Source organism: Streptomyces xylophagus (genome assembly GCF_000716435.1).
In the GTDB taxonomy this organism is placed as follows: Bacteria; Actinomycetota; Actinomycetes; order Streptomycetales; family Streptomycetaceae; genus Streptomyces; species Streptomyces xylophagus.
This window is the reverse complement of the sequence record NZ_JNWO01000044.1, coordinates 1-54,796: the sequence shown is the minus strand read 5'-3', so window position 1 is coordinate 54,796 and position 54,796 is coordinate 1. Positions and strand designations below refer to the sequence as shown.

Genomic DNA, 54,796 nt, shown 5'->3' with positions numbered 1-54,796 from the left:
ACCCACGGTCCGGACCGGGGGGCGACGGGGTCGGCGGGACCGGCTGTCGGTCGGAGGGGTGGTGCCCGCCCGGTACCATGGTCGACACGGCAGACGAGCCGGGCGGACGGCCGCGTGGAGTGCCCCTAGCGGGAACTCCCCGAGGAACGTCCGGGCTCCACAGGGCAGGGTGATGGCTAACGGCCACCCGGGGTGACCCGCGGGACAGTGCCACAGAAAACAGACCGCCCGGCGCTTCGGCGCCGGGTAAGGGTGAAACGGTGGTGTAAGAGACCACCAGTGCCCAGGGTGACCTGGGCAGCTAGGTAAACCCCACCCGGAGCAAGGTCAAAAGGAGCCGCCGCTTCGAAAGAGGCGTGGCTCTGCGCGGACGTTCGAGGGCTGCCCGCCCGAGTCCGCGGGTAGACCGCACGAGGCCGGTGGCAACACCGGTCCTAGATGGATGGCCGTCGCCGGGGGGTTCGCGAGGACCCCTCGGGACAGAACCCGGCGTACAGCCCGGCTCGTCTGTCGGCAGGGCTCTGACCTGGTCTTATGGGCCGGTCGGGGCCCTTTCCTCTGCCTGGGGGCTTCCCGCTTATACCTGCGAGTTCCCGGGAGTTCCCGTGGAAGTGTGCACGCGTTGTGCGCTGGGATGGCGTCCTGGCGGTGGGTCTGATGAGTGATGTGACCGACCTCCGAGAGGGAGTCACCGGGAGCCGAGGCTTCGCTCTCGATGCGTGGATCCGTCCTCTGTGTGCTCTCGTGGTAGCCGGGGTCGCGGCCTATGCCTCGTACATTCACCAGCGGGAGTTCGCGTTGCAGGGCGGGGCGTACACGGTCAGCGCCTCGTGGTGGCCGCTGTCCGTGGACGGGCTTCTGCTTCTGGCCACGGTCGGCTTGCTGAAGCCTTCAGGGCTCTACACGCGCCAGGTACGAGGTGCGATCTGGTCGGCGTTTTCGCTGGGGATCGCGGTGTCGCTGGCCGTAAATATCGCGGCAGCGCCAGTGCTGGAGTGGAAGCCGGTGCTGGTAGCGGGATGGCCTCCGGTCGCGCTGCTGCTGTCGGTGGAACTCCTGGTGCACCGTCCGGTTGATCGGATCGTCGATGTTGCTGAGGCTATGGGAGAAGGGCGTGGCGCGGCGCAACGTAGGCGTCGGCAAGCAGGTGAGGATTCATTGCTGGCGAGGGCTCGGGCGCTTGATGCCCGGCACCGTGAACGGCATCAGCGACCTGCGTCAGTCGAGACTCTGCGGAAGGAATTACACGTCGGTGCACGTCGATCGAGGCAGTCGACCGCGCTCGTGCGGGAGGGCCGGAGCGACTCTTAGATCATGTAGGAAACGGCTAAGTCTCGGCACTCCAGAGGATCAGTACTTGACTGGATCCCGCCGACATGGGGTGGTCGGCTCCGAGGATGCGTTCAAAGTCGGCGGCCACCTGCTATTGCCAACGGATGGCCGGCAAGGGACCTCATACCGCACCTCGTCGAGCCGGCGACTGACGTCAACCTGCCCCAGGTCCTGGCCACCCTCTGACCGATCGAGAGTAGACGCGGGCGAGTGTGGTGTTCGAGACGCACTACGCCCGCCGACAGTCGGCCAGCCTCGTACCTGGGACCGAGGATCTCCTAGTCCGGCTATCCGCAGCGGGTGCAGTCATTCCGTGCTCTTAGACGTCATTTCACTTGATCAGTCTGCGGTGACATATGAGGGTCGGGGCAATGGCGGTGAAGGCGAGGAAGTGTTCCGGCTTGCGCTCGTAGCGGCGGTGAAGGCGTCGACACCTGGACAGCCACGACACCGTCCGCTCCACGACCCAGCGATGTCGGCCCACGCGTCGGGATGACTCGACGCCTTTTCGGGCGAGGCGGTGCCGGATGCCTCGGGAAGCGAGCCATCGCCGCAGGTGGCGGTAGTCGTAGCCTTTGTCGCCGTGCAGCTTGCCGGGCCGCCGACGTCGCGGTCCGCGACGGGAACGGATGGGCGGGATGCCGCGGACCAGCGGGATGAGGGCCTGGCTGTCGTGGAGGTTGGAGGCGGAGATGCCGACGGACAGGGGCAGGCCCTGGCGGTCGACGATGAGGTGGATTCTCGATCCCTTCTTGCCCCGGTCGGTCGGATTCGGTCCTGTCAGTTGCCCCCTTTGAGGGCCCGAACGCTGACGGAGTCGATCGCGCACCGCGACCAGTTCAGCTCGCCCCGGGCACCGAGTTCGTCCAGGACCAGGCGGTGGAGTTTGGCCCACACCCTGGCCTCGGTCCACTCGGTGAACCGCCGGAAGGCGGTGACTCCCGACAGTCCGAAACCCGGAGGGAGTTGGTTCCAGGTGCAGCCCGAGGTGGCCACGAAGATGATCGCCGCCAGCACTTCGCGGTCCCCTCGCCAGCGGTGCCCTCCACCCTGCGGGCGAACCGGTGCGGGCGGCACCACCCGCTGGAACAACGTCCACAGCTCTTCGGGCGCCATCCGCTCGGCAAGCGCATCACTCATCACCTCGGACTGCCGCAAGATCACGCCAACTGAAATGGCGTCTAAGAGGAGCTAACAGAAAGCTTTGACGCGGCGGTAGGTGATCAGGCAGCAGGCCAGTTTGAGGAGGGCTTCGTGGATGTCGTCGCGGATCTCCCAGCGGATCCGTAGGCGGCGGAAGCCGTGGATCCAGGCGTTCGTGCGCTCCACCACCCAGCGGACGGCGCCGAGTCCGGAGCCGTGCGGGGTGCCGCGTCGAGCGATCACCGGCTTGATGCCGCGCTTCCACAGCAGGCGGCGGTACTTGCGAAGTCGTAGCCACGGTCAGCGAACAGCTGCTGTGGCCGGTGACGGGACCTGCCAGTGCGGCCCTTGATGTGGGGTATCGCGTCGAGCAGGGGCAGCAGCTGGGTGACGTCGTTCCGGTTTCCTCCGGTCAGTGTGATGGCCAGCGGGGTGCCGTGCGCGTCGGTGATCACGTGGTGTTTCGAGCCCGGTCTGGCACGGTCGAGCGGGCTCGGCCCGGTTTTGGGCCGCTCCGGCGGGCCTGGTGGTGGGAGCCGTCGATCACCGCCCGGGACCGGTCCAGCCTCCCGGCCTGGTGCAGCTCGGTCAGCAACACCTGGTGCAACCGGTCCTACACACCAGCCTCGTTCCAGTCCCGCAGCCGACGCCAGCACGTCATCCCGGACCCGAACCCGAGCTCCTGCGGCAGCCACTCCCACTGGATGCCGGTATGCAGCACGAAGAAGATCCCTTGCAGGCACTTGCGGTCATCCAGCGGCAGCCGGCCCGGCTTCCGCACCCGCCGGGACCGCACCGGGAGCAACGGTTCGATCCGCACCCGCAAATCGTCCGTCACCAGCCACGGCGGGCGCTTCCCCTTCCCCATGGCCTGTCCAACGAGGCCACACGGAACGGGACATGGGCCCCCGAGCGCTTTCTGTTAGCTCCTCTAAGTCTCCCGGAGCACAGCGAGCGGGCGCGAGGGTCGGACGGCCGCGAGGAGCATCAGGGCGAGGGTGGTGGCTCCGAACGCACCGTGGGCGGTGACCACGGGCACGGACAGGTGGTGCATCAAGGCCCCCTGACTTCCCAGAACGGGAGAACGAGCCAGATGCGGCAACCACAGCATCGTCCGTACCCGGCCGGGGCGGGAGGCCCGCCCCTACATCGCATCAGGGATGAACAGCTGCCTGCCGGCCATTGTTTCGCAGGCCTGTCGGAAGGTCCATTTTGGGGCCCTGACAGTCGTCAGCGCGTGCCGTAAGGTTCTGACTACTGTGTGCCACAGTAGGGGGACATTGGGGGGCTTTCGTGCTCGATGCGAAGCAGCATCAGGGCAAGTTCGGCGAAGACTACGTCCGTGTGCTGGCCTCTGCGGCAGGCCTGATCGTCCTGCAAGGCGATCTCGACGCGGACGGGGTCGACCTCGGGTTCCGCGCCACCGGCCGCTACGGACGGACGCTGTCACCCACTGTCGAGGCTCAGATCAAGACATGGTCGGCGCCGTCCGTGTCGTCCGGCCACCTGAACTACCGCGGGCTCAACGAGTGGCAGTTCAACAGGCTCGCCGGTCCCGACTTCACCGTGCCCCGGTTTCTGTTCGTCATCTGCGTCCCCGCCGACAACCAGGCGTACGCGGCCATGAGCACCGACGGTGTGATACTCCGTCACCTCGGCTACTTCGTCTCGCTTCGCGGCGAGGAGCCGATCAAGGACCCCGACCGTCACCGAAAGCGTCCGGTCAGAGTTCCGACAGCGAACGTGCTCACCGCCGCCTCACTGCGCCGGCTCGCCGAGACGCAGTCCGACTGGTAGGGGAACCGATGACGATTCCGCTGAAGGTCGACGACATCGCCAGCTATCTGGCGGAAACGGGCTGGGAGCGGGATCCACAAGGCTGGCGCGGAGCGAGTGTGTGGCAACACCCGGGCGACTACGAGGTGTTGGTACCCGCTCGCGACGGCATGGGCGACAGCGACCGCCGATTACGGGAGATCCTGCGCTGTCTGTGCGCGCTGGAAGACCGGCCGGCGAGCGACATCGCCCTGGAGATCGCCAGACCGCAGCTGGACAAGCAGTCCTTCCGCACGTTTCCCACCGGCCACGACCCCGGCTACACCTCGCTGCTTCTGGGTACGCAGACGGTGCTGGGTGTCCGCAACCTCCTGACGGCGGCGGCGCGCACCGTCGTGCAGGGTCCGCACTTCGCCTTCGCCGGCCGGCAACCGGGCGTGGTGGGCGACCTCTTGCGCGCAGCCGAACTCGGCCCCTCCCGCGCCGGGAGCTACGTCGTCGAGATCCGAGTGGCGGCGGACGCGACGGCCCGAACCCCGAGCGGGGAGCAGGTCACCGGTCGGGCCGTGCTGGTCCAGATGCTCGAGGCGGTGAGCGCGGCCCAGGCAGCCGTAGCGGCGGACGCGCCCGCGGCCTTCGACGAGACCGTCACGGCCGGCGTCTCCGCGGATCTGTGCAAGGCGCTCAGTGAGCTCTCCGGCCACGAACAGAGCGAGCCCTTCGAGATCGGCTTCCGGTGGGCGCGCTCGCAGCCACTCGATGTGGCGTCACACGTTGTCGCGTTCCCGGAGACCTCCGGATCGCTTCTGCACGCCGCGTCCGTGCGGCTTCGCAGCGGCCTCAACGCCACCGGTGCCGCAACGGTCTCCGGTGTGGTCGAGGGGCTGCATGACGACTCCTCCGGCAACGACCGGTGGCGGATCAAGGTCCGCGGTGAGTTGCGCACCGAGCACGCCGAACTCGTCCGGCGGGCCGTCTGGGTGCGGCTCCCGGACCAGGCGTCGTACGACCGTGCGATCACCGCGCATCGGGAACGGCAGGTGATCACCGTCATGGGCGAGTTGTCCAGCATGACCGGCCGGGTGGAACTGGTGCCCAGGCGGGGGTTCGACATCTGACCGGATTTCGGCTCATCGAGGAGGGGTACTGTGCCGACGGAGTTGACTGTACGGGATCATGCATCGCTGTTCGCCCTGATGGTGGTCGCACGGCCGGTGACCAACCGTGAACTGCGCGAACTCGCCGGCCTGGAGATCACCGCGGCGGTACGACGGCGAGTGAACGAGGATGCCGAGCGGATCGTGACCAGGAAGCACGGTGCGGTCAACACGCACCAGCTCACGTCCGCGGGCCGGACCTGGTGCGAGGCCGCTCTGGTGGCCGGACGCCCGGACGGAGCGAAGTTTCCGGCCGGGGTGCTCTACGCGGTGCTGGACAACGTCGGACAGTACCTGGCCCGCTCCGGCACCAAGTTCGGCGAGTTCTTCCAGCCCGACGTCGAGGACTGGATCCGCGCGGTCTACACGGAACTCACCGTCCGCCGGAAACCGGGCAGCTGGGTCAGACTGTCGGCGCTGCGCCCATGGCTCGAGAACCTGCCGCGAGGGGCCGTCGACGCCGAACTCGACCGGATGATCGAGCAGCCCGACGTACAGCTGATGGGCGAGCTCAACCAGCGCACGCTCAGCGACGAGGACCGCGGAGCCGCCGTTGACATCGGCGGCGAACCTCGCCACCTGCTGCGGATCGGACCGGCGTGAACGGGGAACTCGCCGCCCTGGAGACGCTGTACATCAACACCGCGCTGACCCAGGAAGAGATCTGGACACCGGTGACCTCGTACCACGTCGACGGCCTTCATCCTGAGGTCTTCCGGCGGCTGGGGAGGGCAATGAGCGCCGTCGAGCGCGCCCACTCGCCGGTTGCGACCGTGGTGCGTGGCGAGACCGGTTCGGGCAAGACGCATCTGCTCGGCTGGACCCGCCACGAGATCCAGCAGCGCGGCGGCTCCTTCTTCTACATCAAGCTTGTCACCGGCCGGAACTTCTGGGAGAGCGCCGCCGACAGTCTCGTCGACAGTCTCTACCGGGAGGACGAGGGTGGCCAGGAACAACTGATTCGCCTGCTCGACGAGCTTTCGCGCCAGGCTCGCCTCGACACGGATACCCGTAACGCCGTCACTGGCCGGCGCGAGTTGACGCGAGCCCATGTCGATGCGTTCGTTCGGGGGATCCGGACCATCGACCGACAGGTGGGCAACGAGGCCGCGGACACGGCCCGCGCGCTGGCGCTCATAGCCTCCACCGGCGATCCCGTGGAGATCGGCAGGGCCTACTTCGCGCTCAACGACGACGACGGGGACAAGCGCGCCGCCTGGGGGATGTCGCCGGGCGGGCGACAGGCTCAACTCGTCCTCCGCGATCTGACGCGCCTGTTCGCCCTGGTCGGACCGCTGGTGTTCGCCTTCGACCAGCTCGACACCCTGGTGTCCGCCACGGAGACGTCGTCGCTGACATCGGCCCCTTCCGGCGAGGGCCGGGCCGCGAAGAGGCTGAGCAGCGAGATCGCCACCGGCCTGATGGAACTGCGGGAGGAAGCCCGCCGGACCCTGATGGTCGTGGCGTGCCACGAGGACACCTGGGAGCAGATTTCCCGGGCGGCAGTCCGGTCCGCCCTGGACCGGTTCGAGGTTCTGCCGACGCTCGGCGCGATTCCCGACGAGGCCACCGCCGCCGCCATCGTCAGCAGCCGCTTTCGGGCCTACTACGAGTCGGTGGGGTTCACTCCGCGGTATCCCACCTGGCCGGTCACCTCGACGGCGCTGGCCGAAGCCCCACACCGTTACACCGCACGGCGGCTGCTCATCCGGGTCCAGAAGCACATCGAGGCGTGTCTGCAGACCGGCACGGTGGCCGAACTGACCTCCCTGGCAGGCGCAGAGCCCACGGCAGCCGCACCGCCCGCACCGGCGAGGGCCGTCAACCTGAGCACCCTCACGGAGCCCTTCAACAAGCTCCGTGCCGAGGCGGACGACCTCGGGCCGCTCGACCCCACGACCGAGGACGGGTTGATGCCCGCTCTGCTGGGCGCGGGGCTGCGGAGTCTGGTCAGGGAACTGGGCGCCGACGAGACGCGGTTCTCCATCGAGACCGACTTCGGCCGCAAGGCGGCGTTGCACGCCCGGTTGCGCTATGTCGTGGACGAGGCCAGCGAGAACGAATTCCACTGGTCCTTCCGGGCGATCGCCGCGAACAACGCCATCGCCGCCCAGAACCGGATCCGTAATGCGGCGGTGGAGGCCGGCCTGACGGCCGACCTGGCGAGCCGCCGGCTGATCCTGCTGCGGAACATGCCGTACCCGAGCGGCCCCAAGACCAAGGGCATCAAGGACGACTTCGAGGCGCGGGGCGGCGTGTCGTTACCGATCGGCGCCGCCGACCTCCGGACCCTGGCCGCCCTCCGGGCCATGCTCGACGACCGTACGTCAGGCCTGGACGCATGGCTGCGACAGGAGCGCCCCGCTTCCCGCATCGAGGTCTTCGCGCCGGTGCTGGGAGACTTACGGCAGCTTCTCGGCATCGCGACCACGGAAGTCGGCTCCAGGGTGGCGGCGGATGTGGCGGGCATACCGGAGGACCCCGAGCCCGCTCGTACCGAAATCGTCGTCGGAGCCACGGTCCGGGGCGGCCGTTCGTTTGCGGTACCCATGGAACGACTGCGGATGCACACCGCGGTGGTGGGCGCGGCGGGATCGGGCAAGACGGTCCTGATCAAGCGACTTGTGGAGCAGTGCGCTCTGTGCGGCGTCTCGGCGATCGTGCTGGATCCGAACGACGATCTCGCACGGCTCGGCGACCCCTGGTCGAGCCCGCCGAAGGGTTGGACGGACGACCATGAGCGCGAGGCCCGACGCTATTTCGCGGATGTCGAAGTGGTGGTGTGGACACCGGGTCTGAACCGGGGACGTCCGATCTCCTTCTACCCGCTTCCCGATTTCGGTCCCGTCCTTGACGACGAGGACGACTTCCCCCGTCTGGTCAGGTCGACGGTGACCTCACTTGCGCCACATGCCGGTGTACGCGGCAGCAGTGCTCGCGCGACCCAGCAGCTGGGGGTCCTCAAACGTGCCCTCGAACGGTACGCGCGCGACGGCGGCAAGACCCTGGCCGGCTTCGTCGAGCTGCTCGCCGAGCCCCCGAGCGACATCGTGAACAGCAGGACCAGTCGCTTCGCGGTTCAGATGGCGGACACGCTGGAAGCCGCGATGGAGACCGACCCGCTGTTCGGGGAATCCGGCGCACCCGCCGATCCCGGCATGCTCCTGATCCCGTCGCTGGGAAAGGCCGCCCGTATCTCGGTGATCAGCTTCATCGGCCTGTCCGGCGACGGACCGGCCCAATTCGTCAGCCGCCTCCAGGCGACCTTGTTCTCATGGTTCAGGGCACACCCGGTCGGTGACCGTGCCCTGGGCGGGCTGCTGGTGATGGACGAGGCGCAGAACTTCGTGCCCTCCGGTACATCGAATCCGAGTACGGAAAGCACCGTCGAACTCATCCGCCAGATACGCAAGTACGGACTCGGGATAGTCCTCGCCTCACAGCTCCCCAGGGGGATCCACAACCAGGCGCTGGGCAACACCGTGAACCAGTTCATCGGCCGACTCACAGGAGTCGCCCACATCGAGGCGGCCAGGACCATGGCTCAGGCGCGGAACGCAGTCCTCGACAACCTCGCCGGTCTCAAGGCCGGCATGTTCAACGCCGCGAGCGAGGGGACCGGATTCAGCAAGATCGAGGTGCCGATCTGCCTCAGTCACCACGATGTGCCGCTCAAGGAGGACGAGATCGTCGAGCGAGCCCGCCGGGGTACCTGAGCGGTCGTGAGGTGGTGAGCGCGTCCTGGCCCGTGCCGAAACCTTGACCTGCACGGACAGCGTCGCCAGGGCGCTTGAGCCGTCCTGTCCCGGCGGTCACCCCCTTGGCGGTGGGTGAACTGCTCACCGCTCATTTGGCCGGCGTAGTCCAGTCCCCCGACGGACCACGCCGTTTCCGACCGCACGATGTCATCCGGGGGAGCACACCCAGCAGGTGTCGAGGGACATCCCGGAGGCCGAAAGCCGCGCAGTTCTGCGGGCCGTGGCCGACCTGATTTCCGTCGGCGGCGGTTCAGCGGCGTGGCTCGGACGACGCGCCGGATCGCCTCAGCCGACGCTGCCCGGCGCGGGAGGACTTCACTCTGGTTCAGCTGCGATCTTGGTCGGATTCGGGCTGGGTGAGTCGTTGTTGCCAGTCGTTGAACTGCTGGCGGAGCGCGGCGGCTGCCTGGGGGTCGAGGCCGTAGGCGGCGTATTGCTTGTCGGTGTAGCGCTGCACACGGCGGAGGGCGTCGGCGAACATCCGTCGGTCGAATCCGGCGTCGTTCTGTGTGGCGAGTTCGATCAGCCGCTCACGGCTGTAGCCGGTCTTGACAGGCCGTCGACATCGATGGAGTCGCGGACCTCGGCCCGGGTGAACAGGGCGCCGGTTTTGCCGGCGGCGACGTCGTCACGGTGGAGCACAGGACCGAGTTCGGAGGGGACGGGCGCATGGCGGAGGAATTCTGCGACGAGTTCCACCTTGGTTGTGATCCGGTGGACGGATCGATGACGTTCAACCGGCTGTAGGTAGGGGTTTGTTGGGCCGTCTCCACCGTGTATCCAGCCGCCGAATACGCCTTGATGAGCCGGGCGACCGCCTCGGGCATCTCGTCGGCGGCGCGATCGATGGGCGCGAACAGGTCGACGTCATCGCTCATTTGACGATGCGGTGCGCCTGGATGGCATAGCCGCTCGCGAGTGCGTAGCCGTAGTCCTCGGCGAGCGTGTCGAGCCCGATCCTGATCAGCCGCCGATGCAGTTCCTCCACTATGCCGCGGCCGCCTTCGCAGCGAGCTCGGTGAACCGGGACTGCCAGGCCGTACGGACCGGCAGCGGGAGGAACAGGTCGGCCCACAGCCGCCGCAGAAGCGGGCCGTTCAGGTAGGTCTCGAGGTCGGCCGGGGTCTGGGCCTCACGGATGACCCGTTCGTACATCAACACGACATCAGCATGGTCGGCCAGGTCGTAGACCTATCGGGGCCCCCAGCCGAGGTGACGGGGCAGAGTGACTGCACCCGTCGTCGGCCCGTCCAGCTCGGCCAGCGCCGTCGGCAGGGTGTAGGGCTTGGCTGCCGCGTACCTGTTCATGACCCCGGCATGCCGCAATCGGCCTGTCCGGTGGTATCCACGGCGCGTTTGTCGCGGGATGGGCCACGTGGCAGGGAGCAGCCTGATCGAGGATGACGGGGTCCGGTCGAGCGCGTTCCCCCACAGCTACCCGTACGTCCTCGCTGCCCGCGAACAAGCTCTGGAGCAGTCGATCTTCGGCTCGGCGCAGGAGGAGGCATCGGTATGTCCCCTCGGTTCAGAAAGCTGCGCAGCCGAGCGTTGGCTTACAGCCGGGTGTCAGAAGTCCGCCGTCCCTGCGATTTCTGGCGCGGAGTCCTCGAGGATCGACGAGAGGCCTCGTCGCAGAGCGTGACGAATGCTTGCTGGAGTTCACCCCTCCGGTACGAACCTGCGGGACGTCCGGAAGCGCTGAAATTGCATCTGCCTGCGACGTTGCTTCACAGAGCGTCAGAAGCCGTCTACGGCGCAGCGAGCAACGCGCCACGAGAGGAAGTGCCATCGGTAAGCCCTACAGCCGACCTGACCTGCGGAAACACGAGGTGTAGCGAAGCGCCCCCGGCGGGACTCGAACCTGCGGCCAAGGCTGGTAGAAGGCGCTCGTCCAACGGACGCTGGTACTGGCCGCCGTGAGACCTGTCTTTGCTCCCGTTCTTTACTAAACCGGCGGCGCGGAACGGTGGGAAGTGTGCATCGCGCAGGCCGACTCGATACGTCCGCGCAGGGCAGCGTGCAGATTCGTGCGAGAGGGTTTTCCCGAAGACCTGTTGCACCTGTACGCGCGCTGGACACGTGGGGGCAGACGCCAGGGAAGGAAGCACATGCCCATTGCCAGCGAAGCCCAGTTCACCGAGGTGTACCGGGCGCACTACGAGGACGTGCTGCGGTTCGTCCGCCGGCGCGCGCATCCCATGAACGTCGATGACGTCGTCGGTGAGACGTTCCTCGCCGCGTGGCGCCGGCGGCGCGAACTGCCCGAGGACGCGCGGCCGTGGCTGTTCGGCACCGCCCGCAACCTGATGCTGAACGCGAACCGGGGCATGCGCCGGCAGTCCGCGCTCGTCGTGCACATCGGCCGGACCGCGACCGTCGACGCCCATGACCCGACGGCCGGTGTGGACAGCCGGCTGGAGCTGGTCGAGGCCTGGCAGGCGCTCGCCGCCGCCGACCAGGAAGTCCTCGCGCTGCATGTCTGGGAGGACCTCACCGCCAAGGAGGCGGCACGGGTACTGGGCTGCACCCGGGCCTCGTACTCCATGCGCCTCACCCGTGCGAAACGGCGCCTGGCCGACCGGTTGGGCCAGACCGCCGCCACCGCGTCGTCCGCGCTCTCCCTCTCCACGCGCTGAGCCCACGCACCGTCCACGTGCCACCCACGTACTGAACAGGAAGCCAGGAATTCTCATGACCAACGACCTGCTCGCCCGCCTCGCCGACCTCGACGCCGCGCCGCGCCGCACACCGACCGCCCAGGAGATCGACCGCGAGGAGACGCTGTTGCGGAGCATCCTCGACGACAGCGAGCGCCCCGGCCGCTCGCTCGGCGCCGCGTTGCGCCGCCCGCTGGTACGGCGGCTCTCCTTCACTGCGGCCGGGGCCCTCGCGGCCGGCCTCGCGCTGGTCGCGGTGAACGGCGGTCTGCCCGGCCTGGGCGGTTCGGGCCCGCTGTCCTCCTCGGAACTGGCCAGTTGGACCGGTACCCCCAAGAACGTGGACGTCGCCGCCGCGCGCGCCTCCGCCGCCGGAAAGTGGTGCCTGGACGCGACGGACGTGAACGGCACCGGCACCGAGCCGGTGATCAGCAACGCGGACCTGCGCGGGAAGGTCGCCTCGATGATCGTCACGCGCGGCGACCAGTCGGCCTACTGCCTGGCCGGTTCGGACGGCGGCACGTCGATGGGCATCTCCGCGGTGCGCGAACAGCCCGACGGGCACATCAAGGTGGACACGCTGGGTGCCCGAGGGAGTGGTGACCAGGAGCTCAACTACGTGGTCGGCTGGGCGGGTTCGGACGTCAGGGGCATCACCGTACGGGACCACGGGCACACGACCGAGGCCATGATCCAGGGCGGCCGCTTCACGGCCTGGTGGCCCCACGGCAACCCGGACGGCCTGCTCACCGGCACCCTCACCCTGCACCTCGCCGACGGCTCGACGCGCACGGTGGAGGGCGACAGCCTGCTCGACTGACCGGACCGAGCGAGCCGTTGCCAGCGGTGCACGCAGCGGTCGGCGGGGGCAGCGGCCTGTTCGGCAACTGACGCACAGGCTCCGGTCGTTCTCCTCGAGGGCTCCTGAAGTACCCCCGAGGAGAACGACCGGCAGGAGAGAATGAGGGAGTGACGAAGAACCTTGAGCGCATCGCCCCCTGGTGGGACCGGCGGGTCATGGGCGGCCTTCTTGTCGCGGTCCTTCCCGTGACGACGGTCGGCGCGGCCGTCCGGTCGATGCCCGAAGTGAGCGTGGTGAGGATCTCGCTGCTCGTCGCCCTGCTGTGTCTGCTCGTCTGGGGTGCGCGCTTTCAGATCGTGCCGTCCGTGTCCGTCAGCGCCACCACGCTGGTGATCCACAATGTGTACAGCCGGTACCGGATCCCCTGGCGGATGGTGTCGGGCATCGACTGGTCGCGCGAAGGTCTCCTCTCCCTCGACCTGACGGACGGCCGGCAGGTGCGCGTCGAGGCGTTCAGCCGCTGGCCGTCCTTCGGTCGCCACAGGAAGGTGATCGAGACACTGGAAGAGGGCCGTCGCCTGGCGGCGGCGGGCCGGAGTGACACCGGTGCGGGTTCGACGGAGGACGAGGTGCGCGTCACCGAGGCCTCCGGAATCACCGAATTCGTCCTGGCGCTCTGCTTCGGCGGCACCCTGGTGGCACTCGCGATCGAGGGCGTCATCGCGCTCCTGGACTGATGCCCGGTGGCGTACGACAAGGGACCCGATCGCCCCGCGGGCCCGCCACCACCACGGGTGGCGTCCGGAACCGACCCCCCATGGGTGCCGGCGAAGCCCCCCGTGACCGTCATCACGACCGCATCCCGAACGACCACATGACGTCCGATCAGCGCAGAACCTATGTTGATCGCCAGCGACTGAGGCTGGTGTCGGTGGTGCGGGGCATGGCAACTCCAGGGCGTGGTGGGGGAGTTCGGGGCCGCCCTGCGTGATCTGCCCGCCCCAGTTGCCGCTGCTGTCGTCCGTGCGGCGGTCGTAGACGTACGTCAGGTTCGTGTAGCAGTGGCCCGCGGGCGTCATGTACAGGTTGTCGGTGGCCCGCTCCTTGACGGTGAAGCCGGCCGTGCACTTGTACGCGTTGCTGTTCTCACTGGCGACCAGCGCGACTCCGCCCCGGAACGGCTGGGCGTCACCGAACCGGTTGTTCTCCTGGGTGGACTGAGTGGACTGCGCCGACGTGGTGGTAGGCGAAGAGGCCGCCCACGCGGGAGTGGGCACCGAAAGCGGCGCCGTGACAGCGGCGAGTCGGTGCCGTCGGGATGATCCGGGGTCCGGAGCGCCCCCCGCGCGCCCCGGACCGTGGACCCCCCTGTCCCCCGTCGTCGTTCAGCTCGTCGGTGCCCCCGTGGATCACGGCGGCGGGTACCGGATGTGCTGCGATCGAGTGCCCCCGGCATATCGACCGCAGCACGCGCCCCGGGTTCGTCCGAAGGCATGACCAGTGCGCCCGTTCCCCCATGGGACGCGCCCCCGTGCCCGTAGGCTCCGGCACAGACAGCTTCGCCGGTAATCGTGCCGGGCCGGAGGGGTCGGGTGTTGCCAGCGGGTATTTGGCAACACCGGTCGGGCGGTGCGTTGTTGGGGGGATGGTCATCGAGCACGACGGATTCGGTGCCGAGTTACGCCGGCGCCGCATCGCGGCCGGTATGTCGCTGAGCGAGCTGGCCGGCAAGGTGTACTGCAGCCGCAGCTTCCTGAGCCGCGTGGAGAACGGGCGCCGCAGGGCGTCCCTGGAACTGGCCCAGCTGTGCGACGAAGTGCTGGGTGCCAAGGGTGCGTTGGTCGGGCTGGCGCCGTTGCCCGGCTCCGAGGCTGTGCCGAAGGCGGTCGGGGGAGGGGCGGGCGAACTGGTCAAGTCGCCCGGGCGGGGCGGGCGTTCGGCCGCCGGGCAGGACCGTGCCGAGTTCCGGCGGCTGCTCCGGCGCGGTGACCTCAGCCATGCCGCGGGTGAGATGCGGGACGCCGAACGGCACTACACGGCCGCGTACCGCAGCGCCGAGGGCGATCCGCGGGCGCAGGCCGAGGCCGTGATCAGGATGGCCCGCCGCTGGTCCGATCCCGGGCAGGTCGACCGTGAGCTGCTGCAGTCGCTCCGGGGTTGCCTGGCCGCGCTGGAGGGCGATCAGAGTCCCGAGACCGTAGGTCTGCGGTTGCGTCTCGAAGCCCATCTGGCGAAGAAGATGGCCCTGGCGGTCAGTCAGGACACCGCGGCGGGGCTCGCCGGCCCCGCCGAGGGTGCGCGGCTCGCCGAGGACACCCTGCGCCGATTACCCGTCGACGGCGACGACGAGGTGCGCTGCGAGGTCCTCACCGAATGCCGTTGGGCACGCTACGACTTCATGACCGCACCCGAGTCACTGACGCTCTCCGAGCAGCTGCGCGAGGCCGCGGCCCGGCACGACTCGGCGTACTTCCGCGGTGAGGCGCTCATGGCCACCGCCATCGACCAGTTGCGCAACGGCAGGATCTACAGCGCCCTCGCCACCGCGAACCAGTACCGCAAGCACGCCGCGGATACCCACAGCGCCCTCGCCCGCTGGCAGCGGCACACACTCGACGCCCTGCTCGACATGTGGCACGGCCGGTTCGACGCCGCCGCCGAGTGGATCTTCGTGGAGTCCCTGAAGTTCATCGAACTGCTCCGCGCCGACTACGCCGTGCCCGCGGACAACCTCACCCAGACCCGTCTCGGCCAGGCCTACTGGCTGCTGAGGCAACAGGGGCGGCTGGCCGACCTGTTCACCTCCGATCTGGCCGGCGACGTCGAGCGGCACGCCTACTTCCCGGTCTGGCGGGCGGGGTTGGCCCTCGCGCTGTGCGAGACCGGGCAGTACGCCGAGGGGGCGGACCTGTTCCTCGGCTGTGTCGCCGACGTCGACCGGTTCCCGCCGTCGGGCTGGGCGGTGCCCGCGCTCGTCCTGCTGGCGGAGGTGTGCGCGGCGCTGGACCTCCAGGGCGGATTCGAGGCCGAGTTGGCACCGGTGCTGCCCGTGCTCCGCGCCCGCCTCGCGCCGCACGACGGTGAGCAGATCGCCCTCGGCGGCTGGCCCAGCGTCCTCGTCGGCCCGACCGCCCGCGCCTGCGGCCTGCTGGCCCTGGCCGCCGGTGAGCCGGAGACCGCCCTCGAACACTTCCGGCAGGCGGCCGTCCCGGCCCGCTCCTCACAGCCCGAACTCGCCCGCCTCCGCCTGGCCCAGGCCCGCGCCCTGCGCCGCCTTGGCGGCCCGGGCAGCGAGCCGCACGCGGTCCGGCTGCTGCGGGAGACGGCACGCGGGGCGGAGACGTACGGCATGACGTGGCTCGGGGGACAGAGCCAGGCGTTGCTGGAGGCACCGGGGCGGGCGTGAGCGCGGAGCGGTTCCTACGGCGCTCTCGCAACGGCCCCGGGGGCTGGTGGTGTTGGTGTGCTCGGACGGTGTTCATGCTGTGAACTCAGTCACATGCCCCTCGGTATGGTGCCGCTCGTCCCGCCACCCTCCCGGTGCCCCCGGCGTCACCCGCACCACCCTCTGCCCCGCACCTCACCGTGGGTAGTCAGCCAAAACGTCTCCGTGGGTGGGGGGTTGGGGGTGAGGGGCATTGGATTGTCTACGCGCATAGTGCGTCGAGTGGCCTGAACCTCTGCGCCTGGCGCGTTTGTGGCGTCCCTTGACCAGGGTGGAACGGCTCGGTTTCATACCTAACCAACTGCGCGGGGGCTCGGGCGCCCGTTGTGCAATCCGCAGGGTGTCCTTGGCGTTCCTGGCGTGCTGCGCCGTCAACTCCCCAGTGTCTGCAGGCGTGTTGACGTGTCTGCGTGCCCGTGTCGACGCGTCGCGCCACCCCGGAAAGGAAATCGCCGGTGTCGCAGTTCCTCACCGCAGCTCCACTTCTCTGCCGTGCCGCGGGATGCCGGTGGGCGAGGTGAGCAGACATCGCGGCGCATCCGTGCAGGCGGGAGCGGGTGCCGGTCGGGGGCGCAGTATCCGTGCCTCGCTCATCACGCTCGCGGTGGTACCGGCGACGGCGATGGTGCTGCTGTGGGTCAGTGGCTCGTTCGCGCTGTTCGACCAGTGGCACAAGTCCAACACCGTCGGGCAGGCGGCGAAGACCACGTACGCCCTGCAGCCCGCGGTCGGCGAGTTCCAGAAGGAACGGCAGCTGACGGTCAGCCTGTTGGCCTCGCACGGCAGTTCTGCCGCCCTGGACGCGCAGCGGCGCCGGACGGACGCCCTGCTCGCCGGATTCCGCACGGCGGACGCCGCCTCCGCCGGGGTCGGAACGGCCCAGTACCAGGCCCAGTTGGCCACCGTACGGAAGCGGCTCACCGGGCTGACCACCGAACGGACCGCGGTCGACGACGGGAAGACCACCCGGCAGCAGGCCTACACCGTCTACTCCGACGCCGTCTCGTCGGCGCTGAACCTCTTCGGGATGCTCAGCACCGACAGCGGCGACGCGGCCACCGCGGCCGACGCCGGCCACGCCCTGGCGTTCCTGCGCGGGGCGGAGGCCCTGTCCCAGGAGGAGGCGATCCTCAACGGGGTCGCCGCGTCAGGGAAGTTGAGCGTCCAGGAGCGGTCCGCACTGGCGGCCGCCCAGGCGATCCGGGTCTCCGTGCTGTCCAACGAGGTGGAGCCCTACCTGCCCACGGAGTTGGGCGCGGAACTGGGCAAGGCCATGGGCGGTCGGGACTGGGCCGCCATGGCGGCCTTCGAGAAGACCGTCGGTGCGGCGTCCGCCGCGCACGACGGCACGATCAGCGTGCCCAAGATCGCGGCCGACCGTGCCGCCGCCCCGGGGCGGGTGTCCGGCGCTGTGCAGGCCGTGGAGGGTCAGTACCTGCTCAAGGTCACGAAGGACTCCGCGGACCGGACCCACCAGGTGCTCGTCAAGGCGCTGTTGGGCAGCGCCCTCGCGCTCGTCGCCGTACTCGCCGTGGCGATTCTGTCCTGGCGCATCACCCGGTCCCTCATCGGCCGGATGTCCGGGCTGCGCGCGGCCACGCTGGAGCTGGCCGAGGAACGGCTGCCCGAACTCATCACCCGGCTGCGCACCCAGGGCAAACGCGCCGAGATCGACGACCTGCCCGAACTCGACTACGGCACCGACGAGTTGGGCAAGGTCGCGGACGCCTTCAACAGCGCCCAGCGGACCGCGGTGAGCGTCGCGTTGGAGCAGGCCGCGCTGCGGGAGGGGGCGCGACTGGTCTTCCACAACATGTCGCGCCGTATCCAGCTGCTGGTGCACCGTCAGCTCACGGTGATCGACTCCATGGAACGCAAGGAGCAGGACCCGCAACTCCTCTCCGACCTCTACCGGGTCGACCACCTCGCCACCCGGATGCGGCGCAACGCGGAGAGCCTGACCGTGCTGTCCGGCGCGGCACCCCGGCGCCGCTGGAAGCACGCGGTGCCGCTCGCGGACCTGCTGCGCAGCGCGGTGTCCGAGATCGAGGGCTACACCCGGGTCGTGGTCGAACCCCTGCCTCCCATAGCGGTGTTGGGCCCCGCCGTCGGCGACACGATCCACCTCATGGCCGAACTCATCGAGAACGGCGTGACGTTCTCCCCTCCGCACACCGAAGTACGGGTACGCGCACTGCCGGTGGCGCAGGGATACGCCGTCGAGGTCGAGGACCGGGGGCTGGGCCTGACGGCCGACGAGTACGCGGCGGCGAACGAACTCCTGCACCACCCCAAGGACTTCAGCTTCACCACCCTCGGCGAGGACCCCCGCCTCGGCCTCTTCACCGTCGGCCACCTCGCCCAACGCCACGGCGTCACCGCCAGCCTCCAGGCCTCGTCCTACGGCGGCTCGCTGGCCGTCGTCGTCCTCCCGCACGCCCTCACCGAGCAGGCCGCCGACGCCGCACCGCCGCCGCTGGACGCCCGCGCGGAACGCCATCTGGCCTCGGTCACCGGCTCGGCCACCGGCCCGGTCAACGCTCCGCCACGCGGCGGGGCGACGGTAGGCGGGATGCCGATGCGCACCCGCACCACACCGGCACGACACCCCCAGGCGGCACCCGCCCAGGCGTCCCCGGAAGCCTCGACGGCGCCCACTGTCCCCGGCACCGATGCCGGTTCCGATCCCGGCGCCGCGCGCTCCCGCGAGACCACGCGCTCCGCGGGCTTCCGTGACGAGCCCGTGCCGTTCGCGAGCTTCCGTGACGAGGCAGCGCCTTCCACGGGTTTCCGTGACGGGACCGCGCCGTTCGCGGGCCACCGTGACGGGGCTGTGCCCTCCGCGGGCCGCGGTGACGACACCACGTCCTCCGCCGGCCTCCGCGACGGGGCCGGGCCCTCGGCGGGCCTCCGCAACGAGGCCGCACCTTCCGCGGGTCTCCGTGACGGGGCGGCGCCCTCCGCAGGGCTCCGTGGCGAGACCGCGCTCTCGGCAGGCCAACGGGACTGGGCCGCGCCCTCAGTCGGGTCCCGCGACGGGGCCGTAGTGCCCGCGAACTCCCGTCCCAGGGCCGAGTCCTGGACGGGCTTCCGGAGCGCGGCCGTGCCGTCCGCAGGACCCCGGGCCGGTGGCTCGGGTCGGCTTCCGCGTCGGGTGCGGCAGGCCAATCTCGCGCCGCAGCTGCGGGAGCGGCAGGAGGGACCGGACGGTGACCACGGCCCGGCGCGGGACGAACGGCGGCCGGAGCAGGCGCGTTCGATGCTCGCCGCGCTCCGGGACGGCACCCGCCGCGCCCGCGCCCAGGAGGACGTACCCATGCCCGCCTGGCCCTCGGCCCCGCGCGACGAAGCCCCCGCATCCGCCCGCCCCACGGCCCCACCCGAGCGGCGTCAGTTGCCCACCCGTCCCCGTCCGACAAGGAACACCCCATGACTGCGCCCAACACCACGCACGGCGGACTGGCCTGGCTGCTGGACAACCTGATCGAGCGGATCCCCGAGACCCTGCACGCCATCGTCCTGTCGGAGGACGGGCTACTCGTCGGCTCCTCCGAACGGCTCGCCCAGGAGGACGCCGAGCAACTGGCCGCCATTTCCTCGGGTGTTCACTCGCTCGCGCTGGGCACCAGCCGCCACTTCGGCGGAGGCCGGGTGCAGCAGACCGTCATCGAGATGGACGATCTCTTCCTCTTCGTCACCACCGCCGGCGGCGGCGCCCGGCTCGCCGTGCTCGCCACCTCCCAGGTGGACGTGGGCAACGTCGGCTACGAGATGACCATGGTCGTACGGCAGGTGGGGCAGTTCCTCAGCGCGGCCCCCCGGTTCCCGGAGTACAGCGGTGCGCCCTTCGCGGGTGAGCATGAATGAGACATTGGTCCGAGGAAGATCCCTGGGCGGACGAAGACCCCGCGCTGCTCGTCCGCCCGTACACGGTGACCGGCGGCCGGACCCCGACCGCCCACTCCGGCATCGAACTGATCACCCTGATCAGCACCGTCCGGCCACCGACCCGCGAACAGCGGCTGCAGCCCGAACAGAACCGGCTGCTCGCGCTGTGCCGCACGCCGACCGCGCTGGTCGAGGTCGCCGCCCGGCTCGACCTGCCCGTCGCGGTCATACGGGTGCTCCTCGATGACCTCCTGGACAACGAACTCGTCTCCGTCTCCCCGCCCACCGCGGCCGGTATCCCCGACGCCCGTTTCCTCCAGGCAGTGATCGATGGCATACGCAGAATCTGACCGCCGCGCCACCACGGTGGCGCCCAACGCCGCGACGGCCAAGATCCTCGTCGCGGGCGGCTTCGGCGTCGGCAAGACCACCCTCGTCGGCGCGATCAGCGAGACGACGCCGCTGCGCACCGAGGAACTCATCACCGAGGCCAGCGTCGGCGTCGACAACCTCACCGGGGTGGAGCAGAAGACCACGACGACGGTCGCCATGGACTTCGGCCGGATCACGCTCAGTTCGGCCCTCGTGGTCTATCTCTTCGGGGCCCCCGGACAGGACCGGTTCTGGTTCATGTGGGACGACCTGTCGCGCGGCGCGCTCGGCGCGGTCGTCCTCGCCGACACCCGGCGGCTGGAGAGCTGCTTCCCGTCCGTCGACTTCTTCGAGCACCGCGGCATCCCCTTCGCCGTGGGCGTCAACTGCTTCAACGGCATCTGCGAGGAGGACCCCGAGGAGATCCGCACCGCCCTCGACCTCGCCCCCGACATCCCGCTCGTGCTGTGCGACGCCCGCGACCGGGAGTCGGTCAAGACGGTGCTGCTCGCCCTGCTGGAGCATGTGATGCGGGGGCTGGCGGCGGAGACGTCGGGAGACCGGCAGCCCGTGTAGCCGAACAGGCCGTACAGAACGGATGGCCCTACGGTCAGGAGGGCTTCGTTGCCATTACGGCCGTCGCCGTCAGCGTGCCGTCGCACTCCGCGAACTCCCCGTCGTCCAGGGCGACTTGGTGTGCCCCCGAGCCCGGCAGGCCGATCACCATCGTCGGGTAGATCACCGGCGCCTCTCCGGACTTGCAATAGCCGTCCCCCTCACCCTGCACCTGCACGAAGGTCAGCTTCAGCCAGGCCTGACCACCGGGGGCGAGCTTCACCGGGGAGGCGGAACCGGTGGGGGTCACCTTCAGGGGCACGTTGAGTTCCGGGGAACCGTTCGCGGCGCCGGCCACGGTGGGGTGGCCCTGAAGGACGCACGACTTGCCGCCGGCGTTGGTGAACTGCACGATCGCCGCACCGGTTCCGGTGCCCTGCGGCCGGTCGGCGGCCTGGTAGGCGGACGCCTTCAGGGAGTCCGGCGCACACGTCTTCACCGCCGTGCCGGTGGACCCGGTGGAGCCAGTTGTCCCCGTGGACCCGGAGGAAACAGGGGAGTTGGGGGAGTTGGTCGCGGTCGGCGCCTGCGAGGACACGTCGGACCCGCTCTCCGCGTCGCCCGGCTGACACCCCGTCATCACCAACGCCGCCGCCACCGCGGCCACCGCCAACGCGCCCCTACGGATGCTGTTCTTCTGCATGACGTCCCCCGAACTCGCTGTGTTACGGACCGGCTCTCGCCGGCACTCGCGGAGAGAGACAGGTCCGTCGCACTCAGGGTTTCGCCCACGTACTAGCTGTGACGCAATGGTGACGCTCAGTCGAAGCTCGCGAAGTACGCCGCCGCCATGTCCTCGTCCCCGTGCCCCTGCGCCGCCGCCCGCGCGAACCGTTCCGCGCCCGCCGCCGCGACGTCGAGGCGGACGCCGTGGCTCGCGCCGGCCTGGACGATCAGGCGGGCGTCCTTCTCGGCGGTCGTGACCGCGAAACTCGCCGGAGTCAGCTGGTCGTTCAGGATCGCGGCCGACTTGGCGTGCAGGTAGCCCATGTCGAGAGGGCCGCCGGCGATGAGACCGAGGAAGCTCTGGGGGTCGACGTCCAGGGCCTTGGACAGGGCCAGTGCCTCGCCCGCCGCGTTCGTCACGGCCAGGACCCAGCTGTTGGCCACCAGCTTCAGCCGGGTCGCCGTGGCCGCCGCGCCGTCCTCGCCGACCCACATCGTGCGGGCGCCGACCGCGTCGAAGACGGGGGTGACCGTCTCGCGGCCGGACTCCGGGCCCGCGGCGAGGACCGTCAGTTGACCGGCCTCGGCGGGCTGGCGGGTGCCGAGCACGGGGGCGTCGTAGAAGACGAGGTCGTGCCGGTTCGCGAACTCGGCCAGTTCGCCGACCGATTCGAGGCTCGACGTCGTCGACTGGATCCACGCGGCGCCGGGGCGCAGGGCGGGGGCGGCCTCGCGCATCACGTCCAGGACGGCGTCACCGTCGTAGAGCATCGTGAGGATGACGTCCGCCTCGCGTACCGCGTCCGCCACCGTGCCGGTGACATGCGCGCCGTCGGCGGACAGGGGGTCGGCCTTGGCGCGGGTGCGGTTCCAGACGTGGACGGTGTGTCCGGCGCGGGCGAGGTTGCGGGCCATCGCGGCGCCCATGATGCCGGTGCCCAGGACGCCTACGGTGAGCTTTTCGGTGGTCATGACTCGGCTTTCGTCCTCGACGGTGTTGTCGAGGACCAGGGTGCCAGGGTGGCGCGCGCCCGGCGCCTTCGCAGGGCGCGCGTCGCCCGTCAGCCGGTGACCGTGAACCAGGTCGAGCGGGACTTCTGCCACTCCGGGTGCGTGAGGTCCTTCGCCTCGGTGCCGTCGCCGTACAGGTCGGCCGCGCCGTCGTCGGTGATCAGCTGGGCGCGGGCGCCCGCAGCCGTCAGGTCCGGTACGTCCACGACCGCCTCCCAGGCGCCAGGGTCCGTGGTCGGCAGGTCGCGCAGCTTGACCGGCTGGTCGGCCGCGTTGCCGGTCCAGGAGTAGAGGGCGTACGGGTCGGAGTTGTCGTCGGCGGCCCACGAACCGGCGACGATCAGATACTGGTTCGCCGCGTTCTTGCGGATGTCGCGCACCGAGAGCCCGCCGAGGTCCAGCTCGATCGGCGTGCCGAAGGTCGCGGCGGTGCCGTTCGCGACCACCTTGTCGATGTTGGTCACCGGCACGAGCAGCGCCTTGCCGCCCGCGACCGCAGGGGCGAGCGGGGCGCGGAAACCGAGGTACGCCGTGCTCGTCGAGCCCGGCGCGAACTCCAGGCCCTCCACGTTGAACCCGTTGATCTCCTTGGGCACTTGACCGTCCGCGGTGCCCGTCGCGAAGCCGTACCGGTTCCCGTTCGCCTTGTCCCACGCCACCAGGTTGTCGCGCAGCTTGCCGTACGAACCGCCGTAGGAGAGCGCCGTGTTCGCGCCGGTGCCGGTCACCTTCGTGGTGAAGACCGTGTTGCGGGCCGCCTTGTACTCGCCGTCCTTGTTGTTGCCGAGCGAACCGGTCCAGTAGATCGTGTCGCCGACGCGGGCCGCGCCCTCGATGTCGATCTCCTTGGAGACGTCGATGTCGTCGCTGAAGTCCCAGGTCTTGACGGGGGCGCCGGAGGTCGAACGGTCGTACAGGCGAAGGACGTTGGACTCGTCATCCGCTACGACGACGTAGCCGCCGCCCACGTCGACGGCGGCGGAGGCGTCGCTGGAGCCGGTGAAGTAGCGGGTGTCGGTGGGCTGTTGGACGGAGGTCGAGGCCGCGTAGTGCAGGGTCTTGGTGGCCGTCTTGCCGCCGAGGCCCGTGACCTTCACCGTCAGGTCCGTGTAGCCCTGCGCGGCGGCTGTGACCGCGAGTTGACGGGTGGCGCCGGTGCCGGTGACGGCCACCGCGCTCGTCGGCGCCACGGACGTCTTGCTGCTCTTGCTGGCCGCGACCGTCAACGCACTGGCATCCGCGCCGCTCTGAGCGACCGTCACCTGCACGGTCGGGTCACCGACCGCGCCCACCGCGCCCGAAAGGTACGTGGCCGACAGGGAGATGGTCGGGGTGCCGTAACTCGCGGCGTGCGCCTGGGTGTTGAGGCCCAGTCCGAGGGCGGCGAGGGCGAGGCAGGTGCCCCCCACGGCGACCGTCCTGCGCCCACTGGTGAAAACGTAGTCCTGCACTGGGACCCCTTCGTCGGCTCGGTGTCGACGAGAAGGTTCAGCGGATCTCACCAACTCCGCGGGGTGTGGGCAGGTCCTGGGGGTGAACAACTGCGGACGGGCCGAGGGAGCGTTCCATGACCCGGGCCAGGTGGCGGGTGAAGACCTCCCGCGTGTCCGGGGTCAGCGTGCGGAGCGCCACCAGCGCGGTGATGACGACATCGCACAGTTCCGCCTGGACGTCGTCCCAGGTGTGGGTGACGCCCTTTCGCGGGTTCTGGCCGGTCGCCCCGATCACCGCCTGGGCGACCTCGCCGACCTCCTCGGACAGCTTCAGGATCCGCAGCAGCACGCCCTCCCGGCCGTCGAGGGGCCGGTTGTCGTCCACCCAGGTCCACAGGTCCTCGACACCGGCCCAGAGGTCGGCGGGCCGGTCGTTCTGATCACTCATGCGCCCAGCCTGCCATCACCGAGCCACTCGGCCGGCCTACTCGTCCGACCCCACCCCGTCCGCCCTACTCGTCGAACAGCGTCTCCTGCCCGAACTCCGCCGCCTCCCGCACCCGCCTGTTCCGCAGGCCGATCACCACCGCCGTCGCCGCCCCGGTCACCGCGAGCGCCGCCGGGACCATCCAGCCCCGGTTCACCGCGTGGCCGAGCGCGTGGTCCAGGGAGAGGCGGCCAGGGCCCGTGATCGCGAGGCCGGCCGCGGTCAGGGCGAGGGAGGCCGCGTACTCGTAGCCGCCGCCCGCCGCGAAGAAGCCGTTGGGCGCGTGGACGGCGGTGGCTCCCGCCATCGCGCCGGCCGCCGCCGCACCCGCCGCCGGGGTCGCGAGGCCCAGCGCGAGGAGCGCGCCGCCGCCGGCCTCCGCGAGGCCCGCCATCGTGGCGCTCTGCCTGCCGGGGGAGTAGCCCATCGCCTCCATGGCCGCACCGGTGCCCTCGATGCCACCCCCACCGAACCAGCCGAACAGCTTCTGCGAGCCGTGCGCGGCCAGCACCCCGCCGGTACCCAGCCGGAGCAGCAGCAGGCCCAGATCGCTTCGGTCGTAACAGGTCACGGCGACTCCCTGGACAGACGGCGGGGACGTCCCCCTACGGTGTCCCCCCGACGTCCCTCCACCGTCGCACCCCGGGCGTCACGCGGGCGGGTTCGCGCGGCCGTTCGGGTGGCGGGCCCCCGCGAACGGTGTGAGTCTGACCGGCATGACGATTCAGACAGCCAAACTCAGCGATCCGGCGGTCCGGGCCTTCGTCAGCGCCGTCAACGCCCATGACCGCGACGCCTTCCTGGCGCTGCTCGCACCGGGCGCGACGATGGCGGACGACGGCTCCGACCGTGACCTCGCCGAGTGGATCGACCGGGAGATCTTCTCCTCGCACGGCCACATGGAGGTCGACCGGGAGTCCAACGGCGGCCGGGCCCTCGTCGCCCGCTACTCCAACGACGCGTGGGGCGAGATGCGCACCCGGTGGAGCTTCACGGTCGGCGACGACGGCAGGATCGCCCGCTTCGAGACGGGCCAGGCCTGATCGACGCGAAGGCCGTGCGTAAAAGGCCGTGCCCCGACGCAAAAACCCTTGCCTTCGTGTGCGCTCCAACTCCTAGTGTCCACAGGCATGGAGACCAAGTCGAACATCAGGACCCTCGGACGCAGCGGTATCGACGTGAGCGCTCTCGGCTTCGGCTGCTGGGCGATCGGCGGTGAGTGGCAGGACACGGACGGGCAGCCGCTCGGCTGGGGCAAGGTCGACGACGAGGAGTCCGTACGGGCGGTTCGGCGCGCCCTCGACCTGGGTGTCACGTTCTTCGACACCGCCGACACCTACGGCGCGGGGCACAGCGAACGCGTCCTCGGCCGCGCGCTGGGCAAGCGCCGGGACGACGTGGTCCTCGCCACCAAGTGGGGCAACGTCTTCGACGAGGACACCCGCACCCTCACCGGCAGCGACGACTCCCCGGAGTACGCCCGCCGCGCGCTCACCGCGTCGCTGAAGCGCCTCGACACCGACCACGTCGACCTGTACCAACTGCACCTGTCCGACGCCGACTTGGAGCGCGCCGCCCAACTCCGTGAGCAGTGCGAGGAGTTCGTACGGGAGGGGCTGATCCGCGCCTACGCCTGGAGCACCGACGACCCCGCTCGTGCCGCCGTCTTCGCCGAGGGGGAGCACTGCGCGGCCGTACAGCACGCGGCGAACGTGTTCCAGGACGCGCCCGAAATGTTCGCGCTGTGCGAGGAGTTGGACCTCGCGAGCATCAACCGCAGCCCCCTCGCGATGGGTCTGCTCACCGGAAAGCAGGCGGCGGGGCGGACGTTGGAGGCCGGCGACATCCGCAACACGCCCCCGGCCTGGATGCAGGGTTTCAAGCAGGGCGCCGGAGCGGACGAGGACTGGGTCACCCGCGTGGACGCCCTCCGAGACATCCTCACCTCCGACGGCCGCACCCCGGCCCAGGGCGCCCTCGCCTGGCTCTGGGCCCGCAGCCCCCGCACCATCCCGATCCCGGGCTTCCGCTCGGTCGCCCAGGCGGAGCAGAACGCGGGCGCGATCGCGAAGGGACCGCTCACCGCAGAGCAGTTGGCCGAGGTCGACCACGTGCTCGGGCGGTGAACGGCCCCGACAGGACCGGACCGACGGCGTAGGGGCTAGTAACCCTGGTTGCCGTACTGCGCGTACTGCTGCTGCCCGCCGTAGGACTGGTCCCCGTGCCCCTGCTGAGGGGCGAACTGGCGCTGGCCGCCGCCCTGTTCGGTGAGGGTGATCTGGCCGGCCTTGATGGTGGCCAGTCGCGGGGCGCGGCGGGCGATGGACGAGTCGTGGGTGACCATGATGAAGGTCAGTCCGTACTCGTGCCACAAGCCCTCCAGCAGGCCCATGATGTCGTCGCGGGTGCCTTCGTCGAGGTTGCCGGTGGGCTCGTCGGCGAGGAGCACCTTCGGCTTCTTCACCAGCGCGCGGGCGATCGCCACGCGCTGCTGCTGACCGCCGGAGAGTTCGGACGGGGCGTGCTTGAGACGGTCGCCGAGACCGACCGAGGTGAGTGCCTCGGCGGCGCGCTCGCGCCGCTCCGCCGGCTTGACGCCGAGGGGGACCAGGGCCGTCTCGACGTTCTCCTGCGCGGTGAGCGTCGGGATGAGGTTGAAGGACTGGAAGATGATGCCGATCTTCTCGGCCCGCAGCCGGGTCAGCTTCGCCTCGCTGATCGTGGCGAGGTTGACGTCGTCCAGCTCGACGCTGCCCTCGGAGGGGCGGTCCAGGCCGCCGATCATCTGCAGCAGCGTCGACTTGCCGCCGCCGGTGGGGCCCTGGATGACGAGCTGGTCGCCGTCCGCGATCGTGAGGTCGACGCCGCGCAGCGCCTCGACCGTCTCCTTGCCCCGCGTGTAGCGCTTGGTGACGCCGGTGAGCTTGTACATGGGATCTCCGTCGTGAAGAACGTCTGTGAAGAAGAGGGTCGGGGCGCCGCCGCCCGGGGGGATCGGTGGCGGCGCCCCGGATCAGGGGGTGCGGTCCACGGCAGCGGCGGTCCGAGCCACCGCGGCCGGTCTACGACACGCTGCGCAGGGCGTCCGCCGGGCGCATCCGGGAGGCACGCCAGCCGCCCATCGCGCCGGCGATCAGACCGCCGGTGACGGCCAGGCCCACCGCGAGGGCGATGGTGGTCAGCGAGACCGGCGCGTTGAGGGCGATCTCCAGGGTGTTGGAGCTGGCCTGCTGGCCGGGGCCGCCCTGGCCGCCGCCGGGACCGCCGCCCATGCCGCCACCGCCGCCGGAGGTGGAGCCGAGCTGCGCGGTCAGCTTGGGGCTGATCGCGGTGACCGCGTAGGCCGCCGCGAGACCGAGGGCGATACCGAGACCGCCGCCGATCAGACCGTTGACCATGGACTCGCCGACGACCTGCCGGGTCACCTTGCGGCTCGGCCAGCCGAGCGCCTTCAGGGTGCCGAACTCACGCACCCGGCGGGACACCGCCGAGGAGGTGAGCAGCGCGGCCACGAGGAACGCGGCGATGAGGACCGCGATGGACAGCCACTTGCCGACGCTGGTCGCCAGGTTGGAGGCGGTGGACAGCGAACCGGACACGGTGGACGCGAGGTCGGCGGAGGTGGTGACCGTCGTACCCGAGATGTTCTTCTGGATCGTCGTCTTGACGGCCGAGATCTGCTTGGAGTCGGTCGCCTTGACGTAGATCGTGGTGACCTTGTTCTTCGAGTCGCCCAGCGTCTGCGCCTGCTTCAGCGGCAGGTACACGTCGATCGTGGACTCGCTGCTGTTGGGCGTCGCGATGCCGATGACCGTGAACTTGGTGCCGGAGATCGAGAAGGTCGAACCGACCTTGTACTTCTTCGACTTGGCGTACGACTTGCTGACGACGGCGACCTTCGCGTTGGTCTGCGCGGTCGTGAACGTCTTGCCGGTGGTGATCTTCGACGTGGACAGCGGGCCGAGCGTCTGGTTGGTGACGTCGATACCGGCGACCGAGTACGAGTTCACGTTGAAGTTGGCGCCGCCGCCCTGGACCTGCGGCGCACCGGTGCTGCTGGTGCCGCCACCGCCGCCGGGGCCGCCCTGCTGCGAGGAACCGGAGGAGCCGGACGCGGTGGAGGACTTCGCCTTGCCCTGGGTGAAGGAGCCGTCGACCTTGGTGACGTTCAGCGTGAGCGCGCCGACCGCGGCGGACACGCCCTTCTGCGAGCCGACCTTGGTGACCAGGGAAGACGCGAGGACCTGACCGCCCTGCGTGTTCACCCGGTCCGAGCTCTGCGAGCTGCTGCTGGAGGAGGTGGCGCCGAACTTGAAGCTGGGACCCTGCGAGCTGCCGGCCTTGGGAGCCGATTGCGCCTTGGTCACGGTCATGTCAGTTCCGAGACCGTAAAGAGACTTGAGGACCTTGTCCTGAGCCTGATTCATGCCGGCCGACACCGAGTTCACGGTGATGACCAGCGCGATACCGAGCGCCAGACCCATGGCGATGACCAGGGCCGCCTTCTTGCGCCGGCTCAGCTCGCGCTTGAGATAGATGCCAAACATCCCGTTCCCCAAAGGTTCTTGGCGCCCGCTGTGGGCGCGGCCACAAGCTATGGAGGAACCTTTGAGTCGACCTGAGTAAAGGATGTGCCTGACCTGAGAAAAAGAGGCCCGAAATCAGAATTGTGTCAGACAGCTCATTCCTAAGCTGTGGAGGGCCTCCTGCCAGGAAACCCCTGTTCAATGGCCTGCTGACATGGGTTCCCGCGCCTTCGCTCCGGCTTCTTTTCGCCACCCCCGCCGTGCACGGGCCCGCCCCGATTTTGTACGGTCCCGGGATGCGCGATTCCTCTCGGCTCACCCGGCGTGCCGCTCTCGGCCTGACCGCCGCCGCCCTTCCCGTGGCGGCGGCCACTCCCGCGTCGGCGGCGACGGCGATAGGCGGTGAGCGTCTGGCCCGCGACGGGATCCAGGCGGGCAGTGCCACCGGTCTGCCCAAGAAGCTCACGGCCCGCTCCTGGATCGTCGCCGACCACGAGACCGGCGAGGTGCTCGCCTCGTACCGCGCGCATCAGCGGCTCGCGCCCGCGTCCACGCTGAAGATGCTGTTCGCCGACACCGTGCTGGGGAAGTTCGAGCTGACCCGGACCCACCGGGCGACCGACGCCGACCTGGCCGACGTCCCCTCCGGCTCCAGCATGGTCGGCGTCAAGCCCGGAATCCTGTACACCGTCCACCAGTTGTGGCAGGGCGTCTTCCTGCGCTCCGGCAACGACGCCGTGCACGTGCTGGCCCACATGAACGGCGGGATCGCGAAGACGGTCGCCGAGATGCAGGCCAAGGCGAAGGATCTCCAGGCCCTGGACACGCATGTGGTGAGCCCGGACGGCTTCGACCACCCCGGGCAGCTCTCGTCGGCGTACGACCTCACCCTCTTCGCCCGGCACGGGCTGCACGACGACGACTTCAGCGCCTACTGCTCGACCAGGACCGCGAACTTCCCGGCCGGCGGCAAGAAGACCTTCCAGATCCAGAACACCGACCGCCTGCTCACGGGCGCCTACGGCCTGGGCACGTACAAGGGCATCATCGGCGTGAAGAACGGCTACACCAGCCACGCCGGCAACACCTTCACCGGCGCCGCCACCCGCGACGGCCGCACCCTCCTGGTCACCGTGATGCACCCCGCGAACGGCGGCAACGAGGTCTACAAGGAGACCGCCGCACTTCTCGACTGGGGCTTCGGAAAAGGGAGTTCGGCGCCCGCCGTCGGCAAGCTGGTCGATCCGCTGAGCGAGGGCGGCGCGACCGCGAGCCCCACACCGTCGGGGAAGGGCGTCAAGGGCGCTCCGGGGGCCACCGGGGCGGCCGCCTCCTCATCGGACGGGCCCTCGCCCTGGCGGCTGCTGGAAGGCGCGGCGGGGACGGTCGCGGTGCTCGCGGGCGGCGCGTTCGCGCTGCGCAGGCGACGGGCGGCCGTAGCGGCGGCCAAGTCCGAAGAGAATCAGGGGAGTTGAACTGTGCGACAGTCGTTCCACTGCCCGGTGTGACACCTCGCGGTCCCACGCGAGGCCCACCCCCACCCGGGCAGTGGAACGACTGTCGCCTCCCCCCTCGGGTGTGGTCTGCGGAAGCTCAGTGCTCCAACTGTGAAGCTTTGGTGGAGAAGAGTTGAGCATAAGTCAGTAACCGGGCGCAATGGTGTGGACGGTCAAATTCCGCTTGTGCAAATCGAGTCGGCCCCGGCTCAGCCACGCCCCACGTACGGCATCGCGGTCGCCAGTACCGTCGCGAACTGCACGTTCGCCTCCAACGGCAGCTCCGCCATGTGCCGTACGGTGCGCGCCACATCGGCGACATCCATCACCGGTTCCGGGGCTACCACCCCGTTGGCCTGCAACGCCCCGGTCTCCATCCGCCGCGTCATGTCCGTCGCCGCGTTCCCGATGTCGATCTGCCCCACCGCGATCGAGTACGGCCGCCCGTCCAGCGAAAGCGACTTCGTCAGCCCCGTCAGCGCGTGCTTGGTGGCGGTGTAGGCCACGGAGTGCGGCCGAGGCGTATGAGCGGAGATCGACCCGTTGTTGATGATCCGCCCGCCCTGCGGCACCTGCTCCTTCATCCGCCGGTACGCCGCCTGCGCGCACAGGAACGCCCCGTTGAGGTTGGTGTCCACCACATGCCGCCACGCGTCGTACGGCAGCTCCTCCACCGGCACCCCACCGGGCCCGAAGGTCCCCGCGTTGTTGAACAGCAGATCCACCCGCCCGAACCGCGCCACGGTCGCCGCGAACAGCGCGCTCACGTCCTCCGGCCGCGCCACATCCGTCGCTACGACCAGGGAGGCGCCCTCGGGCACCAGCGCGGCCGTCTCCTCCAGCGTCCCGGTGCGGCGGCCGGCCAGCGCCACCGACCAGCCCGCGCGCAGGAGTTCCACGGCGACCGCGCGGCCGATCCCGGAGCCCGCGCCGGTCACTACAGCGATCCTTGGTTGCTCAGCGTTCATGGACCGCAGCCTACGAGTCGTAGTCACCCCTCCTGCGGGTACCGCACCCCGATCCGCTCCCGCACCGCGTCCAGCGTCCGCATCACCGCGAGGGTGCCCTCCAGCGGCACCAGCGGCGACTCGGTCTCACCGGCCCGCAGCGCCCGCATCACCTCCGACGCCTCGTGCCGCAGCGTGTTGCGGGGCCCGTCGGCCGGGTCGAGGACGAACTCCTCGGGGTCGCGGCCGTCCCGGTGCAGCACGAACCGCTCCGGGTGGAAGAAGCCGTCCGGGATGTCGATCCGGCCCAGCGCACCGGTCACCGACGCCGAGGTCCCCGTACCGCCGACGATCGAGCAGTGCAGCGCGGCCAGCGCACCGCTGTCCCACGAGAACAGCGCCGCGGTCTGGAGGTCGGCACCCTCGGCGGAGAGCACGGCCGAGGCCTTCACATCGGCGGGCTCACCGAGCAGCAGGTGCGCGAACGACACCGGGTACACCCCGAGGTCCAGCAGCGCGCCGCCGCCCTGTGCCGGGTCGCGCAGCCGGTGCGAGGGCGGGAAGGGTCCGGCGAGCCCGAAGTCGGCCTGGACGGTGCGGACTTCACCGATCGCACCGTCGTCGACGAGGGCCTTCAGGCGCCGTACCAGCGGATTGCAGTACATCCACATGGCCTCCATCAGGAAGCTCCCGCGGTCGCGGGCCAGGGTCACGAGCTCTGCGGCCTCACGGGAATTCAGGGTGAAGGCCTTCTCGACGAGCACGTTCCGTCCGGCCTCCAGGCAGAGACCGGCCGCCGTGCGGTGCGCCGAGTGCGGGGTGGCGACGTAGACGACATCGATGTCCTCGTCGGCCGCCAGCGCGGACCAGTCGCCGTAGGCGCGCTCGATCCCGAACCGTTCCGCGAAGGCCTTCGCCGACGCCTCCGTCCGGGAGGCCACCGCGACCACCTCGGCGTCCGGCAGATCCACCAGCGCCGCCGTGAACGCGGCGGCGATCCCGCCGGTCGCCAGGACTCCCCAGCGCACGCTCTGCTCCGTCATCGCGGACCCACCCTCGCTCACCAGACCCTCGGCACCCTGTACGAGCTGAGAGCATAGGTGGCGGATCACTCGGAGAGGGAGGGGCACATGCCCGAGCAGGGGGCGCAGGCGCCGAGCGTGCAGCAGTCCGTCGTACCGCCGATAGAGGCGACCAGGCGCTCCGGCCTCCTCGTCGTCCTCGTCCTCGGCGGCCTGACCGCGACACCGCCGCTGGCGATGGACATGTACCTCCCCTCGCTGCCGGAGGTCACCCGCTCCCTGCACGCCCCCGCCGCGACCGTCCAGCTCACCCTCACCGCGTGCCTCGCCGGCATGGCGCTGGGCCAGCTGGCGGTCGGCCCGATGAGCGACAAGTGGGGCCGCAGACGCCCCCTGCTGACCGGCCTCGCCGTGTACATCCTGGCGACCGCCCTGTGCGCGTTCGCGCCGAACGTGGAGTCCCTGGTCGCCTTCCGGCTGCTGCAGGGCCTCGCGGGCGCGGCCGGCATAGTGATCGCCCGAGCGGTCGTACGCGACCTGTACGACGGGGTCGCCATGGCCCGCTTCTTCTCCACCCTGATGCTGGTCTCCGGGGTCGCCCCGATCGTCGCGCCGCTGGTCGGCGGCCAGATCCTCCGGGTGACGGACTGGCGGGGCGTCTTCGTGATCCTGACCTTCGTCGGGGCGGCGCTGGCGGTCCTCGTCTGGACCCGCCTCCCCGAGACCCTCGCCCCGGCCGACCGCCACGCGGGCGGCACGGCGGAGGCCCTGCGCGGCATGCGCGCCCTCCTCGCCGACCTCCCCTTCGCCGGCTACATGCTCACGGGCGGCTTCTCCTTCGCCGCCCTGTTCGCCTACATCTCGGCGTCCCCCTTCGTCGTCCAGGAGATCTACGGCGCCTCCCCGCAGACCTTCAGCGTGCTGTTCGGCATCAACTCGATCGGGCTGGTGGCGGTGGGGCAGATCAATGGAAAGCTGCTGGTGGGCAGGGTCTCCATGGACAAGGTCCTGGGCACGGGCCTGGCGGTGGTGGTGCTGGCCGCGACGGCGTTGCTGCTGATGGCGACGGGGGTGTTCGGGGAGGTGGGCCTGGCCCCGGTGGCCACGGCCCTCTTCATCCTCATGTCGGCGATGGGAGTGACCCTCCCCAACGCCCAGACCCTCGCGCTGATGCGCACGCGCCACTCGGCGGGCTCCGCCTCAGCGCTCCTCGGCACCTCCTCCTTCCTCATCGGCGCGGTCGCTTCCCCACTCGTCGGCATAGCGGGCGAGCACACGGCAGTCCCGATGGCCGTCGTCCAACTGGTGGCCGCACTGGTGGCGGTGGCCTGCTTCGTGGGAATGTGCCGTCCTTGGAACACACGTACGACCGTGGAGGGAGTGGGGAGCTGAGCGCCCCGAGACTGCGCATCGACACCCCGGAACGGGCCGGCCTCGACCCCGAGGAACTCCGGCACCTGGTCCGGGAGGTCCACGACCTCACCACCGGCGACCGCCCCTGGGCGGCGGGCACCGTCGTGGTCGCCGGCCGCGGCCCGGTGATCGCCGTGGAGGAGGCGGCGGGCTGGGCCGTGCGCTACTCCGCCTACGACCCGGAGACCGACAACGGTGTCGAGCTGCCGCCGAACTCCCGTGTCCCGACCACGGTCGACACCCCCTTCGACCTGGCCTCCCTCACCAAACTGTTCACGGCGGTCGCCGCGATGCAGCAGATCGAGCGGGGCACGCTCGGCATCGACGCCCGCGTAGGCGCGTACCTCCCGGACTTCCGCGCGGCGGCCCGCCACGGCATCACCGTCCGCCAACTCCTCACCCACACCTCGGGCCTGCGCCCCGAACTCCCGCTCTACGACTGCGCGGACGACGCGGAACGCCTGGCGATGCTGCGCGCGGAGGCGCCGGTAGGAGAGCCGGGCACATATCTGTACTCCGACCTGAACCTGCTCCTCCTCCAGTCCGTCCTGGAGCGCATCAGCGGCCGCACCCTCGACGTCCTCGTCCACGAGGGGATCACCCGCCCCCTCGGCATGACATCGACCGACTTCGGCCCCTGCCCCGGCGCGGCGGCCACGGAGGACCAGCGCCGCCCCTGGGCCAAGGCGGACCGGGGCATGCTGCGGGGCGTCGTCCACGACGAGAACGCCTGGGCACTGGGCGGCGTCGCCGGCCACGCCGGCCTCTTCTCGACGGCCCGAGACCTCGCGATCTTCTGCCGCACCCTCCTGGCAGGCGGCTCCTACGGCCCCGCCCGCATCCTGGGCGCGGACATCGTGGAACTGCTGCTGACCCCGCCCGGCCTGGGCTTCGCGGTCGATCAGGCTTGGTTCATGGGGGAGTTGGCGGGGCGCGGAGCGGTCGGCCATACGGGGTTCACGGGAACGTCCCTGGTACTGGACCCGGCGACGGACACGTTCCTGATCCTGCTGGCCAACACGGTGCATCCGAGGCGGAGGGGCCCGGACAGTGGTCCGCGGGCGGCGGCGGGGACGCGGGTGGCACGGGCGGTGCGGGGCTTTTGAGAGGGCCGCTTTGAGTGACCGAGTCGCCTGCGGGGCGCACCGTTCGGCCTTCCGAGTCGGCGGGTGCTGGGGGCTTTTGACGCTCACCCCTCGACCGACCGAGTCGCCGGGCGGTGTGGGGTCTTTGACGTTCACTCTTCGGCCTACCGAGTCGGGCGGTGGCCGGTGTGGGGCTTTTGAGGGCCACCTTTTGGCCGACAGTAAACGGGTGGTGGGTGGGCAAAGGACGGGGGTCTGGGGGCGGAGCCCCCAGGGGCGCCCGCACCGACCCCCGCCCACTTAGAATCGGCGGGTGAACGACCCCGTGACCCCGGCCGAAACCCTCCGTACCGCTCTCGCCACGCTGCTCGACGGGCTTCCGCCCAGGCAGGCCGCCGGTGCGGTGCAACGCCTGATCGGCAACTACCGGGGGGCCACTCCGACCGACGCCCCGATCCTCAGGGACCGCGCGGACGTCGTGGCGTACGCCGCGTACCGGATGCCGGCCACCTTCGAGGCCGTCCGCTCCGCCCTGGACGCGTTCGCGGACGCCGTACCGGAATGGGCCCCGCAGGGACACGTGGACATCGGCGGCGGCACCGGCGCCGCGACCTGGGCCGTCACCGCCACCTGGTCCGGCGCCCGCCCGGTGACCGTACTCGACTGGGCCGAACCCGCCCTCGCGCTGGGGAAGGAGATCGCGACCGCCAACCCCAGCCTGCGGAACGCCAGTTGGCGCCGCGCAAGGATCGGCTCGGCGCTCACCCTCGACCCCACCGACCTCGTCACCGTCTCCTACGTCCTCAATGAACTCACCGCCCCCGACCGAGCCGCCCTCGTCGACGCCGCCGCACACGCAGCGCAGGCCGTAGTGATCGTCGAAGCCGGTACCCCCGACGGCTACGCCCGCGTCATCGAGGCCCGCGACCGCCTGATCGCCGCGGGCTTCCGCATCGCCGCCCCCTGCCCCCACAGCGCCGCCTGCCCGATCGTCCCCGGCGAGGACTGGTGCCACTTCTCGACGCGGGTCAGCCGCTCCTCCCTGCACCGCCAGGTCAAGGGCGGCTCCCTGCCGTACGAGGACGAGAAGTTCAGCTACGTCGCCGCCGCCCGCTTCCCCGTCGATCCCGCCCCCGCCCGCGTCGTACGGCGCCCGCAGATCCGTAAGGGACAGGTGCTCCTCGACCTCTGCGAGACCGACGAGCAGCTGCGCAGGACGACGGTCACCAAACGCCACGGCGACCTGTACAAGGCGGCACGGGACGCGAGCTGGGGGGACCCCTGGCCGGAAAAAGCGTGACACTTTCGCCGAAAGTGTCACACGTGTGTCTCGTCCCACCCACCCCGGATGCGGGGTCCCGCCTCTCAGGGCGCAGGATGGTGGGACCATAGGGGAAGTTCTCCGCACAACGGCAGGACTTCTCCGCACCACGGCAGGGCAAACGGCAAGGCGACAACAGCAGGGCGAGGAGATAGATGAGCGCGACGTTCGGTGGCCGGACCGGTCGGCAGGGCAAACTCTCCTCGTGGCTGCGTGGTCGCCGCCCGCAGGAGGCGGCCCCCGACGGCAGCCGACGTGAGGCGCTGCTGCTCGCCGCCGCCGGAGCGGGACTGCCGCTCGCGCCCGCCGCGCACCCGGCCCCGGGCTACCGATGTTCGTGCGACCGCGTGGGCTGCCCCACCCCCGCCCGGCACCCGGTGTCGTTCGCCTGGCAGACGCAGTCCACGACCGACCGCGCGCAGATCGAGCGCTGGGCCCGCCACCAGCCGCAGGCCAACTTCATCACCGCGACCGGCATGGTGAACGACGTCCTCGACGTCCCCCTGGAGGCCGGCCACGAGGCGCTGGAGCGGCTGCTCGCCGCCGGTGTCGAGGTCGGGCCGGTCGCCGCGAGCGACGACGGACGGCTGCTCTTCTTCACCCTCACGCGCGGCACCCCCGAGGACGAGGACGAGTGGTGGCCGTGCGAACTGGACTGCCACCCCGAGACGATGGACGAACACCCCGGACTGCGCTGGCACTGCCGCGGGTCCTACGTCCTCGTCCCCCCGGCCCAACTCCCGGGCGAGAACCAGTCGGTGCACTGGGTACGCGGCCCCGAGCACCCTCTGCCCGACCCGCTGACCCTCCTCGAAACCCTCACGGACGCCTGCGCCCGCCACGCCGGCGCGGAACCGGACCACGCGAACTCGGCCTGGCCCCTTGGCCGTTAGAACCTGTAAGGCCTAGCCGCCCTGCGCGGAGGTCAGCCCCTCGATCCGCCCCAGCACCGACACCTTGCCGCCCCGCTTCGGGTCCAACGCCACCTCGTTGGAGACGAGTTGGAGGGTGAGGGACTGCTGGACCTCGCCCGTCGTCAGCGCCTGTACGTCCTTGTTCTGGGCCGGTACCGACGTGCCCGCCGCCGCGGTCTCCTTCTGGAAGTACCGCGTGGTGAAGAACACCAGCGCCCCACCGTCCGCGGTACGCAGCGCCAGCGGCGCGTAGTCGCCGCTCGTCAGCGGCTCGTCGAGGAACTGGGTGGCCAGACCGGGCTTGGCGGCGTTCTTCGCCCGGTCCGCGCGCCACGCGCTGGTGTGCGTACCGTCGGCGAACGTCGTCCCGCCGCTCTTCAGATACGTCGCGTAGCTCTGGCTCAACTCGCCGGGCGCGACGGCCAGTTCGGTCGAGTTCGCCGGTACGGCCTCGGCCCAGCCGTCCTTGTCCGTCTTGAACTCCGGTACGGCGGTGGGCGCGAGCAGCGTCAGATACGCCACCTGGAACGGCTCGGAGAGGTCGTTGCGCGTGAACACCAGCAGCCAGCGCGCGCTGCCGCCCTTGTTCGCGGCGGTGTCGGCGACGAACCAGCGCGGCCAGCCGGCCTTCTTCGGGATGGTGAACTTGGCGTCCGTCAGCTCCAGCGGCGCGTAATTCGGGTTACCGGTCGGGTAGTTGGTGTGCCCCGCCTTCAACCGCGCCGCGTCGATGTCACCGAGCGCGCCGGTGACATGAGCGGCGTCCAGGGAACTGTCGTACGCCTTGTCGGCCGCGTTGTACGCGGTCGTGAACTGCTGGAGTGCCGTGGCGGCCTCGGCGCGGGTGGTGGCCGGGAGGATCTCGCGTTCCCCGTGGACCACCACACAACCGCTCGCCGTCAAGGACAATGCGGTCAACGAGGCCGCTATGAGGGCGCTCCGGTCAAGCCTTCGAGGCCTCCGAGGGCTTCGGTCCCTGCTCATCAGCTACCTTCACCTTCCCCTTCCCGGAGGCGAACCCTACCGGGACGAAGAACAGCGTGAGCGTGGGGACCAGGTACAGCAGCCACACCGTGACCTGGAGAACGGTCGGGTCCGGCTGGAAGTTGAAGACGCCCTTGAGGAGGGTGCCGTACCAGCTGTCCGGCGGGATCGTGCCGCTGATGTCGAACGCCAGATTCGTCAACCCCGGGATCCAGTCGGCCTCTTGGAGATCGTGGAAGCCGTAGGCCAGCACGCCCGCCGCCACGACGACGAGCATCGCGCCGGTCCAGGTGAAGAACTTGGCGAGGTTGATCTTCAGGGCGCCGCGGTAGAACAGCCAGCCCAGGAACACGGCCGTGGCCAGGCCCAGTCCTACGCCGACCAGCGGCCGCGGGGTGCCGTCGCTCGCCGCGTGCACCGACGCCCACACGAACAGCGCGGTCTCCAGGCCCTCGCGGCCGACGGCGAGGAACGCGGTGGCGACCAGCGCGCCCGTGCCCATCGCGAGAGCCGCGTCCAGTTTGCCGTGCAGTTCGGACTTCAGGTGCCGGGCGGTGCGCCGCATCCAGAACACCATCCACGTCACCAGACCGACCGCGAGGACCGACAGCGAACCGCCGAGCGCCTCCTGCGCCTGGAACGTCAGCTCCTGGGAGCCGAATTCGAGCGCGCAGCCGAAGCCCATCGCGATGAGCACCGCGACGGCGATGCCGATCCAGATCGGCTTCAGCGCGTCCCGCCGGTCGGTCTTGACCAGATAGGCGATCAGGATGCAGACGACGAGGCTGGCTTCCAGCCCCTCGCGCAGACCGATCAGATAGTTGGAGAACACGGTCTACGACTCCTTCGCGTCCTTGGAGAACAGCGTGCTGCCCCACCAGTCGTCCTTGTCACGGACGCCCGGCGGGACGGCGAAGACCGCCGAACCCACGTGCTGGATGTACTCGTTGAGCGCGTCGGTCGCCGACAGCCTGCGCTGCAGCGGGATGAATCCCTTGCGGACGTCGCGCTGGTAGGCCAGGAAGAACAGGCCCGCGTCGAGCCGGCCGAGGCCGTCGGTGCCGTCGGTGAAGGAGTAACCCCGGCGCAGGATCGTGACCCCGCCGTTGGAGTCGGGGTGCGCGAGCCGGACGTGCGCGTCGGGCTTCATCGCCTTCAGGAACGGAGCGTCGTGCTCCTTGGCCTTGCCGACAGCCGCGCCTTCGCCCTTGTCCCGCCCGAAGACGTCCTCCTGCTCCTGGAGGGAAGTCCGGTCCCAGGTCTCGATGTTCATCCGGATGCGCCGGGCGACGAGATACGAACCCCCGGTCATCCAGGCCGAGTTCGCGCTGTTGTCGCCCTCGGCGACCCACACGAACTTCTTCAGCCGGTCCGTTTCCGTCCCCGCGATATTGCGGGTGCCGTCCTTGAACCCCATGAGATTGCGGGGGGTCTGTGCCCCGGGGGTCGTGGACGACGTTTTCCCGAAGCCGAGTTGGGACCAGCGGATGGCGACCTTGCCGAACCCGATACGGGCCAGGTTGCGGATCGCGTGCACGGCGACCTGCGGGTCGTCCGCGCAGGCCTGGACGCAAAGGTCGCCGCCCGTACGGGACTTGTCGAAGTTCTCGCCGGGGAACTGCGGAAGGTCGACGAGGGCTTCGGGACGGCTGTCCTTGAGGCCGAACTTCTCGAAGAACGACGGCCCGAACCCGATGGTGAGGGTCAGCCGCGAGGGTTTCAGCCCCAGCGCCTCACCGGTGTCGTCCGGCGGAGCCTCGGCGAGCCCGCCGTAGGCTCCCTCGCCGACCGCGAGCCCGCCGGTCATCCGGCGGGCGGCGGCCGTCCAGTCCTTCAGCAGCTGCACGAACTCGGCGCGGTCGTCGGTCTTCACGTCGAACGCGGCGAAGTGCAGCCGGTCCTGCACGGGCGTGGCGATGCCCGCCTGGTTGGCGCCGTGGAAGGCGACCGCGGCACCGGTCTCGGCGGCGGCCGGGTCGACGTCGTCACCGACCCGGGTCATCGCGACCGCGCCACCGGCCGCGACGGCGCCGAGCGCGAGCCCGGCACCGCCCCAGCCGATCAGCGAACGGCGCGAGGGGCTCTCGGATTTCGGGGGCGCGGTCTTCTGGGGCACGGTCTCGGATGTCGGGGTCTCGGTCATGGTGGTCCCCTACTTCACGACGGCGGCGGCGAGCTTGGACAGCGGCTCCGCGAGGGCGTTGACCGCGTCCGACAGCTCCTTGCGCTGGTCCTTGGTGACCTTGTCGTACGACACGAAGCCGTCCGAGGTCGACGTCGAGCGGTACTTGTCGAGCAGGGTGCCGATCGCGGCGAACTGCTTGTCCAGCTCGGTGGTCAGCGCCGCGTCGTTCTTCTGCGCGACCGGCTTCAGCAGCTCGTACGCCTTCTGCGCGCCGTCGACGTTGGCCTTGAAGTCGCTCAGGTCGGTGTGCGAGTAACGGTCCTCCTCGCCGGTGACCTTGCCGGTGGCGACCTCGTCGAGGAGTTCCTTGGCGCCGTTGGCCATGGAGGTCGGGGTGATCTCGGCCTTGCCGACCCGCTTCTGCCAGTCCTTCAGATCGGTGAGCAGCTCGTCGGCGAGGGTCTTCTGCTCGGCGCCGATCTTCTTGTCCTGCCACAGCGCCTTCTCCAGCGCGTGCCAGCCGGTCCACTTCTGGCCCTTCTCCAGGCCGTCGGCGCGGGTGTCGGTCTTGGGGTCGATGTCCCCGAACGACTCGGCGATCGGCTCGGTGCTCTCCCAGCCGACGCGGGAGGGGGCGTAGGCGTTCTTGGCGGCGGTGAGGTCGCCCGCCTTGATGGCGTTGACGAACGTCTCCACCTTCGGGATCGTCGCGTCGGCCTCGTTCTGCGCGTACTCGCGGTAGGCGGCGACGGCCGCGTCCAGCTTCGGATCACGCTTGGCGACGCTGCCCCCGGTGACGGTCAGCTTCTGTCGAACGCCGTGCCCCTTCATCCCGGGCCGACAGGCGATCTCGTATGCCCCCGCCTTCACCTCGGCGGTGAGCGTGTACTTGGTGCCCGGCCCGATGTTCTCCTTCTCGGAGACGATCCGGTCGTCCGGGAAGAGGATCTCGACCTCGGTCGCCTTCGAGCCGGTGTTCTCGATCTTCAGCGTGACCTGGCCGGCCGGTATCGACTTGGTCGAGGTCGTGCACTTGGAGTCGGCCGCGGTGACCTGGATCGCGTCGCCGTCCTTGGCGTCGCTCTTCGCGGTGCACGCCGTGACGGCGGTCAGTGCGGCCGCGGCGGCGACAGCGGTGACGACGGGAAGTCGGACGGCACGCATGCAGGCTCCAAGCGGGAGTGTGTGACGAGGCGGTGTGGTGGGGCAGTGTGGTGAGGCTGCCCTAACTTACCTGAGGCTTACCTCACTCATACCCGCCCGGTCCGGTATTCACTGCCCACAGAAAAATCACAGACACGGCTTGATCTCGATGGCGAAAAACGCACGCCAAGAACCGGTCAAGAGAAGGTCAAGCGGGACGCCGTGGAGCGACGACGACCGCCCCCGTGCGCGGATGCGGAAACACCTCAACTGCCTGGTCGTAGACGTCCGAAAGCAACTCCTCGGTGAAAACGTCCCCCGGCGGACCGTCGGCGGCGACACGACCGGCGCGCAGAATCGCGACCCGGTGCGCGTAGGCGGCGGCCAGCGCGAGATCGTGCAGCACCACGACCACCGCGTCCCCCGCGTGCGCCCTTTCCCGACACAGCCGCAGCACCAGTTCCTGGTGCCGGAGGTCGAGCGCGGCGGTCGGCTCGTCGAGCAGCAACAGCGGCGCACACTGGGCAAGCACCCGCGCGAGCGCCACCCGGGCCCGCTCACCACCACTGAGCGCGGAGAACGGCCGTAGCGCGAAGTCCGTGACCTCCGCCCGCGCCATCGCCTCCGCCACGGCGAGATCGTCCTCGGCGGGGGTGGTGGCGTGGGGCGCCCGCCCCATCCGTACGACCTCCTCGACCGTGAACGGGAAGGAGAGCGCGGCCGATTGGGGAAGCACGGCGCGCCGCAGGGCGAGTTCGGGGGCGGACCACTCCGTCGCGGGGCGGCCGTTGATCCGTACGACTCCGGCGGCGGCCGGGAGATCCGCGGCGAGCGCCCCCAACAGGGTCGATTTTCCCGCCCCGTTGGGCCCGACGAGCGCCAGCACCTCACCGGCCCGGACGGTCACGGAGACCCCATGCAGGACAGCGCGCTGCCCAAGCCGGACGTGCAGGTTCTCGGCCTCGGCGAGGACGTCACCCGGTTCGGCGGGGGCCGGGGGAGTGGGGCGGCTACGGAGGAGTCTCATGCGCGGGCTCCTTGTGGGTGGGCGTTGGACGCCGTTGCGGCTGAGGGGAGTTGGCGGGCGGAGGAGACGGGGTGGGCGGTGGACAACTGGCGGCCGAAGGAGAAGGGGCGCGGGGAACTGCGCGCCCAGCCCCCACCGACCCGCAGCCCCCAACGCGCACCCGGTGGCAGTCTCGACCGGCAAACGGACACGGTGTTCCACACAACCCTCCTCACGCCCACCCCCCTTGCCTGCGCCGCGTCCTCCGCAGCAGCCAGAAGAAGAACGGGCTGCCGAGCAGTGCCGTCAGGACGCCCAGCGGGAGTTCCGCCGGAGCGGCAACCGTGCGGGCCGTCAAGTCGGCCGCCAAAAGGACCAACGCACCCAGCAACGCACTCGCCGGGATCAGAAACCGATGCCCCGGCCCCGCCGCCATCCGCAGCAGATGCGGTACGACCAGCCCCACGAAGCTGATGATGCCGGAGACGCTGACCGCCGCCGCCGTGAGCAGGGCGATGACCAGTACCAGGACGATCCGGAGCCGTTCGACGTCAACCCCCAGGTGCCGGGCGGGGCGTTCACCGAGAGCCAGGAGGTCGAGGCGGCCGGCGTGGAGCGGGGCGAGGATCAGGCCGAGCGCCGCGCACGGGAGGATCGCGAGGACCTTCGGCCAGGTCGCCTGGGAGAGCGAGCCGAGTTGCCAGAAGGTGATCTGGTTGACGGCCGCCGTGTCCGCGAAGAACAGGAACAGCCCGATCAGCGCCCCCGCGAACGCGTTCAGCGCGATCCCGGTGAGGATCAGCGTCACGACCTCCGTACGGCCGCCCGAGCGTGACATCGCGTAGACCAACAGAACCGTGGCGAGCCCGGAGACGAACGCCACCGCCGACACCGTCCACGTACCGAGGAAGTCGAGCCCGAACGCGATCACCGCGACCGCCCCGACCGCCGCCCCCGAGGAGACGCCGATGACCCCGGGCTCCGCGAGCGGATTCCCGAACACGCCCTGCATCAACGCCCCGGCGCAGCCGAGAGACGCCCCGACGAGCAGGGCGAGCACGATGCGCGGAAACCGCACGTTCCAAAGCACCGACTCCGGTACGCGGTCCAATGCGCCCCCACCGAGCCCCAGTCGGTGCTGCACCGACGACAGCACATCACCCGTCGGGATCGGATACGCGCCCAGCCCGGCCGCCACCGGGACGAGAACGAGAAGGGCCACGACCAGCCCCACCGTGAGCATCCAGGCCACACTGCGCTGCCTGCGCACGGGAGTTGGCGCCGCAGCAACCTCAACCCCGTTACCCAGTACGGTCATTCGTCCCCACCCCCGTACAACTGGTCCACCAGCGACTCGAGTACCTGGTCGGTACGCGGCCCGTAGTTGAGCAGCACCCCGTCCTCGATCGACACGACCCGCCGGTTCATCCCGGCCGGGGTCTGCGCGACCCCCGGGATCTTCACCAGCCCGTCCGTCCCGCCGACGGACTCAAGTCCCTTGGTCATGACGAGAATCGCGTCCGGCGCGGCCTTCGCGAGCGCCTCCGTGGTGATCGCCGTGAAGTCCTGCTCCAGCCCCGATTCCGCACCCGCGTCGACCGCCCCGGCCGCCTCCAGGAGCGAGGTCGCACCCGAGCCCTTCCCGCCGATGAGATACACGGACGCGGACCCGCGCAGATAGAGAAACGCGACCCGGGGCTTCTCCTTGTGCGCCGGAATCGCCTTGCGCACGGCGGCGATCCGGTCCTCCGAGCGCTTGGTCAGCTCCTTGCCGGCGGCCGGTACACCGAGCGCGTCAGCCACCGCCTGGATACGCGGGCCCACATCCGCCAGCCCCTGCGCCGGATCGACGACCAGCACCGGAACACCGGCGGCACGGATCTGGCCCATGGCCTCCGACGGACCGGTGGTCTTCTCGGCGAGAACGAGATCGGGCTTCAGCGACAACACGCTCTCGGCGGAGACGTCGTGGTTGCGGGTGACGAGGGGGAGTTTCGCGGCCTGTTGGAAGGTGGCGGTGATGTCCCGGGCCACGACGCGGTCGCCGAGCCCGAGCGTGAACACGATCTCGCTGAGGCTGCCGGAGAGCGGCACGATGCGCCGCGCCTCGCGGACGGTGACCTTCTTGCCGTCCGCCGAGCTCACGGTGACCGGGAGTTGAGGGTCCGGGGTGTCGGTCAGCGGCTCGACACGGTTGGCCGCGGCGGTGACTTTCGACGACGCCGTGGCCGCGGACGTGTCACTGCCCCCGCATCCGGTGAGCGTGAGCGTGAGCGCGAGCACGGACAACAGTGCTCCCGCCAGTCGTGTGCGCAAGCGTGGCACGGTCCCGCCCGTCTCTCTCGGTCCTTCGGACAGCGCCGGTGCTCCCGGGCACGGTCGCTATCTCCCGGACACTGCCGGTTCTCCAGGACACTGTCGTTTCTGGTGAGGAAAGCTTAGGTTAGCCTTACCTTTGTTCGCTACCGGCAGTCGTCACCGGAGGACTCACCCATGCCTGCGCGCCTGAAAGCCCTGGTAGCCGTGTTGTGCGCGGCGGTCCTGGGCGCCCTGCTCCCGGCGGCCCTCGCGCACGCCGAGAGCCGTACCGTGCAGGGCGGCCGGCTCGACTGGGGCATCAAGTCCTCGTTCCAGAGCTATGTCACCGGCCCCATCGCCAACGGGAGTTACTCCCTCACGGGCGGCGCCGCGACCGTGGGCAGCAGCCAGTTCCGCTTCCCCTCGGCGACGGGCTCGTACGACGGCTCGACGGGCGCGTTCCGCGCGTCCTTCGCGGGCGGGGTGCACTTCGTCGGTCACAGGAAGACCGACGGCAGCTACGAGTTGGACCTCACCCTGAGCCGCCCCACGGTCCGCATCTCGGGCTCGACCGGCACCCTCTATCTGGACGTCACCAGCAAGGCGAAGGGCACGGGGACGGTCACGACGTCCTCGCAGGTGCCCTTCGCTTCGCTCTCGCTGGGCGGCATCAACATGAGGGGCGGCGGCACCGCGGTCGTCCTCAACAACCTGCCCGCCACGCTCACCGCACAGGGCGCCAAGTCCTTCGCCGGCTACTACACCGCCGGCACGGTCCTCGACCCGGTGAGCCTCTCGGCGGACGTCAAGCCGGCCACGGCCACGAAGACCTCGACGCCCACCGCCACCAAGTCGGCTGCGAAGAAAGAGACTTCGAACGGCGCGATCGCGGACGGCGCCGTCGACTGGGGTGTGCGCCGCACCTTCCGGGAGTACGTCACCGGTGACATCGCCAAGGGCAGGTGGACCCTCTCGGCCGGAGCCGAGGACGGCGGCGCCCTCCTCCGCTTCCCCGACGCTGAAGGGACGTACAAGAGCGGGCAGTTGACGGCCTCGTTCAAGGGCGCGGTCCGCTTCACCGGCGCCGAGGGCCTCGACCTGAAACTCAGTGGCGTCCGGGCGACCGTGAAGGACGGCAAGGGCACGTTCTACGCCGACGTCACGAGCGCCGACTTCACCGGCAAGAAGGTCCCGCTGGTCACCTTCACCGCCAAGAACCTCAAGGCGGTCAAGGGGCTCGCGCAGCTCACCGAGGCGCCCGCGAAACTCACCGCGCAGGGCGTCAAGGCCTTCGGCGGGATGTACCGGGCGGGCACCGCCATGGACCCGGTGTCACTGGCGGTCGCCCTCACCGACGACGCGAAACTGCCCGCGCTGCCCGACCTGGGCACGACATCCACGGCGAGCGAGACACCGGAGGAGCAGTCGGCCCAGCCCAAGATGTCGGCCGAGCCGGTCGCCGACAACTCCGCCGGTGGCAACGGCACTTCGGCCGTCCTGCCGATCGGCCTCGCGACCGGCGTCGCCCTGCTGCTGGTGGCCGCGCTCATCGTCCGCAGGCGCCGTACGAGCCCGGCCGCCGCCGAGCCGACCACGTCCGAAGAGGACTGAACTACCTCCCCCCGTCCGCCGGTTGGCGGACCACTCACTCACCCAAGGAGAACCACGGCCATGCCCGTCAGACCTCGACTTTCCTTCGCCCTCGCCGCGGCCGTCGCGACCGCCGCCGCGCTCGGCGCCACGGCGCTCGCCACGACCAGCGCGTCGGCGGCCGAAGTCCCGCTCAGCGGCTACGAGTTGACCTGGGGCATCAAGCAGTCGTACCGCACGTACGTGAGCACCTACGCACAGGGCTCCTTCACCACCACGGACGGCGCCTCGCAGGCCGCGAGCAACGGAGCCTTCACCTTCACGGACGGCACGGGCACCTACGACACCACCAGCCACGCCCTGCACCTCACCTTCAAGGGCACCGTCACCGCCAAGTCGACGCTGCACGGCTTCGTGCGGGAGATGTCGGACTTCCAGTACGACAGCGCGGCGGGCACCCTCACCGCCGACCTCGTCGCGGACGGCGGCACCAAGCAGCAGGACGTGACGCTCGCCACGGTCGCCGCGCCCACCAGCCAGGACCTGACGAACCTCGCCACCACGCTCACCGCCGCCGCGGGCACCTTCCTCGGCAGTGACACGTACGCGAACGCGGCCGGCGACCCACTGTCGGCGGTCAAGCCGACGTCGACGACATCCCCGACCCCGAGCACCCCCATATCGCCGACGCCGCCGACGTCCCCGCCCGCCACGACCACCCCCACCAACACGTCCACCCCGTCCACCACGCCCCCCGGCAGCGCGAGCCCTTCGGACACCGCCTCCGAACCGGCCGTCACCAAGGGCGACATCGACGACGGCATCCTCACCTGGGGCGTCAAGGAGTCCTTCCGCTCCTACGTCGTAGGCAGCGTCGCCAACGGCAAGATCACGACATCGGCCGGCGCGGCCCAGGCCACCGGCAACGGCGCCTTCACCTTCACCGGCGCGACCGGCAGCTACGACACGGACGCCGACACCCTCTCCGCCGCCTTCGAGGGCACGGTGAACTTCAAGGGCCATGAGGACAACGGCACTTACGGCCTCGACCTCACCTTCACCGACCTCAAGGCGACCCTCGACGGCGGCTCCGGCGAGCTGACGGCGGACGTGACGAGCCTCGGCGAGAAGTCCGACGACGTGGTCCTGGCCGACCTGAAGGCGCCCTCGTCCGACCTCACCGCACAGAACGACGTCATCACCCTCGACGACGTCACCGCCACCCTGACCACCGCCGGCGCGAAGGCCTTCGGCGGCTTCTACGAGACCGGCGCGGCCCTCGACCCGCTGGACCTGACAGTGGCGCTGACCGCCGACGCCGACCTCCCCTCGGACGGCTCCTCCTCGACCGCCGGCACGGGCGGCACCTCCGAAAGCTCCGGCAACTCCGGTACGACGGGCTCGACTTCGGGCGGCGTCACCGGCTCCACCACGGGCGACGTGACCGGCTCCCTCGCCTCGACCGGTTCCGAGATACCGGCGGCGGCACTGGGCACGGCGGCGGCGGTGACCGTGGCGGCGGGCGCGGGAGTCGTGTTCGCACTGCGCAGGCGGCGTACGGAGGCGTAAGACTGTTCCCTGTGGACACCAAGGGGCGCAGAGAACCGCCGACGGCGGACGGACTGGTGCTGGCCGTGACAGGCCGGCCTGGTCCGTCCCCGCTGCGTTTCGAGACGGCGGACGGTGGACGACGGCTGCTGCGCCAGGGCGAACGGCCTTTGCTCCTGGGCCGATTGGATGGTGACGGCTGCTGCCACGACCTCGCCCTGCACCGCTTCGACGGCTACAGCTCACCCCTGCCACCCCTGCGCGCCACGCAGCAGCGTTCGGAGGTCAACTGGGTGCACCAGTACACCCGTTGGCTGGAGAACGCACCGGACAGCCCTCTGAACGACGGCCGTTGGAGCCTGTCCCGACGTGGCTTCTTCGCACCCGGCATCTGGACCACGGACTTCGTCCAGGAGTGGCCGAACGGCAGTCTGGAGCTGTACTGCGGTGGCGGCTGGCACGGCATCCTGCCCCTGCGCCGGCTCTCGCCGCTCGACGCACCGCGCGTGAAGGCGTACCGCAAACCCGCCCGCGAGGGCACCCTCGCACCCGTCCTTCTGTGGTGGGTGACCTTCCTGGACGGCTGGCTGATCCTCGACGGCCACGACCGCGCGGTGGCCGCGCTCGCAGAGGGCACACAACCGGTGTGCGTGGAACTGCGCCGCGTACCGGACGAGACGGACTGGCGTCGCACCGCCGACGAGATCACCGAGGCGCACGAACAGCGCCTGGAACGACTGGCCGCGCGCCCCGCCCACCCTGGCCTCGCCTACCAACGGGCCACGCTGGACAGGGCGTTCGGCGACACCCTGTCCTCGCTGCCCTACGACGACGCCCCCATCCCCACCTGGCCCCTCTCCGGCGGAGCCCAGGCCTGGGATGAACTCGCCGCCCGGGCGGTGTTTCAATTTCCTCGTGACTGACTACGACGTGCTGCGTGTCTTCTGCGGCCCCAGCGGTGGATACGGCAATGAACTCGGCGTCGTCCGCGAGGGTTCCGTCATGCCGGACCCGGACGAGCGACAGGTGTTCGCCGGGAAACTCGGCTTCAGCGAGACGGTGTTCGTCGACGACCCCGAGCGGGGAGTCATCGACATCTACACCCCGACCACGCGCCTGCCCTTCGCCGGCCACCCCTGCGTCGGCACGGCCTGGCTCCTGGACATACCCGAACTGGTCACCCCGGCGGGCATAGTGGGCGCCCGCCTCGACGGCGAGTTCAGCTGGATCGAGGCCCTCCCGGAGTGGGCCCCGCCCCGCACCCTGCGCCAGTACGGCAGCGCCGCCGAGGTCGACGCCTTGCCCGTGCCCCCGCCCGGCGAGTGGATCTACGCCTGGGCCTGGGAGGACGAGTCGGCGGGCCGCATCCGCGCCCGCGCCTTCCCCGGCCGCGACGACGGCATCCACGAGGACGAGGCGACGGGCGCGGCAGCGTTGCTGCTCACCGACCAGCTGGGCCGGGCTCTCAACATCACGCAGGGCGCGGGGTCGCAGATACTCACGGCTCCGCAGCCGGGCGGATGGGTGGAGGTCGGGGGGCGGGTGTTCCTGGAGCGGTGACCGCTTTCGGCGCTGTACGAGGTCCCGGAGCTGCACATACACGCCGTCGGGCTTGCTGGCCGTACGGCGGGAGGCTAGGTGGATAGTGTGGCCTCGCAGCCGCTTCGTGTATACGCGGTGAGTGAGGAGCAGCAGTGATCACCCGGATCGAGATCGACGGCTTCAAGACGTTCGACCGTTTCTCACTCGACGTTCCGCCGTTTCTGGTCCTGCTGGGAGCGAACGGCTCCGGCAAGTCCAACCTGCTGGAAGCGATCGCGCTGCTCGGTCGCCTCGTGCAGAAACCCAGCAGCCAGACGCTGGTCCGGCACGCCAGGCGAGGTGGGCCCCGGGAGCTGTTCCGGCGGCGTCCTGACGGAAGCTTGGCGGACGAGATCCACATCGGCGCGAACGTTCTTCTGGAGACCTCGCAGTTTGGGCTGGTTCATGTAGGGGTCGACGCGTACATCGGCTATCGCGAGGCGCCGGACCCGTTGAACGTAGAGGTGTCGATCGGGGGAGTGGGCAGCTACGGTCTGCTGATGCCGGAGCAGGTGGCCGCTGATATCGACGACTCGGCTCCTTACGTATACCGGGAGGGGCCGGGAGAGGACCCTCGTCTTGATGGTGTGGTGTACCACGCTCTGAAGCGAGCAATCGACGGCTGGCACCTGCTGGATCCCCTGCCCGATGCCATGCGCCAACCCGCTGACGCGTACGACGCCGAGGCGTTGACCGAAGACGGCCGTAACCTCGGTGCCGTACTCGGCCGGTTGTGGAGGACACCGGAGTTGAAGTCCGCCTTCCTCGCAGACGTGGCGGCTGTTCTGCCCGATGTGCGGGAGCTCGACGTCGTACAGGACGAAGTCCAGGCCCAGTGGGACATCTGGATCCAGCACAAGTATGAGCCGAGAATGGCTCCGCGAGTCGTGTCCGGCGGAACGCTGCGGGTACTCGCCCTGCTCGCCGCCGCACATGATCCGGCTCATCCAGGTGTGCTGATGGTCGAAGAACCCGAGAACGGCTTGCACCCGAATCGCGTCCCACGTCTGCTGGAGCGGTTGAAGGGACGAGTCACGGATCTCGCCACGTACAAGCAGCCCGGCAACGGCGATCGTGACGCCCTCCGTCAGATCATCGTCACCTCCCACTCTCCGGTCGTGCTGGCCTCGCTGCTGGACGAGGCTTCACAGGACGTGGTGTTCATGGACACGGTCACGCGGCTGGAGAGAGGAGAGTCGCCGACCAGATTGACGCGGGCCCGGAGGGTCGGCGTGACCGGTGAGCGTGGTACGTACGTCACGCCCATGGAAGTGCGCCAGTACTTGGACCCGGTGGGATACGCCCATGGGGCTTAGGTACTTGAGCATCGCGCTGCTCACCGAGGGGCTCAGTGACCAGTGGTTCCTTCTGCCGCTCATCGACCGCCAAGTGGCGGCGCTGGAGCCGGAGTCCGCTCCCGGATTCGACTTCGGAGGCACCGCGCCCGGAAGCCGCTTCACTGTCGCGCCGCGCGACCAGGTGGTCGAGGAAGTCGCATCGCTTCTGGAGCACATGGACATCGTGCTGATCCATCATGATCACAACGAGCGGAGCAAGGTCGAGTCCGTCCGGGCGAGGCTCGGCCGTGAGGCGGACCGGCTCGTCGGGATCGTCCCGGTGCGGGAGACAGAGGCGTGGATGCTGGCCGACGCCGCCGCGCTGCCCACGGCGACGGCGGAGGCGTCGGTCCGCGACCTGGTCCGGTCGCCTCGCGATGTCGAGAAGGTCCCGGATCCGAAGAAGGCTCTGGCCGAGGCGTTCGGCCCACGGCACCGGCCCGAGTACGACTTCGACCGGCTGGGCCAGCGCGTGTCCTTGGCGGTGCTACAGCAGGTTCCCGCCTATGCCCGCTGGGTCGGTGAGTTGCGCACGACGATGGAGCGACTGCGCTTCTTGTGACGGTGGCCTCGCGGGTGCCGCCCGGCGTCAGGCAGACATCGGAAACTCGTCACCCAGCGCCCGAAAGACCCCGGTGTTCAACGCGAACGCCCGCTTGCACTCCGCCACGATCCGCTGCTTCTCCAGCTCGTCGACCCGCACGGAATCCAGCCGCTCCCGATACCCCCGCTTGAACGCCGCCGGGTTCCCGATCCCCTCGAACACATAGAACCGCACCCCGTCCCCCTTCCGCGCGAACCCCCACGTCCGCTCCGCCTTGTCGCGGATGATCTGCCCGCCGGAGAGATCCCCGAGGTAGCGCGTGTAGTGGTGGGCGATGTACCCGGCCGGCCACTCCTCGGCACACTCCCGCACCCGGTCCGCGTAAGCCTGGGTCGCCGGCAGCGCGGTCAGCCCCGCGCGCCAGTCCGCACCCCGCAGATGCTCGAGGTCCCGCTCCAGCGCGGGGAGCCGGAACAACTCGGCCTGGATGAACGCCCCGGCCACCGCATCCGCCGCGAGGCGCTCCGCACCGGTCTCCAACGCCTCGTAGACGAACCACAGTTGCTCGGTGTACCGGGCGTACGCGTCGACGCCCAGCCGGCCGCCGAGCAGGTCGCTCATGAAGGTGGAGGTCTCCGCCTCCACGTGCTGTTCGTGGGACGCGGTGCGGATGACTGTCGAGAAGGAGTCCATGAGCCCTATCCTCTAAGGCAAGCCTTACCTAAGTCAACAGGTTGCCGACACCCTGTCGGTAAAAGCGTACAAGAAAGGACCCGTCCCCAGCAGAGGACGGGTCCCGAGGTGCTACGGGAGCGTCAGAACCTCCGCCCCCGTCTCCGTCACCACCAACGTGTGCTCGAACTGCGCCGTCCGCTTCCGGTCCTTCGTGACGACCGTCCACCCGTCGTCCCACATGTCGTACTCGTACGTCCCCAGCGTCAGCATCGGCTCGATGGTGAATGTCATCCCGGGCTGGATGACCGTCGTCGCGTGCGGGCTGTCGTAGTGCGGGACGATCAGGCCGGAGTGGAAGGACGAGTTGATGCCGTGGCCGGTGAAGTCCCGGACCACGCCGTACCCGAAGCGCTTGGCGTACGACTCGATGACCCGGCCGATGATGTTGATCTGGCGGCCGGGCCGGACCGCCTTGATCGCGCGGTCGAGGGACTCACGGGTGCGCTCGACCAGCAGCCGGCTCTCCTCGTCGACGTCACCGACCAGGTACGTCGCGTTGTTGTCGCCGTGCACCCCGCCGATGTACGCCGTCACGTCGAGGTTGATGATGTCGCCGTCGCGCAGCACCGTGGAGTCCGGAATGCCGTGGCAGATCACCTCGTTGAGCGAGGTGCACAGGGACTTGGGGAAGCCGCGGTAGCCGAGCGTGGACGGATAGGCGCCGTGGTCGCACATGTACTCGTGCGCCACCTTGTCGATCTCGTCCGTGGTCACCCCCGGCGAGATGATCTTCGCGGCCTCCGCCATCGCCCGCGCGGCGATCCGCCCGGCGATCCGCATCGCCTCGATCGTCTCGGGGGTCTGCACCTCCGGCCCCGTGTACGGAGTCGGCGCGGGTTTGCCGACGTACTCGGGGCGACGGATGTTTCCGGGCACGGAACGGATGGGAGAGAGCTCCCCTGGTACGAGCAGCGACTGGCCAGACATGCCAGCGAGTCTAACCAGCGGTCATGGGGGAACATGGCCGTAGGGAAAGGAGCCGTTGATGGCCCTGTTCAAGAAGCGCACGGTCGGGAAGCCCGGCGAGTGGTACTACTGCCTCGAACACAAGAAGGTCGAGGAGGGGCCGGAGTGCCCCGCCAAGGACCGGTTCGGGCCGTACGCCACCCGCGCGGAGGCCGAGCACGCGATGGAGACGGCCCGCGAGCGCAACCTGGAGTGGGAGAACGACCCCAAGTGGCACGACGCCACGAAGGGGAGCGCCGAGGACGACTGATCAGACGTCGGCCGGGGTCGTTGCCGTGGCGCGCTGTGCCTTCAGCCGCAGCGCGTGCTCGTTCGTCCGCGCGTCGTACGTCATCAGCTTCGGCAGCCCCACGGCCAGCAGCCCCACCGCGCCCACGCACATCAGCCCGCCCGCCCACACCGACGTCCGCACCCCGGTGAGCGCGGCCATGCCGCCCGACCTGACCTGGCCCAGCTGCGGGCCCACCGAGTACGACAGCAGCTCGATCCCGGCGAGCCGGCCGCGCAGCTCGTCCGGGATCGTCTGGTTCCACATCACCCCGCGGAAGATGCCGCTGACCATGTCGCAGCCGCCCGCCACGGTGAGGAACAGCAGCACCAGCCATACGTTGCCCACGGCACCCGCGCAGGCGATCGCCGCACCCCACAGCGCGGCCGACAGCACCACCATCCGCCCGTGCCGGTGGACCCGCGAGGTCCAGCCGCTGGTCACGCTCACCAGCAGGGCACCGGCCGGGACCGTCGAGTACATCAGCCCCAGTGACCACTCGGCGTGCAGATCGTCCGCGAGGAACGGCAGCACCGCCAGCGGCATCGCGAAGAACATCGCGGCGAGGTCGATCACGTACGTGCCGAGGAGTTCCTTGCGGCTCCACGCGTAACGGGCGCCCTCCGCGATCGACTTCAACGACGGCTTCTGCGCCTCGTGGGCGCCGGGGGAGGCCGCGATACGGAAGATCAGGACGACGGACACGACGAACGTCAGCGTGTCCGCCGCGAACGCGTAGGGCAGCCCCGCGAACGCCACCACCACACCCGCCAGCGCCGGTCCCGTGACCCCGCCGACCGTCCAGCGCAGGGAGTTGAGCGCGGACGCGGCCGTCATGTGGTCGTGGGCCACGATCCGCGGCCACAGCGAGTCCAGCGCGGGCCGCTGGATCGAACCGAGGACGGAGGTCAGGGCGGCGATCACGTACAGCGGCCAGACGGCGGGGTGCGGCAGCAGCGAGTTGAACAGCAACGCCCCGCACAGCACGCCCAGTCCCACCTCGGTCCACACGATCAGCTTCCGCTTGTCCCACGCGTCGGCGAGCGCACCGCCGTAGAGCCCGAACACGATGAGGGGCACCAGTTCTACGGCGCCGACCGCGCCCACCGCCGCCGCGGAGCCGGTGAGTTCCTTGATCTGCACCGGGAGCGCGACGAACGTCAGGAAACTCCCGAAGTTCGAGATCAGCCCCGCGAGCCAGAGCCTGCGGAAGTCGGCGGAGGCGTGCCAGGGGGCGAGGTCGGGGAGGAGGGCGCGGAGGCGGGGTGTCGGGGAGTCGGCGGTCACAACGGGCCACGATCACCCGGAGGCGAGGGCGAGGCAACCGCTTTTCTCGCCCACCTCTCAACCTGTCTCTTATACACATCTCCGAGCCCACGAGACAGGCAGAAATCTCGTATGCCGT

Annotated in this window: 51 protein-coding genes, 1 other RNA gene and 1 pseudogene; 28 read left to right on the top strand and 25 right to left on the bottom strand. The window is 70.0% G+C overall.

What is annotated here, in order from left to right:
* Positions 1-94: 94 nt before the first annotated feature.
* Positions 95-510, top strand: an RNA gene (gene rnpB / locus OO70_RS51580) — RNase P RNA component class A.
* Between the two features lie 24 nt (positions 511-534).
* The gene (locus OO70_RS53335; protein WP_324604918.1) at positions 535-1,311 is read left to right on the top strand and encodes a DUF2637 domain-containing protein; all 777 of its coding nucleotides are present in this window, start codon (positions 535-537) and stop codon (positions 1,309-1,311) included.
* 352 nt (positions 1,312-1,663) lie between these two features.
* Here OO70_RS53335 and OO70_RS54265 read toward each other — a convergent pair.
* From OO70_RS54265 to OO70_RS56745, 3 genes and pseudogenes are all read right to left on the bottom strand, one after another.
* Positions 1,664-2,472, bottom strand: a protein-coding gene (locus tag OO70_RS54265; protein ID WP_199827544.1) for an IS5 family transposase whose coding sequence is annotated in 2 segments (ribosomal slippage) — positions 1,664-2,122 and positions 2,125-2,472 — 807 coding nt in all. Because the reading frame shifts where the segments join, the coding sequence is not laid out codon by codon here.
* A 51-nt stretch (positions 2,473-2,523) separates the two neighbouring features.
* A pseudogene (locus tag OO70_RS53325) lies at positions 2,524-3,343 on the bottom strand (IS5 family transposase).
* 63 nt (positions 3,344-3,406) lie between these two features.
* Positions 3,407-3,529, bottom strand: a complete 123-nt coding sequence (locus OO70_RS56745; protein ID WP_267881262.1) for a hypothetical protein — start codon at positions 3,527-3,529, stop codon at positions 3,407-3,409.
* Between the two features lie 239 nt (positions 3,530-3,768).
* Between OO70_RS56745 and OO70_RS47805 the strand changes: the two genes are divergently transcribed.
* From OO70_RS47805 to OO70_RS47790, 4 genes are read left to right on the top strand one after another with little or no spacing between them, the layout of a single operon-like run.
* Positions 3,769-4,272: a DUF4365 domain-containing protein gene (locus OO70_RS47805; protein ID WP_043687078.1), complete on the top strand. Its 504-nt coding sequence runs from the start codon at positions 3,769-3,771 to the stop codon at positions 4,270-4,272.
* An 8-nt stretch (positions 4,273-4,280) separates the two neighbouring features.
* Positions 4,281-5,369, top strand: a complete 1,089-nt coding sequence (locus OO70_RS47800; protein WP_043687076.1) for a hypothetical protein — start codon at positions 4,281-4,283, stop codon at positions 5,367-5,369.
* Positions 5,370-5,399: 30 nt separating this feature from the next.
* Positions 5,400-6,011: a hypothetical protein gene (locus OO70_RS47795; protein ID WP_043687073.1), complete on the top strand. Its 612-nt coding sequence runs from the start codon at positions 5,400-5,402 to the stop codon at positions 6,009-6,011.
* Positions 6,008-9,124 (top strand): helicase HerA domain-containing protein, encoded by a 3,117-nt coding sequence (locus OO70_RS47790; protein ID WP_043687071.1) that lies wholly within the window; start codon positions 6,008-6,010, stop codon positions 9,122-9,124. The genes OO70_RS47795 and OO70_RS47790 overlap by 4 nt, the downstream gene beginning before the upstream one ends.
* A 367-nt stretch (positions 9,125-9,491) precedes the next feature.
* Here OO70_RS47790 and OO70_RS56440 read toward each other — a convergent pair whose 3' ends face one another.
* The 3 genes from OO70_RS56440 to OO70_RS56430 form a co-directional block, all read right to left on the bottom strand.
* Complete coding sequence (locus OO70_RS56440; protein WP_234337117.1) at positions 9,492-9,647, bottom strand: hypothetical protein; 156 nt, start codon at positions 9,645-9,647, stop codon at positions 9,492-9,494.
* Positions 9,648-9,688: 41 nt separating this feature from the next.
* Entirely contained in the window at positions 9,689-9,865 is a 177-nt protein-coding gene (locus tag OO70_RS56435) for a hypothetical protein (RefSeq protein ID WP_234337116.1), read from the bottom strand.
* Between the two features lie 288 nt (positions 9,866-10,153).
* On the bottom strand, positions 10,154-10,327 hold the full coding sequence (locus tag OO70_RS56430) for a hypothetical protein (RefSeq protein WP_234337115.1): 174 nt from the start codon (positions 10,325-10,327) through the stop codon (positions 10,154-10,156).
* Between the two features lie 947 nt (positions 10,328-11,274).
* Here OO70_RS56430 and OO70_RS47775 point away from each other — a divergent pair.
* The 8 genes from OO70_RS47775 to OO70_RS47740 all read left to right on the top strand — a co-directional run bounded on the left by OO70_RS47775 (position 11,275) and on the right by OO70_RS47740 (position 20,906).
* A complete protein-coding gene (locus OO70_RS47775; protein WP_043687067.1) occupies positions 11,275-11,802 on the top strand; it encodes an RNA polymerase sigma factor in 528 nt (175 codons plus the stop codon).
* 55 nt (positions 11,803-11,857) lie between these two features.
* Positions 11,858-12,643, top strand: coding sequence for a hypothetical protein (locus OO70_RS47770; RefSeq protein ID WP_043687064.1), 786 nt, complete (start codon positions 11,858-11,860; stop codon positions 12,641-12,643).
* Between the two features lie 149 nt (positions 12,644-12,792).
* On the top strand, positions 12,793-13,362 hold the full coding sequence (locus tag OO70_RS47765) for a hypothetical protein (protein ID WP_043687060.1): 570 nt from the start codon (positions 12,793-12,795) through the stop codon (positions 13,360-13,362).
* Positions 13,363-14,270: 908 nt separating this feature from the next.
* Positions 14,271-16,031 carry a helix-turn-helix domain-containing protein gene (locus OO70_RS47760; RefSeq protein WP_043687058.1) on the top strand — a complete coding sequence of 587 codons (1,761 nt, stop codon included), beginning with the start codon at positions 14,271-14,273 and terminating at the stop codon, positions 16,029-16,031.
* 556 nt (positions 16,032-16,587) lie between these two features.
* On the top strand, positions 16,588-19,503 hold the full coding sequence (locus OO70_RS47755) for a nitrate- and nitrite sensing domain-containing protein (RefSeq protein WP_158711642.1): 2,916 nt from the start codon (positions 16,588-16,590) through the stop codon (positions 19,501-19,503).
* A complete protein-coding gene (locus OO70_RS47750; RefSeq protein WP_033281933.1) occupies positions 19,500-19,937 on the top strand; it encodes a roadblock/LC7 domain-containing protein in 438 nt (145 codons plus the stop codon). The genes OO70_RS47755 and OO70_RS47750 overlap by 4 nt, the downstream gene beginning before the upstream one ends.
* Positions 19,934-20,308 carry a DUF742 domain-containing protein gene (locus OO70_RS47745; RefSeq protein ID WP_043687052.1) on the top strand — a complete coding sequence of 125 codons (375 nt, stop codon included), beginning with the start codon at positions 19,934-19,936 and terminating at the stop codon, positions 20,306-20,308. Before OO70_RS47750 ends, OO70_RS47745 begins: the two co-directional genes overlap by 4 nt.
* Entirely contained in the window at positions 20,289-20,906 is a 618-nt protein-coding gene (locus tag OO70_RS47740; RefSeq protein WP_051742369.1) for a GTP-binding protein, read from the top strand. The genes OO70_RS47745 and OO70_RS47740 overlap by 20 nt, the downstream gene beginning before the upstream one ends.
* A 34-nt stretch (positions 20,907-20,940) precedes the next feature.
* Here the strand turns inward: OO70_RS47740 and OO70_RS47735 are convergent, their stop codons facing one another.
* The 5 genes from OO70_RS47735 to OO70_RS47715 all read right to left on the bottom strand — a co-directional run bounded on the left by OO70_RS47735 (position 20,941) and on the right by OO70_RS47715 (position 25,113).
* Positions 20,941-21,588: a DUF4232 domain-containing protein gene (locus OO70_RS47735; protein WP_043687050.1), complete on the bottom strand. Its 648-nt coding sequence runs from the start codon at positions 21,586-21,588 to the stop codon at positions 20,941-20,943.
* Between the two features lie 116 nt (positions 21,589-21,704).
* Entirely contained in the window at positions 21,705-22,583 is an 879-nt protein-coding gene (locus OO70_RS47730) for an NAD(P)-dependent oxidoreductase (protein WP_043687086.1), read from the bottom strand.
* 89 nt (positions 22,584-22,672) lie between these two features.
* A complete protein-coding gene (locus OO70_RS47725; RefSeq protein ID WP_043687047.1) occupies positions 22,673-24,073 on the bottom strand; it encodes a DUF3616 domain-containing protein in 1,401 nt (466 codons plus the stop codon).
* A 37-nt stretch (positions 24,074-24,110) separates the two neighbouring features.
* Positions 24,111-24,503 (bottom strand): MazG-like family protein, encoded by a 393-nt coding sequence (locus OO70_RS47720; protein ID WP_043687044.1) that lies wholly within the window; start codon positions 24,501-24,503, stop codon positions 24,111-24,113.
* 64 nt (positions 24,504-24,567) lie between these two features.
* On the bottom strand, positions 24,568-25,113 hold the full coding sequence (locus tag OO70_RS47715) for a DoxX family protein (RefSeq protein WP_043687042.1): 546 nt from the start codon (positions 25,111-25,113) through the stop codon (positions 24,568-24,570).
* Positions 25,114-25,258: 145 nt separating this feature from the next.
* Between OO70_RS47715 and OO70_RS47710 the strand changes: the two genes are divergently transcribed.
* Entirely contained in the window at positions 25,259-25,585 is a 327-nt protein-coding gene (locus OO70_RS47710) for a nuclear transport factor 2-like protein (RefSeq protein ID WP_043687039.1), read from the top strand.
* A gap of 87 nt (positions 25,586-25,672) precedes the next feature.
* Positions 25,673-26,668 (top strand): aldo/keto reductase, encoded by a 996-nt coding sequence (locus OO70_RS47705; RefSeq protein ID WP_043687036.1) that lies wholly within the window; start codon positions 25,673-25,675, stop codon positions 26,666-26,668.
* Between the two features lie 35 nt (positions 26,669-26,703).
* Here OO70_RS47705 and OO70_RS47700 read toward each other — a convergent pair whose 3' ends face one another.
* Entirely contained in the window at positions 26,704-27,474 is a 771-nt protein-coding gene (locus OO70_RS47700; RefSeq protein WP_043687033.1) for an ABC transporter ATP-binding protein, read from the bottom strand.
* A gap of 130 nt (positions 27,475-27,604) precedes the next feature.
* Complete coding sequence (locus OO70_RS47695; RefSeq protein WP_043687030.1) at positions 27,605-29,089, bottom strand: ABC transporter permease; 1,485 nt, start codon at positions 29,087-29,089, stop codon at positions 27,605-27,607.
* Between the two features lie 275 nt (positions 29,090-29,364).
* Between OO70_RS47695 and OO70_RS47690 the strand changes: the two genes are divergently transcribed.
* Positions 29,365-30,543 carry a D-alanyl-D-alanine carboxypeptidase family protein gene (locus OO70_RS47690; RefSeq protein WP_051742365.1) on the top strand — a complete coding sequence of 393 codons (1,179 nt, stop codon included), beginning with the start codon at positions 29,365-29,367 and terminating at the stop codon, positions 30,541-30,543.
* A 230-nt stretch (positions 30,544-30,773) separates the two neighbouring features.
* On the opposite strand, the gene OO70_RS47685 is transcribed toward OO70_RS47690, so the two are convergent.
* Both OO70_RS47685 and OO70_RS47680 read right to left on the bottom strand, forming a co-directional pair.
* Complete coding sequence (locus OO70_RS47685) at positions 30,774-31,532, bottom strand: SDR family oxidoreductase (RefSeq protein ID WP_043687025.1); 759 nt, start codon at positions 31,530-31,532, stop codon at positions 30,774-30,776.
* A 23-nt stretch (positions 31,533-31,555) separates the two neighbouring features.
* On the bottom strand, positions 31,556-32,554 hold the full coding sequence (locus OO70_RS47680; RefSeq protein WP_043687022.1) for a Gfo/Idh/MocA family protein: 999 nt from the start codon (positions 32,552-32,554) through the stop codon (positions 31,556-31,558).
* Positions 32,555-32,641: 87 nt separating this feature from the next.
* Here OO70_RS47680 and OO70_RS47675 point away from each other — a divergent pair, with 87 nt between their 5' ends.
* The 4 genes from OO70_RS47675 to OO70_RS47660 all read left to right on the top strand — a co-directional run bounded on the left by OO70_RS47675 (position 32,642) and on the right by OO70_RS47660 (position 37,245).
* Entirely contained in the window at positions 32,642-33,925 is a 1,284-nt protein-coding gene (locus tag OO70_RS47675) for a multidrug effflux MFS transporter (protein ID WP_043687019.1), read from the top strand.
* A complete protein-coding gene (locus OO70_RS47670) occupies positions 33,877-35,052 on the top strand; it encodes a serine hydrolase domain-containing protein (protein ID WP_043687016.1) in 1,176 nt (391 codons plus the stop codon). Before OO70_RS47675 ends, OO70_RS47670 begins: the two co-directional genes overlap by 49 nt.
* 292 nt (positions 35,053-35,344) lie before the next feature.
* A complete protein-coding gene (locus OO70_RS47665; RefSeq protein WP_043687013.1) occupies positions 35,345-36,331 on the top strand; it encodes a small ribosomal subunit Rsm22 family protein in 987 nt (328 codons plus the stop codon).
* 176 nt (positions 36,332-36,507) lie between these two features.
* Positions 36,508-37,245 (top strand): bifunctional DNA primase/polymerase, encoded by a 738-nt coding sequence (locus tag OO70_RS47660; RefSeq protein WP_043687010.1) that lies wholly within the window; start codon positions 36,508-36,510, stop codon positions 37,243-37,245.
* A 12-nt stretch (positions 37,246-37,257) separates the two neighbouring features.
* On the opposite strand, the gene OO70_RS47655 is transcribed toward OO70_RS47660, so the two are convergent.
* The 7 genes from OO70_RS47655 to OO70_RS47625 all read right to left on the bottom strand — a co-directional run bounded on the left by OO70_RS47655 (position 37,258) and on the right by OO70_RS47625 (position 44,849).
* A complete protein-coding gene (locus OO70_RS47655; protein WP_078651865.1) occupies positions 37,258-38,250 on the bottom strand; it encodes a hypothetical protein in 993 nt (330 codons plus the stop codon).
* The gene (efeU, locus tag OO70_RS47650; RefSeq protein WP_043687004.1) at positions 38,210-39,082 is read right to left on the bottom strand and encodes an iron uptake transporter permease EfeU; all 873 of its coding nucleotides are present in this window, start codon (positions 39,080-39,082) and stop codon (positions 38,210-38,212) included. Before efeU ends, OO70_RS47655 begins: the two co-directional genes overlap by 41 nt.
* Before the next feature lie 3 nt (positions 39,083-39,085).
* Positions 39,086-40,393, bottom strand: coding sequence for an iron uptake transporter deferrochelatase/peroxidase subunit (gene efeB / locus OO70_RS47645; RefSeq protein ID WP_043687002.1), 1,308 nt, complete (start codon positions 40,391-40,393; stop codon positions 39,086-39,088).
* 9 nt (positions 40,394-40,402) lie between these two features.
* Complete coding sequence (gene efeO, locus OO70_RS47640) at positions 40,403-41,539, bottom strand: iron uptake system protein EfeO (protein ID WP_043687001.1); 1,137 nt, start codon at positions 41,537-41,539, stop codon at positions 40,403-40,405.
* Positions 41,540-41,726: 187 nt separating this feature from the next.
* Positions 41,727-42,545, bottom strand: coding sequence for a heme ABC transporter ATP-binding protein (locus OO70_RS47635; protein ID WP_043686999.1), 819 nt, complete (start codon positions 42,543-42,545; stop codon positions 41,727-41,729).
* Between the two features lie 211 nt (positions 42,546-42,756).
* Entirely contained in the window at positions 42,757-43,842 is a 1,086-nt protein-coding gene (locus OO70_RS47630) for a FecCD family ABC transporter permease (RefSeq protein ID WP_043686997.1), read from the bottom strand.
* Positions 43,839-44,849: a heme/hemin ABC transporter substrate-binding protein gene (locus tag OO70_RS47625; RefSeq protein WP_043686994.1), complete on the bottom strand. Its 1,011-nt coding sequence runs from the start codon at positions 44,847-44,849 to the stop codon at positions 43,839-43,841. The genes OO70_RS47630 and OO70_RS47625 overlap by 4 nt, the downstream gene beginning before the upstream one ends.
* A gap of 168 nt (positions 44,850-45,017) precedes the next feature.
* On the opposite strand from OO70_RS47625, the gene OO70_RS47620 reads away from it, so the two are divergent.
* The 6 genes from OO70_RS47620 (at position 45,018) to OO70_RS47595 (ending at position 51,440) form a co-directional block, all read left to right on the top strand.
* The gene (locus OO70_RS47620; protein WP_043686991.1) at positions 45,018-46,433 is read left to right on the top strand and encodes an HtaA domain-containing protein; all 1,416 of its coding nucleotides are present in this window, start codon (positions 45,018-45,020) and stop codon (positions 46,431-46,433) included.
* 60 nt (positions 46,434-46,493) lie between these two features.
* A complete protein-coding gene (locus tag OO70_RS47615) occupies positions 46,494-47,981 on the top strand; it encodes an HtaA domain-containing protein (RefSeq protein WP_043686989.1) in 1,488 nt (495 codons plus the stop codon).
* A gap of 11 nt (positions 47,982-47,992) precedes the next feature.
* Entirely contained in the window at positions 47,993-48,883 is an 891-nt protein-coding gene (locus OO70_RS47610; protein WP_234337114.1) for a hypothetical protein, read from the top strand.
* A complete protein-coding gene (locus tag OO70_RS47605) occupies positions 48,876-49,520 on the top strand; it encodes a PhzF family phenazine biosynthesis protein (RefSeq protein WP_043686986.1) in 645 nt (214 codons plus the stop codon). Before OO70_RS47610 ends, OO70_RS47605 begins: the two co-directional genes overlap by 8 nt.
* Positions 49,521-49,654: 134 nt before the next feature.
* Positions 49,655-50,857 (top strand): AAA family ATPase, encoded by a 1,203-nt coding sequence (locus tag OO70_RS47600; RefSeq protein ID WP_043686985.1) that lies wholly within the window; start codon positions 49,655-49,657, stop codon positions 50,855-50,857.
* Between the two features lie 4 nt (positions 50,858-50,861).
* Positions 50,862-51,440, top strand: coding sequence for a DUF4276 family protein (locus OO70_RS47595; protein ID WP_043687082.1), 579 nt, complete (start codon positions 50,862-50,864; stop codon positions 51,438-51,440).
* Between the two features lie 27 nt (positions 51,441-51,467).
* Here OO70_RS47595 and OO70_RS47590 read toward each other — a convergent pair whose 3' ends face one another.
* Together OO70_RS47590 and map are read right to left on the bottom strand one after the other, a co-directional pair.
* A complete protein-coding gene (locus OO70_RS47590) occupies positions 51,468-52,115 on the bottom strand; it encodes a biliverdin-producing heme oxygenase (protein ID WP_043686982.1) in 648 nt (215 codons plus the stop codon).
* 111 nt (positions 52,116-52,226) lie between these two features.
* The gene (gene map / locus OO70_RS47585; RefSeq protein WP_043686979.1) at positions 52,227-53,084 is read right to left on the bottom strand and encodes a type I methionyl aminopeptidase; all 858 of its coding nucleotides are present in this window, start codon (positions 53,082-53,084) and stop codon (positions 52,227-52,229) included.
* 58 nt (positions 53,085-53,142) lie between these two features.
* Here map and OO70_RS47580 point away from each other — a divergent pair, with 58 nt between their 5' ends.
* Positions 53,143-53,373 carry a hypothetical protein gene (locus OO70_RS47580; protein WP_043686978.1) on the top strand — a complete coding sequence of 77 codons (231 nt, stop codon included), beginning with the start codon at positions 53,143-53,145 and terminating at the stop codon, positions 53,371-53,373.
* On the opposite strand, the gene OO70_RS47575 is transcribed toward OO70_RS47580, so the two are convergent.
* The gene (locus tag OO70_RS47575) at positions 53,374-54,678 is read right to left on the bottom strand and encodes an MFS transporter (protein WP_043686974.1); all 1,305 of its coding nucleotides are present in this window, start codon (positions 54,676-54,678) and stop codon (positions 53,374-53,376) included.
* Positions 54,679-54,796 lie beyond the last annotated feature (118 nt).

Excerpts from the sequence above, each read along its gene's own strand:
- OO70_RS47620 (WP_043686991.1), top strand. The coding sequence starts at position 45,018 with ATGCCTGCGCGCCTGAAAGCCCTGGTAGCCGTGTTGTGCGCGGCGGTC.
- OO70_RS47630 (WP_043686997.1), bottom strand. The coding sequence starts at position 43,842 with ATGACCGTACTGGGTAACGGGGTTGAGGTTGCTGCGGCGCCAACTCCC.
- OO70_RS56440 (WP_234337117.1), bottom strand. The coding sequence starts at position 9,647 with ATGTTCGCCGACGCCCTCCGCCGTGTGCAGCGCTACACCGACAAGCAA.
- OO70_RS47710 (WP_043687039.1), top strand. The coding sequence starts at position 25,259 with ATGACGATTCAGACAGCCAAACTCAGCGATCCGGCGGTCCGGGCCTTC.
- efeB (WP_043687002.1), bottom strand. The coding sequence starts at position 40,393 with ATGACCGAGACCCCGACATCCGAGACCGTGCCCCAGAAGACCGCGCCC.
- OO70_RS47720 (WP_043687044.1), bottom strand. The coding sequence starts at position 24,503 with ATGAGTGATCAGAACGACCGGCCCGCCGACCTCTGGGCCGGTGTCGAG.
- OO70_RS47705 (WP_043687036.1), top strand. The coding sequence starts at position 25,673 with ATGGAGACCAAGTCGAACATCAGGACCCTCGGACGCAGCGGTATCGAC.
- OO70_RS47745 (WP_043687052.1), top strand. The coding sequence starts at position 19,934 with ATGAGACATTGGTCCGAGGAAGATCCCTGGGCGGACGAAGACCCCGCG.
- OO70_RS47680 (WP_043687022.1), bottom strand. The coding sequence starts at position 32,554 with ATGACGGAGCAGAGCGTGCGCTGGGGAGTCCTGGCGACCGGCGGGATC.
- OO70_RS47735 (WP_043687050.1), bottom strand. The coding sequence starts at position 21,588 with ATGCAGAAGAACAGCATCCGTAGGGGCGCGTTGGCGGTGGCCGCGGTG.
- OO70_RS47635 (WP_043686999.1), bottom strand. The coding sequence starts at position 42,545 with ATGAGACTCCTCCGTAGCCGCCCCACTCCCCCGGCCCCCGCCGAACCG.
- OO70_RS56745 (WP_267881262.1), bottom strand. The coding sequence starts at position 3,529 with ATGCACCACCTGTCCGTGCCCGTGGTCACCGCCCACGGTGCGTTCGGA.
- OO70_RS47695 (WP_043687030.1), bottom strand. The coding sequence starts at position 29,089 with ATGTTTGGCATCTATCTCAAGCGCGAGCTGAGCCGGCGCAAGAAGGCG.
- OO70_RS47770 (WP_043687064.1), top strand. The coding sequence starts at position 11,858 with ATGACCAACGACCTGCTCGCCCGCCTCGCCGACCTCGACGCCGCGCCG.
- OO70_RS47750 (WP_033281933.1), top strand. The coding sequence starts at position 19,500 with ATGACTGCGCCCAACACCACGCACGGCGGACTGGCCTGGCTGCTGGAC.
- OO70_RS53335 (WP_324604918.1), top strand. The coding sequence starts at position 535 with ATGGGCCGGTCGGGGCCCTTTCCTCTGCCTGGGGGCTTCCCGCTTATA.
- efeO (WP_043687001.1), bottom strand. The coding sequence starts at position 41,539 with ATGCGTGCCGTCCGACTTCCCGTCGTCACCGCTGTCGCCGCCGCGGCC.
- OO70_RS47775 (WP_043687067.1), top strand. The coding sequence starts at position 11,275 with ATGCCCATTGCCAGCGAAGCCCAGTTCACCGAGGTGTACCGGGCGCAC.
- OO70_RS47760 (WP_043687058.1), top strand. The coding sequence starts at position 14,271 with ATGGTCATCGAGCACGACGGATTCGGTGCCGAGTTACGCCGGCGCCGC.
- OO70_RS47730 (WP_043687086.1), bottom strand. The coding sequence starts at position 22,583 with ATGACCACCGAAAAGCTCACCGTAGGCGTCCTGGGCACCGGCATCATG.
- OO70_RS47700 (WP_043687033.1), bottom strand. The coding sequence starts at position 27,474 with ATGTACAAGCTCACCGGCGTCACCAAGCGCTACACGCGGGGCAAGGAG.
- OO70_RS47675 (WP_043687019.1), top strand. The coding sequence starts at position 32,642 with ATGCCCGAGCAGGGGGCGCAGGCGCCGAGCGTGCAGCAGTCCGTCGTA.
- OO70_RS47615 (WP_043686989.1), top strand. The coding sequence starts at position 46,494 with ATGCCCGTCAGACCTCGACTTTCCTTCGCCCTCGCCGCGGCCGTCGCG.
- OO70_RS47740 (WP_051742369.1), top strand. The coding sequence starts at position 20,289 with ATGGCATACGCAGAATCTGACCGCCGCGCCACCACGGTGGCGCCCAAC.
- OO70_RS47655 (WP_078651865.1), bottom strand. The coding sequence starts at position 38,250 with ATGAGCAGGGACCGAAGCCCTCGGAGGCCTCGAAGGCTTGACCGGAGC.
- OO70_RS47800 (WP_043687076.1), top strand. The coding sequence starts at position 4,281 with ATGACGATTCCGCTGAAGGTCGACGACATCGCCAGCTATCTGGCGGAA.
- OO70_RS47660 (WP_043687010.1), top strand. The coding sequence starts at position 36,508 with ATGAGCGCGACGTTCGGTGGCCGGACCGGTCGGCAGGGCAAACTCTCC.
- OO70_RS47590 (WP_043686982.1), bottom strand. The coding sequence starts at position 52,115 with ATGGACTCCTTCTCGACAGTCATCCGCACCGCGTCCCACGAACAGCAC.
- OO70_RS47685 (WP_043687025.1), bottom strand. The coding sequence starts at position 31,532 with ATGAACGCTGAGCAACCAAGGATCGCTGTAGTGACCGGCGCGGGCTCC.
- OO70_RS47580 (WP_043686978.1), top strand. The coding sequence starts at position 53,143 with ATGGCCCTGTTCAAGAAGCGCACGGTCGGGAAGCCCGGCGAGTGGTAC.
- OO70_RS47690 (WP_051742365.1), top strand. The coding sequence starts at position 29,365 with ATGCGCGATTCCTCTCGGCTCACCCGGCGTGCCGCTCTCGGCCTGACC.
- map (WP_043686979.1), bottom strand. The coding sequence starts at position 53,084 with ATGTCTGGCCAGTCGCTGCTCGTACCAGGGGAGCTCTCTCCCATCCGT.